Source organism: Trueperaceae bacterium, assembly GCA_036381035.1.
Classification (GTDB): domain Bacteria; phylum Deinococcota; class Deinococci; order Deinococcales; family Trueperaceae; genus DASRWD01.
Window position 1 is genome coordinate 1 of the sequence record DASVDQ010000108.1, and the last position, 48,606, is coordinate 48,606.

Annotated in this window: 48 protein-coding genes; 20 read left to right on the plus strand and 28 right to left on the minus strand. The window is 73.0% G+C overall.

Annotated features, from left to right (window positions below; translation table 11 throughout):
* From VF202_12745 to VF202_12780, 8 genes are all read right to left on the minus strand, one after another.
* Nucleotides 1-399, minus strand: a 399-nt coding sequence (locus VF202_12745) for an ATP-binding cassette domain-containing protein (GenBank protein HEX7040982.1), incomplete at its 3' end; no start/stop codon positions are given.
* Nucleotides 400-1,140: an ABC transporter ATP-binding protein gene (locus VF202_12750; protein ID HEX7040983.1), complete on the minus strand. Its 741-nt coding sequence runs from the start codon at nt 1,138-1,140 to the stop codon at nt 400-402.
* Nucleotides 1,141-1,194: 54 nt separating this feature from the next.
* Complete coding sequence (locus VF202_12755; protein HEX7040984.1) at nt 1,195-2,247, minus strand: branched-chain amino acid ABC transporter permease; 1,053 nt, start codon at nt 2,245-2,247, stop codon at nt 1,195-1,197.
* A 28-nt stretch (nt 2,248-2,275) separates the two neighbouring features.
* Nucleotides 2,276-3,142, minus strand: coding sequence for a branched-chain amino acid ABC transporter permease (locus VF202_12760; GenBank protein ID HEX7040985.1), 867 nt, complete (start codon nt 3,140-3,142; stop codon nt 2,276-2,278).
* Between the two features lie 70 nt (nt 3,143-3,212).
* The gene (locus tag VF202_12765) at nt 3,213-4,400 is read right to left on the minus strand and encodes an ABC transporter substrate-binding protein (GenBank protein HEX7040986.1); all 1,188 of its coding nucleotides are present in this window, start codon (nt 4,398-4,400) and stop codon (nt 3,213-3,215) included.
* A 55-nt stretch (nt 4,401-4,455) separates the two neighbouring features.
* Complete coding sequence (locus VF202_12770) at nt 4,456-6,000, minus strand: long-chain fatty acid--CoA ligase (GenBank protein ID HEX7040987.1); 1,545 nt, start codon at nt 5,998-6,000, stop codon at nt 4,456-4,458.
* Nucleotides 5,997-7,034: a 3-oxoacyl-ACP synthase gene (locus VF202_12775; protein ID HEX7040988.1), complete on the minus strand. Its 1,038-nt coding sequence runs from the start codon at nt 7,032-7,034 to the stop codon at nt 5,997-5,999. Before VF202_12775 ends, VF202_12770 begins: the two co-directional genes overlap by 4 nt.
* Nucleotides 7,031-7,771, minus strand: a complete 741-nt coding sequence (locus VF202_12780; GenBank protein ID HEX7040989.1) for a TetR/AcrR family transcriptional regulator — start codon at nt 7,769-7,771, stop codon at nt 7,031-7,033. Before VF202_12780 ends, VF202_12775 begins: the two co-directional genes overlap by 4 nt.
* Nucleotides 7,772-8,370: 599 nt before the next feature.
* On the opposite strand from VF202_12780, the gene VF202_12785 reads away from it, so the two are divergent.
* The 7 genes from VF202_12785 to VF202_12815 all read left to right on the plus strand — a co-directional run bounded on the left by VF202_12785 (nt 8,371) and on the right by VF202_12815 (nt 16,841).
* Nucleotides 8,371-8,682 (plus strand): cytochrome c, encoded by a 312-nt coding sequence (locus VF202_12785; GenBank protein ID HEX7040990.1) that lies wholly within the window; start codon nt 8,371-8,373, stop codon nt 8,680-8,682.
* 55 nt (nt 8,683-8,737) lie between these two features.
* Nucleotides 8,738-10,432, plus strand: a complete 1,695-nt coding sequence (locus VF202_12790) for a PQQ-binding-like beta-propeller repeat protein (protein ID HEX7040991.1) — start codon at nt 8,738-8,740, stop codon at nt 10,430-10,432.
* 200 nt (nt 10,433-10,632) lie between these two features.
* Complete coding sequence (locus VF202_12795) at nt 10,633-12,705, plus strand: ABC transporter substrate-binding protein (protein ID HEX7040992.1); 2,073 nt, start codon at nt 10,633-10,635, stop codon at nt 12,703-12,705.
* 140 nt (nt 12,706-12,845) lie between these two features.
* Complete coding sequence (locus VF202_12800; protein HEX7040993.1) at nt 12,846-13,637, plus strand: class I SAM-dependent methyltransferase; 792 nt, start codon at nt 12,846-12,848, stop codon at nt 13,635-13,637.
* A gap of 9 nt (nt 13,638-13,646) precedes the next feature.
* Nucleotides 13,647-14,792 carry a hypothetical protein gene (locus tag VF202_12805; GenBank protein HEX7040994.1) on the plus strand — a complete coding sequence of 382 codons (1,146 nt, stop codon included), beginning with the start codon at nt 13,647-13,649 and terminating at the stop codon, nt 14,790-14,792.
* A 148-nt stretch (nt 14,793-14,940) separates the two neighbouring features.
* Nucleotides 14,941-15,864, plus strand: a complete 924-nt coding sequence (locus VF202_12810; GenBank protein ID HEX7040995.1) for a hypothetical protein — start codon at nt 14,941-14,943, stop codon at nt 15,862-15,864.
* Nucleotides 15,861-16,841, plus strand: coding sequence for a hypothetical protein (locus VF202_12815; GenBank protein HEX7040996.1), 981 nt, complete (start codon nt 15,861-15,863; stop codon nt 16,839-16,841). The genes VF202_12810 and VF202_12815 overlap by 4 nt, the downstream gene beginning before the upstream one ends.
* On the opposite strand, the gene VF202_12820 is transcribed toward VF202_12815, so the two are convergent.
* From VF202_12820 to VF202_12830, 3 genes are all read right to left on the minus strand, one after another.
* Nucleotides 16,774-17,928: a VLRF1 family aeRF1-type release factor gene (locus tag VF202_12820; protein ID HEX7040997.1), complete on the minus strand. Its 1,155-nt coding sequence runs from the start codon at nt 17,926-17,928 to the stop codon at nt 16,774-16,776. The genes VF202_12815 and VF202_12820 overlap by 68 nt on opposite strands.
* A gap of 226 nt (nt 17,929-18,154) precedes the next feature.
* Nucleotides 18,155-18,391: a ferredoxin gene (locus VF202_12825; GenBank protein HEX7040998.1), complete on the minus strand. Its 237-nt coding sequence runs from the start codon at nt 18,389-18,391 to the stop codon at nt 18,155-18,157.
* Between the two features lie 594 nt (nt 18,392-18,985).
* Entirely contained in the window at nt 18,986-21,094 is a 2,109-nt protein-coding gene (locus VF202_12830) for a sodium-translocating pyrophosphatase (protein ID HEX7040999.1), read from the minus strand.
* A gap of 306 nt (nt 21,095-21,400) precedes the next feature.
* Between VF202_12830 and pgm the strand changes: the two genes are divergently transcribed.
* Both pgm and VF202_12840 read left to right on the plus strand, forming a co-directional pair.
* A complete protein-coding gene (gene pgm, locus VF202_12835; GenBank protein HEX7041000.1) occupies nt 21,401-23,134 on the plus strand; it encodes a phosphoglucomutase (alpha-D-glucose-1,6-bisphosphate-dependent) in 1,734 nt (577 codons plus the stop codon).
* A 41-nt stretch (nt 23,135-23,175) separates the two neighbouring features.
* A complete protein-coding gene (locus VF202_12840) occupies nt 23,176-23,943 on the plus strand; it encodes a hypothetical protein (GenBank protein ID HEX7041001.1) in 768 nt (255 codons plus the stop codon).
* Here the strand turns inward: VF202_12840 and VF202_12845 are convergent.
* Complete coding sequence (locus VF202_12845) at nt 23,900-24,736, minus strand: universal stress protein (GenBank protein ID HEX7041002.1); 837 nt, start codon at nt 24,734-24,736, stop codon at nt 23,900-23,902. The genes VF202_12840 and VF202_12845 overlap by 44 nt on opposite strands.
* Nucleotides 24,737-24,879: 143 nt before the next feature.
* Between VF202_12845 and VF202_12850 the strand changes: the two genes are divergently transcribed.
* Nucleotides 24,880-25,326 carry a universal stress protein gene (locus VF202_12850; protein ID HEX7041003.1) on the plus strand — a complete coding sequence of 149 codons (447 nt, stop codon included), beginning with the start codon at nt 24,880-24,882 and terminating at the stop codon, nt 25,324-25,326.
* A 27-nt stretch (nt 25,327-25,353) separates the two neighbouring features.
* Here the strand turns inward: VF202_12850 and VF202_12855 are convergent, their stop codons facing one another.
* Nucleotides 25,354-26,868, minus strand: a complete 1,515-nt coding sequence (locus tag VF202_12855) for a SulP family inorganic anion transporter (protein HEX7041004.1) — start codon at nt 26,866-26,868, stop codon at nt 25,354-25,356.
* Between the two features lie 214 nt (nt 26,869-27,082).
* Here VF202_12855 and VF202_12860 point away from each other — a divergent pair, with 214 nt between their 5' ends.
* Together VF202_12860 and VF202_12865 are read left to right on the plus strand one after the other, a co-directional pair.
* Entirely contained in the window at nt 27,083-27,862 is a 780-nt protein-coding gene (locus VF202_12860) for an NTP transferase domain-containing protein (protein ID HEX7041005.1), read from the plus strand.
* Between the two features lie 10 nt (nt 27,863-27,872).
* The gene (locus tag VF202_12865; protein ID HEX7041006.1) at nt 27,873-28,832 is read left to right on the plus strand and encodes a hypothetical protein; all 960 of its coding nucleotides are present in this window, start codon (nt 27,873-27,875) and stop codon (nt 28,830-28,832) included.
* A 5-nt stretch (nt 28,833-28,837) separates the two neighbouring features.
* Here VF202_12865 and VF202_12870 read toward each other — a convergent pair whose 3' ends face one another.
* From VF202_12870 to VF202_12885, 4 genes are all read right to left on the minus strand, one after another.
* Nucleotides 28,838-30,880 carry a hypothetical protein gene (locus VF202_12870; protein HEX7041007.1) on the minus strand — a complete coding sequence of 681 codons (2,043 nt, stop codon included), beginning with the start codon at nt 30,878-30,880 and terminating at the stop codon, nt 28,838-28,840.
* Nucleotides 30,877-31,533, minus strand: a complete 657-nt coding sequence (locus VF202_12875; GenBank protein ID HEX7041008.1) for a dienelactone hydrolase family protein — start codon at nt 31,531-31,533, stop codon at nt 30,877-30,879. Before VF202_12875 ends, VF202_12870 begins: the two co-directional genes overlap by 4 nt.
* Nucleotides 31,534-31,646: 113 nt before the next feature.
* Complete coding sequence (locus VF202_12880; protein HEX7041009.1) at nt 31,647-32,096, minus strand: YetF domain-containing protein; 450 nt, start codon at nt 32,094-32,096, stop codon at nt 31,647-31,649.
* A gap of 10 nt (nt 32,097-32,106) precedes the next feature.
* On the minus strand, nt 32,107-32,688 hold the full coding sequence (locus tag VF202_12885) for a hypothetical protein (GenBank protein HEX7041010.1): 582 nt from the start codon (nt 32,686-32,688) through the stop codon (nt 32,107-32,109).
* 129 nt (nt 32,689-32,817) lie between these two features.
* Between VF202_12885 and VF202_12890 the strand changes: the two genes are divergently transcribed.
* Together VF202_12890 and VF202_12895 are read left to right on the plus strand one after the other, a co-directional pair.
* Nucleotides 32,818-33,399: an SRPBCC family protein gene (locus VF202_12890; protein ID HEX7041011.1), complete on the plus strand. Its 582-nt coding sequence runs from the start codon at nt 32,818-32,820 to the stop codon at nt 33,397-33,399.
* A gap of 153 nt (nt 33,400-33,552) precedes the next feature.
* Entirely contained in the window at nt 33,553-34,755 is a 1,203-nt protein-coding gene (locus tag VF202_12895; GenBank protein ID HEX7041012.1) for an FAD-dependent oxidoreductase, read from the plus strand.
* Nucleotides 34,756-34,766: 11 nt separating this feature from the next.
* On the opposite strand, the gene VF202_12900 is transcribed toward VF202_12895, so the two are convergent.
* Together VF202_12900 and VF202_12905 are read right to left on the minus strand one after the other, a co-directional pair.
* Complete coding sequence (locus tag VF202_12900) at nt 34,767-35,222, minus strand: DinB family protein (protein ID HEX7041013.1); 456 nt, start codon at nt 35,220-35,222, stop codon at nt 34,767-34,769.
* Nucleotides 35,223-35,330: 108 nt separating this feature from the next.
* The gene (locus VF202_12905; GenBank protein ID HEX7041014.1) at nt 35,331-35,831 is read right to left on the minus strand and encodes a hypothetical protein; all 501 of its coding nucleotides are present in this window, start codon (nt 35,829-35,831) and stop codon (nt 35,331-35,333) included.
* A gap of 95 nt (nt 35,832-35,926) precedes the next feature.
* On the opposite strand from VF202_12905, the gene VF202_12910 reads away from it, so the two are divergent.
* Nucleotides 35,927-36,373 carry a DUF1801 domain-containing protein gene (locus VF202_12910; GenBank protein ID HEX7041015.1) on the plus strand — a complete coding sequence of 149 codons (447 nt, stop codon included), beginning with the start codon at nt 35,927-35,929 and terminating at the stop codon, nt 36,371-36,373.
* Nucleotides 36,374-36,414: 41 nt separating this feature from the next.
* Here VF202_12910 and VF202_12915 read toward each other — a convergent pair whose 3' ends face one another.
* The 4 genes from VF202_12915 to VF202_12930 all read right to left on the minus strand — a co-directional run bounded on the left by VF202_12915 (nt 36,415) and on the right by VF202_12930 (nt 39,464).
* Entirely contained in the window at nt 36,415-37,206 is a 792-nt protein-coding gene (locus VF202_12915) for a class I SAM-dependent methyltransferase (protein ID HEX7041016.1), read from the minus strand.
* A gap of 70 nt (nt 37,207-37,276) precedes the next feature.
* Nucleotides 37,277-37,732, minus strand: a complete 456-nt coding sequence (locus tag VF202_12920) for a VOC family protein (GenBank protein HEX7041017.1) — start codon at nt 37,730-37,732, stop codon at nt 37,277-37,279.
* Entirely contained in the window at nt 37,729-38,223 is a 495-nt protein-coding gene (locus VF202_12925) for an AraC family transcriptional regulator (GenBank protein HEX7041018.1), read from the minus strand. The genes VF202_12920 and VF202_12925 overlap by 4 nt, the downstream gene beginning before the upstream one ends.
* A complete protein-coding gene (locus VF202_12930; GenBank protein HEX7041019.1) occupies nt 38,220-39,464 on the minus strand; it encodes a crosslink repair DNA glycosylase YcaQ family protein in 1,245 nt (414 codons plus the stop codon). The genes VF202_12925 and VF202_12930 overlap by 4 nt, the downstream gene beginning before the upstream one ends.
* A gap of 184 nt (nt 39,465-39,648) precedes the next feature.
* Here VF202_12930 and VF202_12935 point away from each other — a divergent pair, with 184 nt between their 5' ends.
* Nucleotides 39,649-40,218, plus strand: a complete 570-nt coding sequence (locus VF202_12935) for a type 1 glutamine amidotransferase domain-containing protein (GenBank protein ID HEX7041020.1) — start codon at nt 39,649-39,651, stop codon at nt 40,216-40,218.
* Nucleotides 40,219-40,432: 214 nt separating this feature from the next.
* The gene (locus tag VF202_12940) at nt 40,433-41,686 is read left to right on the plus strand and encodes a type II toxin-antitoxin system death-on-curing family toxin (protein HEX7041021.1); all 1,254 of its coding nucleotides are present in this window, start codon (nt 40,433-40,435) and stop codon (nt 41,684-41,686) included.
* 176 nt (nt 41,687-41,862) lie between these two features.
* On the opposite strand, the gene VF202_12945 is transcribed toward VF202_12940, so the two are convergent.
* Complete coding sequence (locus VF202_12945; GenBank protein ID HEX7041022.1) at nt 41,863-42,981, minus strand: phosphatidylglycerol lysyltransferase domain-containing protein; 1,119 nt, start codon at nt 42,979-42,981, stop codon at nt 41,863-41,865.
* Between the two features lie 37 nt (nt 42,982-43,018).
* Between VF202_12945 and VF202_12950 the strand changes: the two genes are divergently transcribed.
* Nucleotides 43,019-44,227 (plus strand): alpha-hydroxy acid oxidase, encoded by a 1,209-nt coding sequence (locus VF202_12950; protein HEX7041023.1) that lies wholly within the window; start codon nt 43,019-43,021, stop codon nt 44,225-44,227.
* Nucleotides 44,228-44,252: 25 nt separating this feature from the next.
* Here the strand turns inward: VF202_12950 and VF202_12955 are convergent, their stop codons facing one another.
* On the minus strand, nt 44,253-44,864 hold the full coding sequence (locus VF202_12955; protein HEX7041024.1) for a helix-turn-helix domain-containing protein: 612 nt from the start codon (nt 44,862-44,864) through the stop codon (nt 44,253-44,255).
* Nucleotides 44,865-44,974: 110 nt separating this feature from the next.
* Here VF202_12955 and VF202_12960 point away from each other — a divergent pair, with 110 nt between their 5' ends.
* Nucleotides 44,975-45,916 (plus strand): alpha/beta hydrolase, encoded by a 942-nt coding sequence (locus VF202_12960; GenBank protein HEX7041025.1) that lies wholly within the window; start codon nt 44,975-44,977, stop codon nt 45,914-45,916.
* Nucleotides 45,917-45,984: 68 nt separating this feature from the next.
* Here VF202_12960 and VF202_12965 read toward each other — a convergent pair whose 3' ends face one another.
* Nucleotides 45,985-46,353 (minus strand): VOC family protein, encoded by a 369-nt coding sequence (locus VF202_12965; protein HEX7041026.1) that lies wholly within the window; start codon nt 46,351-46,353, stop codon nt 45,985-45,987.
* Between the two features lie 66 nt (nt 46,354-46,419).
* Here VF202_12965 and VF202_12970 point away from each other — a divergent pair, with 66 nt between their 5' ends.
* Entirely contained in the window at nt 46,420-47,286 is an 867-nt protein-coding gene (locus tag VF202_12970) for an aminoglycoside phosphotransferase family protein (protein HEX7041027.1), read from the plus strand.
* A gap of 86 nt (nt 47,287-47,372) precedes the next feature.
* Here the strand turns inward: VF202_12970 and VF202_12975 are convergent, their stop codons facing one another.
* Nucleotides 47,373-48,059, minus strand: a complete 687-nt coding sequence (locus VF202_12975; GenBank protein ID HEX7041028.1) for a nucleoside deaminase — start codon at nt 48,057-48,059, stop codon at nt 47,373-47,375.
* A gap of 10 nt (nt 48,060-48,069) precedes the next feature.
* Nucleotides 48,070-48,531 carry a DUF1579 family protein gene (locus VF202_12980; GenBank protein HEX7041029.1) on the minus strand — a complete coding sequence of 154 codons (462 nt, stop codon included), beginning with the start codon at nt 48,529-48,531 and terminating at the stop codon, nt 48,070-48,072.
* Between the last annotated feature and the right edge of the window lie 75 nt (nt 48,532-48,606).

The window sequence follows — 48,606 nt, forward strand, 5'->3', positions numbered from 1 at the left end:
CTCGCGCTCCTGCAGGCGCGGGAAGAGACGGTAGACGAGCTCGCGGTTCCTGGCGGCGAGGGGGCGGGCGTGCGGCAGGTAGTCGGCTCCGGCGGCGAGGTTCTCGGCCACCGTCATCAGCCGGAAGAGCTGCCTGCCCTCCGGCACGTGCCCCACGCCCGCCCGCACGATGCGCGCGGGGGAGAGGCCCCGCAGGCGCTGGCGGCCGAACGCCGACACCTCGCCCGCGCGCACCGGCACCAGGCCGGTGATCGCCCGCAGCAGCGTGGTCTTGCCGGCGCCGTTGGCGCCGATGATCGTGACGAGCTCGCCCTCGTCGGCGTGGAGGTCGACGTCCCAGAGCACCGTGATCTTGCCGTAGCCGGCGCGCAGGCCGCGCACCTCGAGAGCCCGCGCCACCTACGCCTCCTCCGGTTCCGGCTCGCCCAGGTAGGCGCGGACGACGCGCTCGTCGGCGGTGACCTCGGCGTAGGTGCCGCGCGCCAGCTCGCGTCCGTGGTCCATGACCAGCACGCGGTCCGCCAGGTCGCGCACGACGGGCATGACGTGCTCGATGAACACGACGGTCACCCCGTCGTCGCGCAAGCCCTTGACCAGCTCGACGGCCTGCCGCGCCTCGGCGGGCCTGAGGCCCGCCATCACCTCGTCGAGCAGGAGCACCTTCGGGTCCGTGGCCAGGGCGCGGGCGATCTCGAGGCGCTTCTCCTGCAGCAGGTTGAGGTCCTCGGCGGGCGTGTCGCGCAGGTCGGAGAGGCCCGTGCGCTCCAGCGCGCTCTCCACGCGACGCCCCGCGTCGGCCGCCGAGGCGCCGGGCACGCCGAACAGGGCGCCGACCATCAGGTTCTCCTCGACCGTCATCTCCGGGAACGGCTGGACGACCTGGAAGGCGCGTCCGAGACCCAGGTGGCAGCGGCGGTAGGTGGGCAGCCGCGTGACGTCGACGCCGCCCAGGTAGACGCGGCCGGCGCTGGGCTCGAGCAGGCCGGAGAGCAGGTTCAGCGTCGTGGTCTTGCCGGCCCCGTTGGGCCCGATGATCGCGAAGACCTCGCCCGGCTCGACGGCGAACGACAGGTCCTGGACGGCCGCCAGGCCGCCGAAGCTCCGCCCCAGGCCCTCGGCCCTGAGGATGGGCTCAGGCATGAGCGTCTCCCGCGAGCATGGGCTCAGGCATGGCCGCCTCCTGCGCGGACCGGCTCAGGCATCGGCGCCTCCCACGGGCTCGGGACGCGTGGCCTCCGCTCGTGCCCGCGCGCGACCGCGCCGCGCCAGCCCCCGGAACAGGCCCACGAGGCCCCGCGGCATGAACAAGATCGACACGACGAGCACGACGCCGTAGGCGACGAGGTAGCCGTCGGAGAGCGTGCGCTTCAGGGTCTCCTCGACGCCGGAGAGGACCAGCGCGGCGAGGATCGGGCCGACCGTCGTGTAGAGGCCGCCGAAGATCGGCGTGACGAGCGCGAGCACGGTCGTGTGGACCGAGAACGTGGCGTCGGGGTTCACGCTCCCGAAGCGATGCGCCTCGATGGCGCCGAGCATCCCGACCACCGCGGACGAGATGACGAAGGCCGCGAGCTTCGTCCGCGCCGGGTTCACGCCCATCACGCCGGCCACGAACTCGTTCGTGCGCACGGCGGTGAAGGCGTGGCGCAGCCGCGAGCGCTGGACCAGCACCGACACGACGATGGCCAGGGCGAGCAGCCCGAGGTAGACGAGGAAGTAGCCGCGGTTGCGCAGGAAGGCGACCTCCCAGCGCTCCATCGCGCCGGCCACGAACTCCGGGCGGAACAGCGGCGGGAGGTTCGTGCCCACCGAGCCGCCGGCGATCGCGAAAGGCAGCGACTTCACCACCGTCTTGAGGACCTCGGCGAAGGCCAGGGTGGCGATCGCGAAGTAGATGCCGTAGAGGCGCAGCGTGGCCGCGCCGAGGCCGAGGGCCAGCACGGCCGCGACCGCGCCGGCCAGGGGGATGCCCAGCCACAGCGGCGCGCCCGTGAGCTTGAGGAGCACGGCGGCGGTGTAGGCGCCGGCGCCGTAGAACGCGGCGTGCGCCAGCGAGAGCTGGCCCGTGCGGGCGACGAGGTCCCAGCTCAGGGCCAGCACGGCCAGGCCTATCGCCCTGATGCCGAGGGCCAGGTAGCTCACCGACGCCTGGCCGTAGGCCGCGCGTAGGACCGCGGGCAGCGCGGCCAGCAGCGCGACGAAGGCGGCGGCCGCCAGCAGGTCGAGCCACGGCCCGCGACGCCTCACCGGCGCCTCCCCGGGCGGCCGCGGCGCCTCACGTCCTCCTCCACGACCGGTAGACGAGGGTGCCGAGGATGAGCGCGAAGAACACGGCGTTGCGCAGCGAGTCGCCGTTGGGGACGAGCGTCGCGACCAGCGACTCGGCCAGAGCCACGACGATCGCCGCCGAGACGATGCCCCTGACGTTGCCGAGCCCCGCCAGGACGACGATCGCGAACGCCTTGAGCGTGTAGGCCAGGCCGACCGTCGGCGTGGGCGACTGGATCACAGCGATCATCACGCCGCCGATGCCGGCGAGCAGCGCGGAGAGCCCGAAGGCGACGAGGTAGACGCGGTTCACCTCGAGCCCCACCAGCCCGGCACCCACGCGGTTCTGGGCCACGGCGCGCATCGCCCGCCCCAGCGGCGTGCGGGCGAGCACGACGTAGAGGCCGGCGACCAGCAGGACCGAGATCGCGAAGCTGCCCAGCGGCACGAGCCCCACGCTGACGTCGCCGACCTGGAGGCCCATGGCTCGGTACGGCACGCCGCCTATCGAGCGCGGGTCGCCGCCCCAGATCATCAACGCGAGGTTCTGCAGGACGATCCCGATGCCGAACGTCAGCAGCATCTGGTTCAGCTCGGGAGCCTTGAGGACGAAGCGGATCGTGGAGGCGTAGAGGGCGGCGCCTATCAGGAACAGGACCGGCGCCACGAACAAGATAGAGAGCAGCGGGTCGAAGCCGAAGCTCACGAACAGCTGGTAGGCGAGGAACGCCCCGACCATGAAGAACTCGCCGTGGGCGAAGTTCACGATGCCGATGACGCCGATCGCCAGCGCCAGGCCCACGGCCACCAGGGCGTAGAGGCCCGCGGCGAGCACGCCGGAGACGAGCGCTTGGGGCAGGAGGGTGAGGTCCACTCAGGTCACGGGGGAGGGGGCGCCCCCACGCCCCCTCCGGTCTCGAGGCTCCTCGGGCCGGTCCCCCAGCTCAACGGCAGGCCGCCAGCGGCGCCGTGGCGCGGTCGGCGGGCCAGACGATCTCGCGCCGGCCGTCCTGGAACTGGAAGACGAGCCACATGTCGGAGCCGAAGCCCTGGTGCTTGGCCTGCACCGACGGCTTGAATCTCCACTCGCCCATCGGCGAGCGGAAGGTCCCCGCCTCGAGCTGCGCGATGACCGCGGCCTGGTCGGTGGTGCCGGCGGCGTTGATCGCGTCGGCGTAGCTCCAGAGCTGCGCGTAGGCGAGGGCGGCCATGTAGTTGTCGGGGTCGGCGCCGTGCATCGCCCGGTAGGCGTTCGCGAACGCGACGGCCTCGGGGTTGGGCAGGTTCGGCAGGTAGCCGATGAGGCCCATCACGCACTCCATCTCGGGTGCCGTGTCGATGCCGGTGGGCCAGCCGGGAGGCGCCCCGAAGACGTAGGCGGGCGCCACGCCGAGCTCCTTGAGCTGGCTGGAGAGAGGCTGCGCGTCGGAGTCGTAGCCGATCCAGTACAGCATGTCGGGGTTCGCGGCGCCGACCTTGCTGAGGGCGGCGCGGAAGTCGCCGGTGCCGCCGGCCAGGGTCGAGGTGAACGCCTCGTTCAGCACGACGTCGATGCCCATCGCCTCGACGCCCGCCTCCAGGCCGGCCGCGCCGGGCGTGCCGAACGCGCCGTCCTCGTGCAGCACGGCCACGCTGGAGACGCCGAGGTCCCCGAGGAAGCCGAACGTCGCCTCGACGTTCTGGTAGTCCCACGGGTGGACGTGGAAGAACCAGTCCTCCTGGCCGATGAGCTCCTCGATGCCGTCGAAGTCGTCGTTGCCGATGCCGGACGACGCGCCGCCGATCCACGACACGATCGGCTGGAAGGTGCGGAACGACTCGATGAGCGCGAGCGTCACGCCCGACGAGTAGCCGCCGGCGATGAACTCCACACCGTCCTCGGTCATCAGCTTCTCGAAGGCGGCGACCGCGGTGGCCGGGTCGGCCCTCGTGTCCTCGACGATCAGCTCCAGCGGCTGGCCGAGGACGCCGCCGGCGGCGTTGATCTCCTCGAGCGCGAGCTGGAAGCCGCGGAGCTGCGCCTGGCCGGTGCCGGCGGCGGCGCCGGTGAGCGGCGACAGCACGCCGATCCTGACCTGGGCGAAGCCCAGGCCGACCAGGCTTAGTAGGGCGATTGCCAAAGCTCTCTTCATCTCTCCTCCTACGGGCTAGACGTGCGTGTGTCCGGTCGCTGCCACGGCTCTCAGCTCATGCCTGCCCCCCAGTCCCGCGCGCGTGCCCCTCGCGGCCGGGCGGGCGAGCCTCGGGTCCGGGGGAGGCGTCCGGCGCCGCCAGCTCGGCGAGCCGCGTCTTGAGGACCTTGCCGGCGCCGCTCTTAGGCAGCTCGGCGAGGAAGGCGATGCGCTTGGGCACCTTGTAGCGGGCGAGGCGCGGCGCGAGGAACTCCCTGAGCTGGTCCGCGGTGAGGTCGCGCCCCGGCTTGAGTACGACGCAGGCGAGCCCGACCTCGCCCCAGCGCTCGTCCGGCACGCCCACGACCGCGCACTCGGCCACGGCGTCGTGGTCGTAGATCGCGGCCTCCACCTCGGCCGGGTAGACGTTCTCGCCGCCCGAGATGAACATCTCCTTGCGGCGACCGACGATGTTGAACACGCCCTCGTCGTCGACGACGGCGAGGTCGCCCGTCCACAGCCAGCCGTCCCTGAGCGCCTCGCGGGTCGCCTCCTCGCGCTCGAAGTAGCCGGCGAAGACGTGCGGCCCGCGGAGCGTGAGCTCACCGGTCTCGTTCGGCTCGCAGGGGGTGCCGTCGGGGCGGCGGACGACGGCCTCGCCGTGGAGCATCGGCTTGCCGACGGAGTGCGGCTTCCTGTCGGCCACCTCCTGCGTGGTCGCGAAGCAGTTCACGCCGGCCTCGGTGAGGCCGTAGCCCTGGCGCATCGGCACGCCGCGGCGCGTGAACGCCGCGCGCACCGGCTCGGGGCAGGGCGCGCCGCCGGAGATGGCCCAGCGCACGCCGCCGAGGTCGGCGCCGGCGAACGACGCGCAGCTGGCGACCATCTGGTACATCGTCGGCACGAGGAAGAGGATCGTCGCGCCGGCCTCCGCGACGAGGCGGAGGTACTCGTCGGGGTCGAACGTGGGCTGCAGCACGACGCGCCCGCCGAGGTGGAAGAGCGGCACCGTGAACGCGTTCAGGGCCGCGTGGTAGCAGGGCGTGGCCTGGATCACGCAGTCGTCGGCGCGGAGCTGCCAGCTCATGACCGTGTTGACGGCGTTGTAGAAGCCCTGCCTGTACGGCAGCATCGCGCCCTTCGGCAGGCCCGTGGTCCCGCCGGTGAGGAGGATCATCTGCACGTCCTCCGGCCCGACGACGGGCTCGCCGCCGCGGGGCGCGGGCGCGGCGGCGCGCAGGCGGTCCTCGTGCTCGTCCAGGTGCCAGGCCGTGAGGCCCGTGGCCGACGCCTTGTCCGCGTTCGCCTCGTCGTGCATGACGAGGGCGGGCCTGAGGTAGGCGGCGAGCTCGCGCTGCTCCCGCTCGGCCAGGCGCACGTTGAGGGGCGCGTAGACCGCCCCGGTCTTCGCCGTCGCCAGCAGCAGGTCGATGTGCGCGACGTGGTTCGCGGCGAGGATCGCCACCCTTTCGCCCTTCTCGACGCCGGCCTCGCGCAGGGCCGCGGCGAGGCGCTCGGCCCTGTCGTTCAGCTCGGCGTAGGTGAGCCAGCGCCCCCGCCACAGCAGGGCCGGCGCGTCGGGCGTGAGCTCGGCCCGCTTGGCCGCGACGTCGAGGATCACGGCGCCACCTCCCTGGCGGGCCGCGCCTCGCCGCCCCAGCGCAGGCAGATCGCGTTCCACACGTAGCCGACGCCGGCCGCCACGAGCACGACCAGGTCGCCGGCCGCGAGCCTGCCCTCCCGGCGGGCGAGCTCGAGCGAGAGCGCCTGGTCGACCTGACCGATGTGGCCGTAGTCGCTGAGGTAGATGGACCTCTCCAGCGGCAGGCCGAGGCGCGAGAGCAGCGCCTCGTGCGCCGAGCGCTTGACGTGCAGCATGGCCACGTAGGCGACGTCCTCCAAGCGGGCGCCGGACCGGCGCACCGCGTCCTCGATCACGCCCACGAAGTTGTCCATGCTCTTGGCCTCGAGCCGCTCCCTCATGCCGGAAGGGTCCGTCACCTGCAGGCGGAACCTGGAGGCGTTCCCGGCCGTCACCGGCTCCACCGTGCCCCCCACGGGCACCAGCACGTCGAGCGAGAAGCTGCCGTCGGTGCGGAAGGACGAGCCGAGCAGCTCGTGCCCGCGGCCCCGCTGCACGACGAAGGCCGCGGCGCCGGCGCCGAGGTTGTACATGAACCGCACGTGCGGGTCGGAGAGGTCCACGAGGTCGCCGTTGCGGTAGCCGCCGGCGACGAGCACGGTGTCGACGCCCTCGTCGGCGAGGATCGTGTCGCGCGCCTGCTTCAGCGCCAGCACGGCGGTGCCGCACTTCTGCCCGACGTCGTAGGCGTAGGCGTTCACCGCGCCGACGTCGTGCGCGAGCTTGATGCCCGCGGTCCAGACCGGGTACTCCTTGTACTCCTCGGTGATGGAGACGACGACGTCGACGTCCTCGGGCCGCACCCCCGCGTCGGCGAGTGCGGCCCGCGCGGCCCTCACGCCCATGGCGGTCGGGTGGTCGTCGGGCCCCGGCACCACGCGGTGGGCGATGCCGAGCTTCTCGCGGACCACCCACTCGGGCAGGTCGGCGGCGGCCGCCAGCTCGGCTGCGCTCATGCGGCCGGCGGGCAGGTAGGTGCCTATGCCCGTGACTCCGGGACCGCGCGCGCTCATGCGTCTCCCGCGCGGGCGGTCCGGCGCCTCCGGCGCGGCCGTTCGGTCCCGTCCCCACGGCGGCCCGCCGGTGCCGGCCCCGCGGCTTCGTCACCGCGGCTGGTGCCGGCGCCCGCGGAAGGCCCCCCGTCGCCCCGCGCCCTGCCGTCCGGCGCCAGCCCCGCGCTGATGAACGCGAACACGGTGTCCATGACCTCGTCGGGCGGCGGGCGACGCTCCCAGATGGGGAAGCGGAGGCCCAGGAAGTGCGCGACGCCCATGAGCGCCCAGGCGAGCGCCGCCGGGTCCCCAGCGCGCACCTCCCCCCGTCCCTGGGCCCGGGAGAGGTTGACGGCGTAGGCGTCGGCGAGGGTCTGGTAGTACTCGCGGTAGGCCGACTCCTCGACGAACTGCGATTCCATGACGACCTTGTAGAGGTTCTGGTGCTCGAGCGAGAACGCCACGAAAGCGCGGAAGCCGAGGCGCTCGGCCTCGAGCCTGTCCGCGGCGCCGCTAGTGGCCCGCGCCAGGGCGGCCCTGAGGCTGTGGCCCATGTGCCGCACGAGCTCCACGAGGGCGTCCTTCTTGCTGCGGAAGTAGAGGTAGAAGGTGCCCTGCGCCACGCCGGCGCGGCGCGTGATGGCCGCCACCGAGGTGGCGGCGTAGCCGTTCTCGCCGATCTCCGCCTCGGCCGCCTCCAGGAGCCTGCGTCTCGTGGCCTCGCCCCGAGCCGTGCTCGGGACCGGTAGCTCGCTCATCGTCCTCGTCCCGCCGCCGCGTCCGGCCTGGCGCCGGACCTGACGGCCGAATCAGGTGTCAGGTTGCCAGGAGACTAAGGAGCGCGGGCGGGGGGTGTCAAGGGGCCCGCTGGAGGGGTAGGAGACCGCGCCTGCGGGCGCCCGCCGGAACGCCAGCGGTGAGGACAGTCCACCGCGTTGACTTCTAATCCTGGCTTCCCTATCTTGGGTTCCTTACGTCGTAGAAAGGCCGCTTGCGCCGTTACGTCCCCTCGCATCCGATGGACTCCTGACTCTGTCCGCGGCGAACGACGGGTGAGGACGAGATGGTCTCGATCTGGCGGGCGCTCGTGGTCGCAGGAAGCCTTCTCGTGGTCTCGTCCACGACCGGAGGAGGGAGCCGGCTCGAGGTGGCCGGTCGCGTGGACCATGGTCGCTACCCGCCCTCGGGCGACCTCGTCGTCCCCGTCTCCATCCGAGACGGGGCTGGCGTCAGCACGTGTCTTGGGCAGTGCGCCGAGACGCGGGCCTCGCCGCTTGGCGCCAGCGCGGACGAGCCGCCGGCGGGCGATGACGCGGACGAGCCGCCGGCGGGCGACGACGCGCCCGCGGCGGAGGGCGTGAGCGAGGAGGACATGGCTGCCCTCGTGGCCGAGGGCGAGACGCTCTACCTGAGCAGGGCGCGTCCCACCCCATGTGCCGAGTGTCACGGCGAGCAGGGCGAGGGCACGCGAGCGCCCACCCTCATCGGCAGCAGGATCGTCGGGGACGGTGAGCGCTTCGTGCGCCGCCTGCTGTTCGGAGGGCAGCTCATGCCTGCCTTCGCAACTTTGACCGACAGGGAGATAGCGGCCGTGACGACCTACGTGCGCAACTCATGGGGGAACGAGTTCGGTCCTGTGACGGAGGAGGAGGTGAGTCGCCTGCGCTAGTCCGCTCGCATCTCCAACGCAAAGCAGTTCGGGCCTTCACAGGAGGTCGACCGATATGGTGCGGAACTGGCTACGCGCGATTCTTGCGGCGGCGTTGCTACTTGTATCCGTCGGTGTGGCGCAGAGCGCGGAGGAGCTCGAGAACCCGGACCCTGAGGACTGGCCGACCCTCGGCCGAACCCTCGACATGCAGCGGTACAGCCCGCTTGACCAGATCGACGCGGACAACGTAGGGCAACTGAGGGTCGTGTGGACGCGCGACCTCGACGTTCGAGGTCGACAGCAGGCTGCGCCCGTCGTGTACGACGGCGTGATGTACATCAACGGGATAGACAGCGAGGTGCTCGCGCTCGACGCCGCGACGGGCGAGCTGCTGTGGCGGTACGACGCGGCGCTCGACGAGAACTTCACCGGTTCGCCGCAGTTGCGGGGAAGCGTCGTCGTGTACGACGGGAAGGTGTTCTACGCGCGTCGCGACGCCTCCGTCGTGGCGCTCGATGCCGCAACGGGCGAGGAGCTGTGGCACTCGAGCGTGGGCAACGTGGCGTGGAACGAGCTGTTCTCGTCAGGACCGATATTCGCAGACGGGAAGATCATCGTCGGGCCGGCCGGAGCCGATGCGGGCGGCAACCCCGGCAGGATCCTCGCCTTGAACCCTGAGGACGGTGAGATCCTGTGGACGTTCAACATCATCCCTGGACCCGAGGACGCGGAGGCGTACGCGACCTGGAACACGCCACCGGACCCCGAACGTGGGATAGGCGGCGGCTCGGCCTGGACCCCGGGAGCGTACGATCCGGTCACCAGGACGGTCATCTACGGCACCGGACAGCCGAACCCGTGGGACCGCATCGATGAGCGCCGAGGGCAGGACGAAGGCGCTCCGTCGGCGGACCTCTACACCGCGAGCTGGGTGGCCCTAGACGTCGACACCGGGGAGCTCAAGTGGTACCACCAGGTGATCCCCGGCGATGAGTGGGACGGCGACATGCATCCGACGCCGGTGATCGCCGACGTCGAGATCGGCGGCGAGCCACGCAGGGTCGCGATCCTGGCCACGACCACTGGGTACGTGGTCATCCTGGACGTCGCCACGGGCGAGTACATCGACTCCATCCAGTACCACGAGGACCCGCAGCTGCACTTGGGCTACGAGGAGGATGGCACGCCCATAATCAACGACGACCTCCGCATCACGGAGGACGGCGGGACCGTCTCGATCTGCGGCCGCAGGTCGACGACGTACAACAGCGCTGCGTACAGCCCACAGACCGGCCTGTACTACCGAGCGCACACGAACGACTGCTACAACTACACCCTGTACACACTCCCCGACGATTGGGAGCGTGGTCAGTCGGCGACGAACTTCGAGCTCCAGTTCCTGCCCGACACGTTCGACGCGCTCAGCGCACTCACCGCTTTCGACCCCAGGACCGGCGAGATCGTCTGGCAGTACGAGCACGGCTACCGGCATTGGGGAGGCGGCGCGCTCGCCACGGCAGGCGGTCTCGTCTTCAGCGCCTTCCCGGACCGCACCTTCCGCGCGTTCGACGCCGCCACGGGAGAGGTCCTGTGGGAGCAGGTCCTCCACGCGGGGATGGAGAGCGACCCCATCACCTACGCGGTCGATGGCGTCCAGTACGTGGCCCAGATCGCGGGTACCTCCGGAACGCAACCCCATCAGGAGGGTCTGCCGGACACGATCACGGGCTCTTCGGTCGTGTGGGTGTTCGCGTTGCCGCCGGAGTAGCCGCGCGGAGGCCGACCCGACGCAGGTCGCGCGCACCCGGTTCCGCTCGCGAGAGGCTCGAAGGTGGAGATGCGCGCCAGGCATCTCCACCTGCCTCACGGTCGCGGAGCGGGTCGAACCGTCCTGGGCCCGTGGCCCGTAGTTCCGGCCTGGTTCGACATCGGTCCAGCGACCGGGAGGCAAGGAGCGCGGAGGAGAAGATGCTCGACCGCCGCCGCAGCGACGAGGGGCAGGTGAGGTCTCACTCCCTCCCCACCGTGGTGGTCGCCCTGCTCACGGCGTCGCTGCTGGGCACCGCCCCCGCGCCCGGAGGCTGGGAGATGCGCGCCTGCGCTCATCCCAACGACTGGCCCTTCTCGAGCGTGGAGCGTCAGGGCTTCGAGAACCGGATCGCGGCCGTGCTGGCGGAGGAGCTCGGCGCGCGGCTCGAGCTCGTGTGGACGCCCACTGACTTCGAGACCCCGCAGACCCACCTCTGGACGGGCGCGTGCGACCTCATCCTGGGGATAGGGGGCGGCGGTGAGGACCTGCTCCACACGCTGCCCTACTACCGGGCCCCGTTCACGTTCGTGTACCGCGTCGACAGCAGCCTCGACATCACGTCGTTGGACGACCTGGTCGGAAGCGACCTGAGGATCGCGACCTACCCGGACAGCATCGTGGACCGAGTCCTGGGGGGCTATGGCCTGCGTGACCGCACCGTCTACTTCCCACCCGTGGAGATGGGCAACCGGCTGGACTTCGACACGCCCATCCTGGAAGCGGTCCTGGGTGGCGAGGTCGACGTCGGGATCGTGTACGGACCAGTGGCCGGCTACTACGCGGCCCATGAGACCGACGCACTGCGCGTGGTGGCGGTGTCGCCGGAGCTCGCCCCGCCCATGTCCCCGATGTTCCGAGAGGCGGTCATCGGCGTGAGGCCCGGTGACACGGCGTTCCGTGACCGGTTGAACAGGGCGCTGGCTGCTCGGTGGGAGGACATCCAAAGGGTACTGGACGAGTACGGCGTGCCGACCCTCGCGCTGCCCGCGCCGGCCGCGCTCGGGTCTCCGGCCGAGGACGTCCTCCGTGTCGGCGTCGTCTTGCCGCTCCCCACCGGAGCTGGTGAAGCGACCGACGTCATCGCCAACGCCGCTCGGATCGGCGCCCAGGTCGCGGAAGACCTCCTCGGCCGGGAAGCCGCGGAGCTCGGCTTCCAGCTGCAGGTCCTCATGGCCAGCGCTCCTGACGCGGACGCGTCGCGTCGCTCCGCGGAGCGGCTCGTAATGACCGATGACGTCGTCGCCCTGGTGGGTGGGGTCACGGACCAGTCGAGCGACGCCATCCGCGAGGTCGCGGAAGTCCGCGACGTGCTCTTCTTCAACGTGGGCTCGGCCGACCAGGACCTACGCGACGCCATGTGTTCTCCCAACACGTTCCACGTCGAGGCCAGCGAAAGCATGTACGTGGACGCGATCCTCGGGTGGTTCGGCGGGTCCCGGGCGAGGCGCTGGGTCCTCGTACACGAGACCACGCCTCGAGCGACCTACCTAGCCGAGCGCATCGAGCGTGGCCTGGGGAGCTTGGGCGCGGACCAGGGGATCGCCAGGGTCTCCGTCGATCCCGGAAGCATGGTCTTCACCGAGGCAGCGGAAGCCATCGATGCCGCGTCCGCGGACCTCGTCGTGCTCCTGTTGCCCCCGAACCTGCAGGAGGCGTTCCTGGCCCAGTTCCGACGCCGGAGCGGCGTGGCCGTCACCGGGCTCCCTCACCCGATCATGCAGTCGCGGTCCTACCTGCAGCGGCTCCGTCAGGTGACGGACGACGTCGGAGCCGACGTCCGCATCGCCCTGTGGGACACCGCCTTGCGGGAGCACGGCGCCGAGGCGCTCAACGAAGCGTTCGTCGGCCGGTCGGGCGAGACGATGGACCCCACGGGCTGGTCGACGTTCGCGGCGCTGAAGGTCCTCGTGGAGTCCGTCCATGCGACCGGCTCGGATCGAGCCGAGGACCTCCGCACGTACCTCGAGAGCGACGCAGCACGGTTCGACGTGTACAAGGGCGTGCCCTTGTCCTTCCGCGCCTGGGACCATCAGCTGCGGCAGCCCCTCTACGCGGTCCGGCACAACGCGGCGGTCGAGTGGGGCCGCCCTGTGAGCGACAGGATCGCGTTCGCGGAGGTGGTGGGAGTCATTCCCGACCTGCGTGGGCTCGGAGAAGCGGGCGTTGACGACGTCCTGGACGCGCTAGGGAGCTCGAGGGAAGAGTCCGCCTGCGACTTGCCTGCCCATTGACCGTCGTTGCGCCTGCGTGAGGCCGCTGGCGCCGTTCCTCTTCTCTCACGCGTCGGCGCGGCCCGAGTCGGTCGCCGGCCGGGCCGATGCTCGCCCCGCGCGTTCCCATCCGCCTGGGCGCCGCCGCTTATAGTCCCCGCGTGAAGGGGAGAGGCTCGAGCTGGGACGCGGTCGCGGGCTGGTACGACGCCACGGTCGGCGTGCGCGGCAGCCCTTACCACCGCAGGGCGGCCGTCCCCACGGTCCTGCGCCTCGCCGAGCTGCGGCCCGGCGAGCGCGTCATCGACGTCGGCTGCGGCACCGGCGTGCTGGCCTTCCACGTGCTCAAGGCCGGCTGCGAGTACCTCGGCGTCGACGCCAGCGCCGCGATGGTGCGCCTGGCGCGCAGGCGCCGCGGCGAGGAGGGCCGCTTCGAGCAGGGCGACGCACGCGACCTCGCCGGCACGACCTCGGCGCGGCCCGGCTCCTTCGACGTGGCCGTCTTCCTGCTCAGCGTCCAGGACATGGACCCGCTCGAGGAGGTGTTCGCCTCGACGGCGGAGGTGCTGCGGGAGGGCGGACGCGTCGTGCTCTTCATGGTGCACCCGGCGTTCCGTCCGCCGCGCGGCAGCGGCTGGGGCTACGACCCCAAGCGCAAGCTCACGTACCGCCGCGTCGAGCGCTACCTCACGCCCGCCGCCGTGCCCATGAAGGAGTACGCCGAGGTGCGCCGCGGCGCGCCCCGCGGCGCCACGATCAGCTTCCACAGGCCGCTGCAGGACTACGTGAACGCGCTGGCCGGCGCCGGCCTGTGGGTCGACGCCATGGCGGAGCTGCCCGACCCCGTGAAGGACGAGGCGGGGCGCTCGAACCCGGAGGTGCCGCTGTTCCTCGCCCTGAGGGCCAGGTCGGTCGGTGACGGACGCGGTCGGCTTCCGGGGGAGGGCGGATAGAATCCCTCCGTGCCCATACGCTTGGGGGGATTGCCGGGCGTGGAGATCGTCCACTACGGCGGCCCGGGAGTGCTCGTGTGGAGCCGCGCGAACGTCGTCACGGTCGACCGTGAGGGCGAGCGGCGGCGCTTCGCGCTGCCGAACCCGGGCTGGCGTGCGCTGGCCTCGCTGAGCCGGCTCGCGCGCCGGGCCGCGCGCCTGGACAAGTGCAACGTCGTCCCCGTGTTCGAGGACGGCACGATGGCGGCGCTCGTCGCCGTGCGGCTGGGGCACGTCTACCGCATCGACCTGGCCAGCGGCGAGGTGAGGCGGACGCTGACCCTCCGGAACTGCCGCAACGTCCTGCACCAGTCGATCTGCACGACCCCGCGCGGCTACCTCTACTTCGGCGAGTACGGCACCAACCCAGAGTACCGCCCCGTGCCCGTCTACCGCAGCCGCGACGGCGGCAGGAGCTGGGAGGTGGCGCACATCTTCCCCGCCCGGTCGGTGAGGCACGTGCACGGCTGCTTCTGGGACCCTTACGGTCGGCGCCTGTGGGTGGCGACGGGCGACGGCGTGAACGAGGCCAACCTGGTGTCGGCCGACGAGGAGTTCGAGGACGTCCGCTTCTACGGCGACGGCAGCCAGGACTACCGCACGATCTTCCCGATGTTCCTCGAGGACGCCGTCGTGTGGGGCATGGACACCGACCTGGCGACGCCGTACCTGTGCCGCCTCGACCGGGCCAGCGGCGCCCTCGAGAAGCTGCGTAGGTTCCCCGGACCCGTCTGGTACGGCAAGGAGCTCCTGGACGGCTGGCGCGTCCTGGCCACCGCGACCGAGGCGAGGGCCGGGACCTCGGACGAGCGTGCGCACCTCTACGTCTCGCGCGACGCCCTGGAGTGGCGCGAGGTGTTCGTGGCCGACCACGACGGCCTGCCGAAGAGGCTGTTCAAGTCGGGCGTGATCTCGTTCGCCGACGGCCCCCAGACGAGCGAGGAGTTCTACCTCTCGGCCGAGGCGCTGCGCGGCATGGACGGCTGCAGCTTCCGCTGCGAGCTCACGGCGGTGACGCGGGAGGGTCGCCACGCGCCGGTCGGGCGCCTGTCCACGGTGCACGTGCGGGGTCCGCAGGGCTCGACCGCCCGCCGGAGCAGGCCGAGCGACGGCTGACGGCAGACCCTGGCCGCCCGCGGCGGCGGGCCGAGCAGGTGCCGATCCCAGGCCCTGCCCGCCGTGGCAGGCCAAGCGGCTCCCGACGCCGGTCGCGGCGGACCGGCCCGCCGCTGACAAAGGGCCCGGCATGCCCTAACATTCCGCCATGACCGACCTGCTGCGCCGTCCGGCGCGCGCGATGGCGGCGGTCGGCCTACTCCTCTGCTACCTCACAGCCACCGCCCAGGAGAGCCCGGCGATACCCGCCGGCACGCTGCGGGTGCTCGACTGCGGCGTGGCGGAGAGCCTGCCCGTACCGCCCGCGGAGGCGCGGGAGGGCGGGTTCGCCTTCCTGTTCGAGTCGCTGGGCGGCACCGCCGTGGACGGGCGCGCCTGCACCGTGTACAGGCTGCGCAACCTGCCCGGCAGCCCCCCGACGCCCGTGCGCTGGGTGGCCGGCTCCGAGGTGCTCGTCGACGTGGCGCGCCTGGCGCGCTGCTCCTCCGACGCCGAGTGCGCCTGGCTCGAGGTGGCGCGCTACTTCGACGGCGGCTACGTGGGCGGCGACACCGAGATAGGCTACGGCCTCAACGCCGACTCGTTCCGGCACACCAGCCCCGGCCTCGTGGCCCTCAGCTTCCCCGACGTGGGAGCCGCGGCCAGCAGCGTCGGCACCGAGCTGGTGGGCACGGTCCTCGACTCGCGGGACCGGCCGGTGGTGCTCGACCTCGTCGTGAAGTCGCGCCTCGTGCGCGACGAGGACGGGCTGGTCCTCGTCTACGAGGCGACGGCCGACGACCCGTCGCAGCTCGACGGGAGCCGCTTCGTGCTGGCCTGGGAGGCGTTCGACCTGATGCCGGGCCTCGCCGACGGGGAGCAGAGCGGCGTGGGCGAGGGCCCGTTCCGCGCCCTCACCAGCGGTGGCGTGGTGCCCGTCACGCACGCGGAGCCCGGCGCGGTGAGCGTGAGGGTGCCGGCCGGCGCGGCGGTCTTCCGCGACCGCCTCGCTCTCGCCGTCCGCGAGCCGGGCGTGGACGGCGAGGTCCTACTCACCGTGGTGCTGCCGGCCTTCCTGCCGGGGAGACGATGACCTCACCTGGCTCCGACGGCCGACGCGGCCGCCCCCGGGCCATCCGGCTCGTCGGGGCGGGCAACAAGGCGTACGCCTGGCTGAAGGAGGCCACCCGCTTCTACAGCACGGCGGTCACCATCGCCCAGCTCCTGCCGGCGGTAGTCGCGCTGCTGGCCGTGTTCCTCTCGCCCACGGCGTGGCTGTCGGCCACGCTGAGGCGCTGGGTGGGTCTCGGCGCGCTCGCCGGGTTCCTCGTCGGCATGCTGCTGTTCGCGCGAGCCGCCGCGCCGCGGGTCCTGCTCCGCCGGCCGGAGGAGGGTCAGAGGCGCAGCGCCCGCCTGGTCAGGCAGGCGTGGTGGGGCCTCGGCGTCGGCGTCGCCGCGGCCGCGGCCTTCCGCCTGCACCTCGCCGTCGTCGACGTCGGCTTCGTCAGCTCCGTGCCGTTCCTCACGCCGGTCCTCGACCTCTACCTGGGCGGCGGGCCGGGCGCCGCGACCCTCTACAACGCCCTGGCCGCGGCGCTGGCCGGCGTCGCCCTGGCCGGCGTCGTGGCCGGAGCGCCGGCGGCGCTGCTGAACTGGCGCGAGGTCCGGCGCGCCCGGCGGGAGCTGCTCGAGGAGGGCGGCGCGCTGGCCGTCCTCGAGGCGGCGCTGAGGTCCCTCGAGGCCGCCAAGACCGCCGTGGAGGCGGCCAAGGCGCAGGTAGCGGACATGGCCGTGGAGCTCGCGGAGCTCCGCGCCGGGACCACGCGCGGCGAGCCCTCCGCTGAGGAGACGGCGGCCCGCGTGCGAGCGGTCGCAGCGCCGCGCGCTGCGGAGCCGGCCGCGCCGCGAGCCGAGGAGCCGGCCGGCCGCCGAGAGGACGAGCCCGGTGCGGCCCGCGGCTCGGGCGCCCAGCCGCCCCGCGACGAGCAGCCAGCCGCGGACGCTACCAGCGCAGGAGGCCGGCCAGGCCGCCGAGCTCCTCGCGCAGCCGCCGGTCGGGCTCACCGCTGACGAAGCGCAGGTCCATGCCGTAGGTCTCGGCGAGCTGCGGGAGGGCGTCGGCCAGGGGCACCCGCTCCGGTCCCTCGCCGACGCACTCGGCCGCGGCACGCTCCTGGCTGGCGAAGACGCGCCCCGTGTCCGGGCAGCGCCAGACCTCCTGGTAGGGGACGTCCGGCACGATCAGCAGGTGGACGCGGTTCTCGTTCACGGCCTCGAGCGTGGCGTCGGCGCCGAGGACGCCGGACTCCTCCGCCCGCGCCAGGTCCGCGGACGCCTCGGCCTCCTCCGCCTCGCGGACCGCCGCGAGGAACTGCGCGTGGAGCGAGCCGGCCGAGGCGGCGGGGTTCGCCGGCAGCGGCATCCGCCCCTTCACCAGCGCCGCGGTCGCCGGGTCGAGCTCGGCCTCGAACGCCGCGACGTCCGGCGCCGTGCCGGAAAGGATCACGCGGCTGGCGCCGTGCTTGTCGACGAGCCTCTTGAGGTCGCCGGCGACGCGCTTGTAGAGCCGGGCGATCCAGTTCTCGGTGCGCTCCTCGTAGGCGTCCTTCGGGGAGCCGCCGCGCTGGGTCTCGCCGGGCCGCGTCGAGCCCGTGCCCTCGTCGGTGCGCCAGAAGGTCTCGTCCCAGTCCTGCTGGACCTTCTCCAGCTCGATGATGCTGCCGGGGTCGACGAGGAACTGCCTGATGCGGTCGCCGACGATCTGCAGCACGAGGCTGGGGCGTCGGCGCAGGGCGGTGAGCTGGATGGGCGCGAGGAACGGCGCGCCGAGACGCGCCAGCGCGCCGTCGTGGCCGGTGACGGAGCGCAGCGTGTGCTCGATGGGGACCGTGTGGAACAGCTCGTCGTCGTCCGGGTGGGCGAAGACCGCCAGCGTCCGCGCTTCGGGGAAGACCTGGCCGCGGAGGCGCTCGGCGATGCGGCGCGCGCTGCCGTTCGGGAGGCCGAGCGCCTCCATGGCCGCCCGCGCCCGGAGCACCCACGCCTTGCGCTGGTTGTCGACCGAGGCCGGGTTCACGTCGAGGTAGAGGCTGACGACGCGGTCCCCGTAGGGGGCGAGGACCTCTGAGAGTGACTGGATCCGCTCGGTAGCCAGCATGGGACCTCCTCGTGGCCGAAGGGTCTATGACCGCCAAGCTATGCAGTCGCGCGATGAGAAGACGTGCCGCGCGAGACGTGCGCGGCGACCCCGCGCGACGACGCGAGCCGCGCCCGCGACGAGGGCCCCTGGCGCGCCGCGGCGGCCACGCGGAGGCCGGCAGCGGCGACGCGAAGGCCCGCCCGCTCCCGCGCGGGCGGGGCGAGGCGGGCCTAGCGGCGCGAGTTCAGAGGCCCGAGAGGCGGGCGTTCTTCTCGATGTAGGGCTCCCACTCGGCAGGCACGTCGATCTCGGGGAAGATCGCGTCGACGGGGCAGGCGGGCACGCACGCCCCGCAGTCGATGCACTCCTCGGGGTGGATGTAGAACTGGTCCTCCGCCTCGTAGATGCACTCGACGGGACAGACGTCGACGCAGGAGGCGTCCTTCGTGCCGATGCAGGGCTCGGCGATGACGTAAGCCATTGGTTCCTCTCCATGCACCGCGCCCGCGGTCCGTGGGCGGCGGCTCCAAGGAGAGTCTGACAGTTGCCGAACGTGCGGGGCAAGGCGTCGTGCGCCATAGGGGTCATCGGCCCAGGGGTGTCGGCGCCAGACGAGGAACGACCCCAGCCGCCTTTTCCTGCTCCTTCGGTGCCCTCGTACCGGCCGCCTGGGCCGCGGGCTACGCGGTCGAGCCTCTAGTGGGACTGGGGTTCGCCCTCTATAGAAGTGGTCTGTTCTTCGATAACAGAACCTCCTTCGCCTCGGATGCTAGGCCATGCCGGCCGGACCGAGTATGGACGCAGGTCGCAATGCCCGGTCGGCGCCGGCGCTAACATGGTGGTTTAGGGTCAATAACGGTCATACCGCTGTCCCTAACTCGGGGCCGCACGGCCTTACGCCGCGAAAACGCGCCGACCGCTGGTGAGAACCGGGGTTCCTCGTCGCCCGGAGTGGCCCGTCGTGCGCCCGCGCCTCGGGTCGCGGGCGCGCTGGCCGGACCGAGCTCGCGGGCCGGACCAAGGGAACCGGCGGGGCGCGCTGCCCCGCCGGTTCCCGGCCACCTCGTGCCGGCCGTCAGAGCAGCCAGCCGCCCGAGAGGGCGATGACGCCCGCGAAGATCAGCGCGACGGTGTTGATGACCTTGATCAGCGGGTTGATCGAGGGCCCGGCCGTGTCCTTGTACGGGTCGCCGACGGTGTCGCCCACGACGGCCGCGGCATGGGCATCCGAGCCCTTGCCGCCGTGGTTGCCGTCCTCGATGAACTTCTTGGCGTTGTCCCAGGCGCCGCCGCCGTTCGACATCGTCAGGGCCATCATCAGGCCGGAGGCGATCACGCCGATCAGCAGCCCGCCCAGCGCCAGCGGGCCCCACAGGAAGCCGACGATCAGCGGCGCGGCCACGGCCATCACGCCGGGCAGCGCCATCTCGCGCAGCGCGGCGCGCGTGACGATGTCCACGGCCTTGCCGTAGTCGGGCTTGGCGGTGCCCTCCATGATCCCCTTGATCTCGCGGAACTGCCGCCTCACCTCCTCGATGACCGAGCCGGCGGCCTTGCCCACCGACTCCATCAGGAACGAGGAGAACAGGAACGGCAGCATGGCGCCCACCAGGAGCCCGACGAGGACGATCGGGTCGTTGAGGCGGAACGCGCCCTCGGCGAACCTGAGGTCGTCGACGAGCTTCAGGCGCTCGGCGAAGTCCGCGAACAGGACCAGCGCGGCCAGCGCCGCCGAGCCGATCGCGTAGCCCTTCGTGACGGCCTTCGTGGTGTTGCCCACGGCGTCGAGGGCGTCGGTGTTCGCGCGCACCGAGTCGTCGAGCTCGGCCATCTCGGCGATGCCGCCGGCGTTGTCGGTGATGGGCCCGTAGGTGTCCATCGCCACGACCATGCCCGTGACGGACAGCATGGCCACGGCCGCGACGGCGATGCCGTAGAGGCCGGCCAGCTGGAAGGCGCCGAACATGGCCAGCACCAGCACGAGGGTGGGGAGCGCCGCCGACTGCATGCCCACGGCGAGGCCCGAGATGATGTTCGTCGCCGAGCCGGTCACGGAGGCCGCGGCGATGCGCCGCACCGGGCGGAAGCGCGTGGCCGTGTAGTACTCGGTGATGTACATGATCAGCAGCACGACCGCGATGCCGATGAGGCTGGCGAGGAAGAGGCCGAACCAGGTGACGTCGCGGCCGAGCAGCGCGGGCAGGTCGACGCCGCGGAAGAGGCCCCAGCTCGCCAGCAGGAAGCCCACGACGGAGAGGGCCGCGCTGGCGTAGACGCCCCGGTAGAGGGCGCCCATGATGTTGCCGTCGGGCCCGAGCCTCACGAACTGCGTGCCGATCACGCTGGCCACGATCGCGATGGCGCCCAGGAGCAGCGGGAACGTCACGAGGCTCGTCACCGTGCCGGTGCCGGGCAGGAGGAAGCCGAGGAACACGGCGCCGATCGCCGTGACCGCGTAGGTCTCGAAGAGGTCGGCGCCCATGCCGGCGCAGTCGCCCACGTTGTCGCCGACGTTGTCGGCGATGACGGCCGGGTTGCGCGGGTCGTCCTCGGGGATGCCGGCCTCGACCTTGCCGACGAGGTCGGCGCCGACGTCGGCGGCCTTCGTGTAGATGCCGCCGCCCACGCGGGCGAAGAGGCTGATGAGGGAGGCGCCGAACGCGAAGCCCACGAGGGGCTCGACCGGGTTCTCGAGCCCGAGCGCGACCGTGAACAGCCAGAAGAAACCGGCCACGCCGAGGAGCGCGAGGCCGGCTACGGCCAGTCCGGCGACCGCGCCGCCGTCGAACGCGATCTTCAGCGCTCCCGTCAGGCCCTCACGGGCGGCCTGGGCGACGCGCACGTTCGCGCGCACCGCGACGTTCATGCCGACGTAGCCGCTGATGCCGGAGAACAGCGCCCCCACGAGGAAGCCGACAGTGGTCCACCACCAGACGGTGCGGTCGTGGCCGGGCTCCGCTGTGAGCGCGACGACGGCGAAGACGGCCGCGATCACCACGGCTACGACGGCGATGGTGCGGTACTGGCGGTTCATGTACGCCGCCGCGCCCTGCCGCACGGCGTCCGAGATCGAGACCATGCGCTCCGTCCCGGTCGGCGCCGCCATGATGCTCCGCGCCAGCAGGCCGGCCGCGACGAGCGCGGCGATCGCTGCCAGCGGTACGAGGGTGATCAACAGGTCCATCGTTCCTCCACTGTGTGGCGGTGGTGGCCGCCCCCAGCACGGGGCGCGGCCGCAGCACCTCGTGCCACGACCGCAGTCGCCCATCCAGCGCCGGGGCCGGAGAAGCAACAGGGAGTGTACCACCCGCGCCGCGTCGCCCGCCCGCCGGCCACCGGCCGGTCGCGCCCCCGCCCACCGGCGACCCTTGGCCCGACGGATCTCCCGGCCTCGCGGGCCACCCCCGAGCGCGCCCACCGGGCCCCGCGCTGGTCGGGGCGACTCACGGACGAGTTGTAACGTGGTCATGGCATACGGAGGTACGCACAGGTGAGCACCCACCCCCTGGCCGGCAAGCCGGCGCCACGCAGCCTCCTCGTCGACGTCCCCCGCCTCGTGGCCTCCTACTACGCGCTCAGGCCCGACCCCGGGCAGCGGGCCGAGAGGGTGTCCTTCGGCACCTCGGGGCACCGCGGCACGTCGCTGAACGCCTCTTTCAACGAGGACCACATCGCGGCGATCTGCCAGGCCGTCGCCGACCACAGGGCGGCGCGCGGCGTCACCGGGCCGTTGTTCCTCGGGGCCGACACGCACGCGCTCTCCGAGCCGGCGCTGCTCACCGCCGTCGAGGTACTGGCCGCGAACGGGGTGCGCGTCGTCGTCTCGGGCGCGTCCGCCGCGCCCGAGGCCGCACGCGGCTGGCGGTCGACGCGCGCCGGTGCGCTGCCGGCGCTCCTGCCGGTCCCCACGCCCGTGGTCTCGCACGCCGTCGTGAGCCACAACGCCGGCCGGCGCGGCAGCCCCCAGCGCGAGGGGCGCGCCGACGGCATCGTGATCACGCCCTCGCACAACCCGCCCGAGGACGGGGGGTTCAAGTACAACCCGCCCCACGGCGGACCCGCCGACACCGACGAGACCGACGCGATCCAGGCGGCGGCCAACAGGCACCTCGAGGAGGGGCTGAGGGGCGTGCGTCGCCTGGGCGCGCGCCGCGCCTTCGCCGGCGGGTCGGTCGAGGCGCGCGACCTCGTGAGCCCCTACGTCGAGGACCTCGCCGCCGCCGTCGACCTGGAGCGCGTGGCGGCGGCCGGCGTGAGGGTCGGCGCCGACCCCTTGGGCGGCGCGGCCCTGCCCTACCTGGCCCCCCTGGCCGAGCGCTACGGCCTCGACCTCGAGGTGATCTCGGACGTCGTCGACCCGGCGTTCTCCTTCATGCGCGTCGATCACGACGGCAAGGTCCGCATGGACTGCTCGTCCCCGCACGCGATGGCCGGGCTGGTGGCCGCCAAGGACCGCTACGACGTCGCCTTCGGCAACGACCCCGACGCCGACCGCCACGGCGTCGTCACGCGGGCGGGCGGCCTGCTGAACCCCAACCACTACCTGTGCGTGGCGGCCGAGTACCTCTTCGCGCACCGACCCGGCTGGCCGGCGTCCGCGGGGCTGGGCAAGACCGTCGTGACGACGGCGCTGCTCGACAGGGTCGCGTCCGCGGCCGGGCGAGGGGTGACGGAGGTGCCCGTGGGCTTCAAGTGGTTCGTGCCGGGTCTGCGGGACGGCAGCCTGGGGTTGGCGGGCGAGGAGAGCGCCGGCGCCACGCTGCTGCGGCGCGACGGCGCCGCGTGGACCACGGACAAGGACGGGATCGTGATGGGACTGCTCGCCGCCGAGATCGCCGCCGTCACGGGGCGCGACCCCGCCGAGCTGTACGGCGACCTCACGGCGCGGCTGGGCGAGCCGGCCTACGCCAGGGTCGACGCGCCCGCGGACGCCGCCCAGCGCGACGTCCTCAAGCGCCTGCGGCCAGAGGACGTGAAGGCGACGACGCTGGCGGGCGAGAGGGTCGTGGCCGTGATGGACTCCGCCCCGGCCAACGGCGCGCCGCTCGGCGGCATCAAGGTCGTGGTGGAGAGCGGCTGGTTCGCCGCGCGTCCCTCCGGCACGGAGGACGTCTACAAGGTCTACGCCGAGAGCTTCGCCGGCCCCGACCACCTGCGGAGGCTGCAGGACGAGGCGCTGGAGCTGGTGGCGGCGGCGTTCGACGCCGCTGGGGTGGCGTCGTGAGGCGGGAGCCGGCGGCCCCCGTCGGCCCTCCCCAGCGGGCTTTGGGTCCGACGGTCCTGGGGCCGGTGCTGATCGGCGTGGGCGCGCTGTTCCTCGTCGACAGGCTCGCCTGGGCCCTCGGCCTGCGAAGCGTGCTGTGGGCCCTCCTCTTCGGGTTGGGGGCGGCCCTGTTCCTGGTCCTCTACGCGCGCGACCGCGGTCGGTGGTGGGCGCTGTACCCGGGCTTCGGGCTGGCGGCGCTGGCCGCGGCGGTCGTGGCCGGCAACGTCGGCGGCGGGCTGCTGCTCGGGATCGCCGGCGCCGTCTGCGTCGTCCTCGCCCTGCGTGGCGGCGGCGGCCGCTGGCTGTTCCTCGCCGGCGGCGCCCTCGTCAGCCTGGGCCTGATGTCGCTGCTCGAGGGGGCGTTCCCGCGGCTCGACAACGGCTGGGTGCTCTTCGCCGGCCTGGCCGCCACGGTGTTCGTCCTGTACCGGCGCTCGACCGACGCCCCCGCCTGGGGCCTCTACATCGCCGTCGCGCTGGCCGCCCTGGCGCTGGTCGCCCTGTTCACGGTCAGCCTGATCGAGACGCTCATCGCCGTGGCGCTCGTCGCCAGCGGCACCGCCATGGTGTGGCTGGGCCGTCCCCCAGCGGCCGCCTCAGCGCCGCCCGCACCGCCCGAGGCGCGCCCCGCGGCCCCTCCCGCGCCGACGCCGCCGCCCACGAACGCACCGGCCGCGCCGCCCGAGGCGGCCTCCGGGGCGGCCGAGAACGTGGAGGGCGGGGTCAGTCGACCTCGGTGGGCACGGCTAGTACGGGGACGGCGCTAGAGCGGATCAGCGCGTCGACGCGGCTGCCCAGCAGCAGGCCTACGGCGCCGCGCTGCTGCTTCAGGCCGATCACGATGAGGTCGGCGCCCACCTCCTGGGCGGCCGCCGGCAGCTCCTCGGCCGGGTCGCCGTAGCGGATCGCGTGGCGCTCGAAGCCGTCGCCGAGGAGGTTGAGGGCGTCGGTGACGGTGCTCATGTAGGTCGGGTCGTCGCGGAAGCGCGGGTCGTCGACGACGTGGCAGAGCACCAGCCTCACGCCGTGCTGCCCGAGGCCCTTCGCCGCCTCCACGGCGCCGTGCGCGGCCTCGCTGAAGTCGGTGGCCACCAGCGCGCGCCTGACGCTCGTCACCTGGCACTCCTCGCGCACCGTGATCACGGGCACGCGCGTGCGCCTCACGAACCGGCCCGCGACGCCGCCGAGGAAGTACCTGTCGATCCGGTTCGAGCCGTGGGCGCCCATCACGACCAGGTCGAAGTCGCCCTGCATCTCCAGGAGCTCCTGGAGCGGCTCGCCCCAGCGCAGCTCGTACGTGCCGTCGGGGCTGGCGAGGCTGCGCAGCATGTCGTTGAGGCGCCTCACCTCCTCCTGGCGCGCCTCCTCGAGCCGGCGCTCGAGCTCGGGGTTGACGCTGTCGAGGTGCGGCCGCAGCCTCACGAGGCCGAGCGTCTCCTCGAAGCGCGTCTGCACGTGCACGACGTGCAGCGTGCCGCCGAGGCGCTCCTTGAGGTCGCGCGCCACGGTCAGGGCCTTCTCGGCGGTGCGCGAGAAGTCGGTCGGGTGAAGGATGCGCATGCGGGCCTCCAGCGGCGCGGTCCGCAGCGGTCCCGCGCTCCCGTCGCCGGCGGCGGGCCGGCCGTGACTCATGATAGGGGAGCGGGGAGGGACGGCAGTCCCGTGCCTCGCGCGTACGATGGAGGCGAGGAGAGGAGCCCAACGTGTTCGAGAGCATCCTGATCCCGACGGACGGCAGCAGCACCTCCGACAAGGCCATCGAGAAGGGCCTCGAGCTCGCGCGGCTCGCCAACGCCCGCGTCACGTTCCTCCACGTCCTCGAGAACCCGCTCGTCAGCGGCTACGCCACGCCGGAGGCGATGCCCTACGCGGCGCAGCTCTACCAGGACCTGCGGACGAGCGGCGAGCAGATCCTCGGCGAGGCGCTGGCGAAGGCCGAGGCCCAGGGCGTGCCCGCCACCACCCGCCTGGTCGAGGACACCGACCCGGTCAAGGCCATCGTCGAGGCCAGCAAGGAGCACGACGCCGTCGTGATGGGCACCCACGGGCGCCGCGGGTTCAACCGCTGGATGTTCGGCTCGGTGGCCGAGGGCGCCCTGCGCCGCGCCGACAAGCCCTTCCTCATGGTCAGGGGCCCGGAGGAGGACTAGGCGCCGCCGGCCCCTCTACCGGACCGCTCACCCCCGCCTGATGCGGCCCATGATCATCTCGCCGCGTCCGTGCAGGCCGGTGATCGAGACGTCGAGCCCCTGGTCGGCCAGGCGCTGCTCGGCGTCGTAGAGGAGCATCAGCGCCGAGAAGTCGACCCTGCCGAGGCGGCTGGTGTCTAGCACCACCCTCTCCACCCCCGTCAGGTCCTCCTCGAGGCGCTGCAACGCGCGCTCCAGCGCCCGCAGGGAGCCGAACCACAGCACGCCGTCGAACCTGATCGTGACGGTGCCCGCCTCGCGCTCGACGGTCACGCCGAGCTGCGCCTCGCGGTAGAGGTGCGTGAACACCGCCAGGGAGATGCCGAGCACCACCGCGTAGTCGATGCGCGGCGTCATGACGAGGGTCAGCGCGAACGTCACCAGCGCCGTCGTGGCCTGCATCTTCGCGTAGCGCCACAGCTTGAACAGCGCCCCGAGCTGCAGCAGCGAGACCGCGGAGACGACGACGATGGCCGCCAGCACCGCGCGCGGCAGCCCCTCCAGGACGGCCGAGAAGGGCAGGAAGGCCAGCACGGCCAGGCCGGCGACGGCGCCGGACAGACGCGTGCGGGCGCCGGCCTGGCGGTTGAGGGCCGAGCGCGCGAAGCTGCCGCCCACGGGCATGCCGTGCATGAGCCCCGAGGCGAGGTTGGCCGCGCCCTGGGCGATGAGCTCCCTGTCCGAGTCCCAGGGGTGGCTGCGCGAGGCGAAGGTGCGCGCGATCGCGGCCGGCTCGGCGAAGCCGACGACGGCGATCACGGCGGCGCCCAGGGCGAGGGAGCCCGCCTGGCCCCAGGGCAGGGCCAGGGACGGCGCCGACAGCGCCGTGGGCATCGGCCCCACGACGGGCGTCACGGTGCCGAACGCGGCCGTGGCGGCCAGCCCGAGCAGGACGGCGATGAGCACGCCGGGGATCAGCGGCGACACGCGCCGCAGGCCGCGGACGAGCGCGAAGGTGAGGACGGCGAGGGCGATCGCGAACACGTTGTACCGGGACGGGTCGCTGACGGCGCGCCAGGCCGCCTCCCACACGCCCAGGCCGGCGGAGCCCCGCCCCAGGAGCGCGGGCACCTGCGAGACGATGATGATCACGGCCGCGCCGCTGGTGAACCCGCGCAGCACCGGCAGGCTCATGAAGTAGGCCAGGGAGCCGAACCGCGCGAGGCCTATGGCCACGCGGATCGCGCCGACCATCAGGGCCAGCAGGGCCGCGGCCTGCACGTAGCCGGGGCTGCCGGGCGCGAACGTGCCGGCGAGGACGCCCAGCGTCATCAGCGAGGTGAGGGCCGTGGGGCCCGTCTGGAGGTAGGGGCTCGAGCCCAGCAGCGCCGACGCCAGCGGCGGGAAGATCGCCGCCATGATGCCTACGCTGGGAGGGAGGCCGGCGAGCGCGGCGTAGGCGAGCGCCTGCGGGACCAGCACGAGCGCCACGGTCACGCCGGCGACGACGTCGTCGAACGGCGGGCGCGCCGTCTTGGTCTGCGGTCTCCCGGTCGCCGTCAAGCCCTGCTCGTCTCCCCGCGCTGCCGGTGGCGTGGGAGTGACGGGACGAAAGCGCATACGGGCATGCTGAGGCGACCTCCTGGGGCGGCCCGCGAGGACCGCCGCGACGTTCTCGACGGAACCAGACTCTATCGCTTCCCGCTGGTTCCGGCTGGGGCCGTCGCCTCACCCGAGGAGCGTCTGCGGGCCGCGGCGCGGGTGATACCTTGCCCTGGTGGACCTCGTCTGCCTCGCCGCCGGGCACGGCACGCGCCTGGGAAGGCTCGGCACCTACCTCCAGAAGTGCATGTACCCCGTCGGCCTCAGGCCGTTCCTGGAGCACACCCTCGCGCAGCTCGCGGCGAGCGGCGTGGCCGTGCCGGGGCGGGACCGCGTCGCGCTCGTCGTGGGCCACCACGAGGAGCAGGTGCGCTCCTACTTCGGCGGCGGGTTCGAGGGCCTCGAGATCGTCTACGTCAGGCAGGCGGAGCGTCGCGGCACCGGTCACGCCCTCGGCCTGGCCCGGGACGCCCTCGGACTCGCGCGGGACGCGGGCGAGCCCGCCCGCGACGCGCTCGCGCCGGGGCGGGGCGTGATCGCCTGGCAGGCCGACCTGTTCGTGACCGCGCCGATGTTCCGCGCCGTCGCGGAGCATCCCGCGCCGAACGTCGTCACGCTCGGCCCGGGGCACGAGGGCGAGCCGGCGGCGATAAGAGCCACGGTCGCAGGCGACCGCGTCACGCGCGTGTGGGAGGGCGTGGGGCCCCTCTACGACGTGGGCCTGTGGAGGCTCGCGCCCGAGGTGCTGGCGCGCATCGACGAGGTCGCGGCGCCGGGCGGCGAGGTGCGCGTGCTGCCGAACCTGCAGCGCGCCATCGACCGCGGCGCCGCGTGCGGCTGGGTCCGCGCCGAGGAGTGGGTCCACCTGGGCGGCACCCTGCCCAGCCCCGAGGAGAACGTCAGGAACGTGGTGCGGCGGGTCCTCGAGCAAGACGCGTCCGCGCGTCCGGCGTGAGGGCGAGGCCGTGGTGAGGACCTTCACGCCCCTGCGCGTGCCGTTCGCCGGCGGGCTCACCGACCTCAAGGAGTACGCCGAGCGCTTCGGCGGCGTGACGGTGAGCGCCACCATCGACCGCGGCGCCAAGGTGACCGCGCGCCCCGCGGCGGGCGGACGCTGGCGCGTCGCCTGGGGCGGGAGCGTCCACGAGGCGCGGGACCCGCGTGAACTGGCCGTCGACCTCGTGCGCGAGTCGGCGCTGCAGGTGGGGTACGACGGACCGCCGCTCGAGCTGGACGTCGAGGTCGAGGCCCGCGACCACGGCGGCCTGGGGGCGTCCGGCGCCGTCACCGTGGGCGTGGTGCACGCGCTCCGCGCGGTCATGGGGCAGAGCTGCGGCGTCGAGCGCATCGCCGCCGACGCCGCCCACGTGGAGGTGGAGCGCCTCGGCGGCGCGTCCGGCTACCACGACCCCCACGTCTGCGCCAGGGGCGGCCTGCTGCACATCGAGTACCGCGGCGCTCACGTCACCGCGCGTCGCCTGGAGCCGCCGCCGGGGTTCCTGGAGCGCTTCGAGGCCTCGCTGCTCTTCTTCGAGACCGGCCGGGCTGCCAGCACGAAGGCCAGCCTGCAGCGTCTCGCCGACGGCATCGAGGACGCCCTCGACGTGCTGCACGAGATCAAGGCGCTCGGCGCGGCCACGGCGGCGGCGTTCGAGCGCGGCGACCTGCCGTCCGTGGCCCGTGCGATCGGCGAGCAGCAGCGGCTGAAGCAGCTCCTGCCCGGCGCCTTCGTCGACGACCTCGTCACCGCCGTGGGCGACGCCGTGACGGCCCTGGGCGCGAGCGTGCAGTTCCCCGGCGGGAAGGTGGGGGCCTACGCCGTCGTCTGCTGCCCCGACGGTCAGCAGGACGCGGTCAGGCAGGCCCTGCGCGGGCTGCGCGAGGTGCGCTTCGCGCTCGGCGCGCAGGGCACGCGGCTCATCTAGGTCCCTCAGCCGCCCAGACCGGAGATCAGGTCCTGCAGCCGGCGCTCCGTGTCCCGCAGCCGCTGCCTGAGCTCGGCGAGCTCCGTCTCGAGCCCGTCGAGCTCGTCCTCCTGCGCCTCGAGGTCGGCGACGTAGCGCCGGTAGAGGCTCGAGTCCCTGTCGAGGCCCTGCATGTTCGCGCGCACGCGCTCCTGGTCCGCGGTGATGTCGGCGACCCTGTCCTGGCGCGCCTGCACGTCGGCGCGCAGCTGCGCGGCCTCCCGCTGCAGCGCCATGACGTCCTCGAGGACGGCGCGGGTCTCGTCGTCGAGGTCGAGGTCCTCGAGGTAGACGGCGATGACGTCGGGGGCGAGGTCGGCGAGCGACAGGGTGCGGCGGGTCACGCGCTCGAGCACGACCTCGAGCTCGCACGCCTCCGCATCTTCCGTCGGCGGGCAGCGGAGCTGCACGGGCACGCCCTCCGGCGCGGCGGAGCCGTCCGTGGCGTTGAGCACGACGCCGAAGCGCAGCGCGTCGGGCGTGAGCAGCGGCGCCGGCCGCGGCGAGACGACCTCGTAGCCCTCGAGGCGCGGCAGGTCGACGAGCACGAGCCGCTCGTCCCCCGTGCGCGGCGTGAGGCGGACGGTCTGCCTGACGCGCTGCCTGGTCTCGGTCTCGAGGAGCCCGCGCACGAGCCGGGCGGCCACGACGCGCTCCGGCTCGCTGCCGCCCTCGACCTCGCCCGCGACCTCGAGGTCGACGGCGTAGGCGAGCACGCGGGAGTCGCCGGGCACGAGGTCGGCGAGGAGCGCGTTGCCGGCGAAGCCGTTGGCGTCGTAGACCGTCACGGTCCCGGCGGCGAGGTGCAGGCCGGTGTCGTTGACGAGCCTCACGGCCGCCAGCGGGTTGCCCTCGTGCACGCGCGGGTCGAAGTGCGAGAGCCGCGCGGCTTGGACCGTCGTCTGCACGATCGGCACCATCACCGACTGGTGGCGCCCCACGCTCACCGGCGTGTCCACGTGGTACGCGAACGTGGCGCCGCTGCGCGCGCCCGTGGCCATGGCCGCGACGCCGGCGGCGAGGTCGGCGGCCTCCGACGCCTCGGCCTGGGGGGCGAACGCGGGCGGGGGGACGGCGGCGCGTCCCAGCACGCCCTCGTCGGCCCGCGGGGTCAGCGCGGCGGCCGTGGGCGGCTCGACGCGGGCGCGCTCGGCGTAGACGGGGTCGTAGAGGGAGGTGACGAACGCCGCCGGCTGCCCGGCGACGAAGGAGACGCGCACGTCCTCGAGGTCGAGGTCGGTGGGGTTGTCGAAGATCGCCCAGCCCTGCAGGGTGGCCGTGCCGTCGTCGCCGACGACGAGCCGGTAGGTGCTCTTCCACACCGGCATCTCGCGCACGTACCCCACCCGCACACGCCGCTCGCCCTCGCCCGAGAACTCGAGCCGCAGCGTTGTGGCCTCGGCCGCGCGGTACCTGGCGACGGCCGCGAGCGCCTCCTCCAGCTCGGACTGCAGCTCGGGGTCCTCGAGCCTCACGCTGGTGACCTGCGCGAGGTCCACGCGGGTGAGGCCGCTCGCGGTGGCGAGGGTGACGAACGTGCGCGGCGCCTCCTCGGGGGCCTCGACGCGCTCGACCGAGACGATCGCGCCGCTCACGGGGCGGGACGCCTCGAGGTGCACGACCTCGCCGCGCAGCTGCGCGAGGATCTCCGCCAGCGTGGGCGCGCCGGAGAGGTCTATCGAGTAGCCGGCCAGGATGCGGGACAGGGGGTCGCGGGAGTCGTAGGTGACGGGCTCGACCGTGCCGCCGCCCAGGTCCTGGAGGACCAGCGACTGCAGCATGTCGTCCATCTCCGACGGCGGCACGCTCAGCTCGAACGCCTGGTCGCCGACCACCGTGCCTTCGTGCTCGAAGTAGGCGACGCCGCTGGTGAACAGGACCACGCGGGTGACAGGCAGCTCGGCTTCGGCGGGCATGGGCCCTCCTCTCGGCTCGCCTTGGCCCAGCGCCGCCGGGGCGGCCAGCGCGAGGGCCAACGCGAGCGAGGCGGTGCGCGCGGTTCGTCTCATGCGCCCGATGTTAGGTCATCGAGCAGCCCCTGCCACCAGGCGACCTCGTCCTGGTTCACGCTGTGCGCGAAGCCGGGGTAGATGCGCTCCTCGACGTCCGCGCCGAGCTCCCGGTACAGCGCGGCGGACTCGTGCACGCGCTCGACCGGGATGTAGGGGTCGACGTCGCTGCAGCCGAAGAACGCCGGCGTGCCGGCGAGCGTCGCGGCGTAGCGGGCGCGCTCGACCACGTCGCCGATGACCCCGCCGGAGAGGGCGACGACGCCCCCGAACCTGCCGCCCTGCCTGGCCGCGTACTCCGACGCCAGGCAGGCGCCCTGCGAGAAGCCGAGCAGCACGACCCTCTCCCGCGGCACGCCCGCCGCGGTGGCGGCGCGCACGCAGGCGTCGACGGCCTCCAGCGCCGAGGAGAGCCAGGGCTCGTTCTGCTCGGGCGGCGCGAGGAACGTGTGCGGGTACCAGACGTTGAAGCGCGCCTCGGGGGCGAGGAAGGCCACCCCGGGCGCGTCCACGACGGTGGCGAGCCCGAGGATGCCGTGGGCGGAGTCGCCGCGCCCGTGCACCAGCACGGTGACGGCGCGGGCGCCCTCCAGTGGCGCCCCCGCCCGCGCCTTGACCTCGGGGGCGTGGAGCTGATCGCCGGAGATGGTCATGGCAGGAGCGTATCGCCGTGGCGCGCCACCGGCCGGTCGTCCGTGGGCGCGCCGGGCGGCGCTCCACCGTTCCGTCACCGGCGCCCCCCCGCGGTCCGCTCGCGCGACCGCCCCTACTTCGCCGACTCCTTGGGGATGATCGCGATCTTGCCGTCCGACTGCAGGATCGCCCACTTCACCTGGTCGAGCGTCTCGAGGCCGGACTCGTGCGCCACCTGCAGGATCTCGTCGGGCGACACGCGCTCCTTGTCGAGGCTCGAGGCGAAGAGGTTGCCGTCGAAGAGCAGGACGGTGGCGCGCGGGTTCACCGCCAGCTCCGCCCTGCGGTTCACGTGGGTGAGCATCGACGTCAGCACGACGAGGAGCATGATCGTGCTCACGGCGACCAGGGCGTTCGTCAGCGAGAAGTCCTCCTTGAGGATGCCCTGCGTGACGATGTCGGGGATCAGCATCAGCATCACGAACTCCATGGGGGAGAGGTCCCCGAACTCCCTCTTGCCCAGGAGCCTCAGCGCGAACAGGACGAACAGGTAGACGACGACCACACGGATCACGCTGTCCACTGGAGCCTCCTCACGGCCACACGAACGTGCCGAACGCGAGCGCGCCCGCGGCGGTCTCGGCGCCGGCCTCGTCGAGCACGCGCCAGGCCAAGGTCGCCCCGTGGCCCCAGTAGGCGTTCGCCTGCATCTCGCCCCAGACGTTCCTCGTCTCGCCGGGCGCCAGGTCGGTCAGCGCGAAGACGTATTCCTCGGCCTCGATCTCGTCCGGTCCCGGCGTGAAGGCGACGTCCGAGAAGGCCGCCACGTACTCCCGCGTCAGCCGCAGCTCCACGGTCGGCAGCACGGCCCCCGACGTGTTCGACACGAACAGGTAGAGAGGCTGCCTGACCTTGTGCCTTTGGACGGACGGGTACTCGACCCTCACGGCGACGGGGCCGCTCCCGCCCTCCGCCGTCCCGCGCCCCAGGCCGAACAGCCCGAAGAACGACAGCACCGGCATGAGGCCCACCATGGCCAGACCGGCGGCCTGGGTGGCGGTGAGCCGGATGCGCCTCTCGACCCGGGGCGGCTCCGGCAGCCGCGGCGGGTCCTCGTACGTGGGGCGCACGCCGGCCGACTCGATGGGGACGGTGCCGTCCTCGTTCGACGCCACGGCGCACCTCCTCCCGTCCTCTCTCAGCGGTGCTGCTCGCCAGTCTATGCCGCCGTGCCGCCGCTCTCAGCGCAGGCTGACGATTCCCATCTCCCCGCTCCTTAGCATCGCCGCCGAGAGGAGGCCGTCATGGCTTCGTTCGACGAGTCGATAGACGTGAGCGTGCCGGTCAGAGAGGCCTACGCTCTGTTCAGGCAGTTCGAGCGCTTCCCCGCCTTCATGGAGGGCGTCGAGGAGGTGCGCCGCGAGGGCGTGGACCGCCTCTACTGGCGGGCGAACGTCGCCGGGCGCGAGGAGGAGTGGGAGGCCCGCGTCGTGGCCGACGAGCCGGACACGCGCATCGCGTGGGAGAGCGTGGTCGGCGCCAGGAACGCCGGCGAGGTGCGCTTCGACAAGCTCGAGGAGGAGACCACCCGCGTCCACCTGCACGTCGAGTACGACCCCGAGGGCTTCGTCGAGAACATCGGCACGGCGCTCGGCCTGGTGAACGGGCGGATGCGCGGCGACCTCAGACGCTTCAAGGAGATGGCCGAGAGCGGCGCCATCGAGTCGGGCTGGCACGACCCGGCGCACCGGTCCGCCGCCGCGGCCGAGCGCGACCGCGTGCTGGGCGAGGCGGAGCGTTCGACGGACAGGCTGGGGCCCGCCACGACCGTCAAGACCGAGACGGACCGCATCGAGCCGGCGGGCGAGGACAGGGACAGGTACTGATCACGGTCTGAGCGCGTGCCAGGGGCCGAGGGCCCGGCTCCGCCGTCGCCGGCACGGTCGCCGCGGCGGCGCCGGCTGCCTCGGCCCCCACGGCGAGCGCCACCCGCCGCCGACGACGGGCGGCACCCGCCGCCTACGTGCTAAACCTTTCCCGTGCCGCGTCATGACGTGATCGTCGTAGGCGGCGGGTTCGCCGGCGCCTCCCTGGCGTTGGCGCTGGCCCGCGGCGGCGTGCGCGTGCTGGTGCTGGAGCGCGAGCGGGAGTTCCGCGACCGCGTCAGGGGCGAGCTCGTCTACCCCTGGGGCGTCGCCGACGGGCGACGCCTGGGCCTCCTGGAGCACGTGGCGAGCGCCGTCACCGAGGTGACCACGTGGTCGACGACCATCGCCCCGCTCCCCGAGCGCCGGCGGGACGTCCTGGCCGCGCCCGCCGGCGAGCCCGTCATCACGTTCCACCACCCCGAGGTGCAGGAGCTGCTGCTCTCCGCCGCCGCGGACGCGGGGGCGGAGGTCGTGCGCGACGCCGCCGTCACCGGCGTGCTGCCTGGGGAGCATCCGGCGGTCGTGGCGCGGGAGGGTCGTGGCCGCCGTGAGCGGCGGCACGAGGCGAGGCTCGTCGTGGGCGCCGACGGGCGCGAGTCGGTCGTGCGGCGCGCGGCCGGCTTCGTGGAGGAGCGGGAGCCCGAGGCCCTCGTGCTGGCCGGCGCGCTGCTGGAGGGGTCCGGGGTCCCGAACGACGCGGCCCACGTGTTCATGCGCCCGGAGGGCGGGGAGCTGGGCATGGCGGTGCCGGTGGGTCGCGGGCACCACCGGGTCTACGCGGGCTACCACGTGTCCGGCGGCCGGCGGCTCCTCAGCGGCAGCTCCGCCCTGGAGCCGTTCGTCGCGACGGCCGTGGCCGCGGGCGCGCCCGCCGACTGGTTCGAGGGCGCGCGGCTCATCGGGCCGCTCGCCGAGTTCTCGGGGGCCGACTCCTGGGCGCCGCTGCCCTACAGGGACGGCGTGACCCTGGTCGGCGACGCCGCCGCGACCAGCGACCCGAACTGGGGCTGCGGCCTCGCACTCGCCTGGCGCGACGTGAGGACCCTCGCCGAGGCACTCCTGGCGGACGGCGACCCCGGCGCCGCCGCCCGCGACTACGCGACCCGGCACGACGACTACTACGGCTCGCTGCGGCGCATCACCGGCTGGCTCACCGCCGTGTTCAGGACGCCGGGGCCGGAGGCGGACGCCCTGCGCGAGCGCGTGTTCCCCCTCATCGTCGCCGACCCGACCCGCGCGCCCGACGTGGTGGGCCTCGGCCCCGACGGGCCCAGCGACGAGCGGGCACGGCGGCGCTTCTTCGGGGAAGAGTAGGTCGCCTGGCCCTAGTCCCCAGCCCGCTCCCGCACGACGCGCGCGGTGACGAGGAGCTGGCCGCAGTGACGCTGGGCGTGCTCCGCGGCGTGGAAGAGCAGCCCGACCACGGTCGACGGCAGCTTCTTCGCCCCCACGGGCCTGTGGTCGTAGATCGTCGCGGGGTCGGTGGCCCTGAGCTGGTCGAGGGCGCGGTCCACGGACGCGTCGACGGCCCGCACCAGCTCGGCGGTCGTCACGCCCGCCGGCTGGCCGTGGGCTCGCTCGATCTCCACCGCCCGGCGCATCTCCTCGGTCACGGTGCCGAGGCGCGCCTGACCGAACAGCCTGTCGATGACCCCGGCGATGTGCTTCAGGTGGAAGCCCACGGGCGCCAGCCCCGCGACCCCCTCCCAGAGCAGGGCGTCGGGGAGGCCGGCCGTGAACGCGGCGACCTCCTCGCGCGTCTGTATGAGCGCGTGGGCCACGGGCTGTAGCTCGCGCGGGACCCCCTCGACCGGACCTCTCAGCCAAGGATGCGGTTGCTGCTCCGCCATCTGTTCACCTCGCCGCCTCCTGGCGGCGAGGCCACCGTATCAGGTGTCGGAGTCCTCGGGCGGCTCCCCTAGACGGTCGGCGACGTCCTCCAGGGCCTCGAGGATCTCCCGCGCCTCGTCGGACCCGTCCTCCTCGGCCCACTCCTCGACCTCGACGAGCAGCTCGTCGACGCGGCGGGCGATCTCGTCGCGCCGCGCCATCGCCTCGTAGACGCCGCGCATGTGGGGGCCGAACGTGACGCTGCCGGAGGGGTCCAGGTCGTCGTCGTCAGACAGCCGCTGCATCCCCACGTCCGAGCGGGGCGACGCCAGGTTGCTCATGTCCTCGTTCGGCGAGTCGGGCAGGTCGTCGGGCGTGAGGCCGACGGGGCCGTCGGTCGCCTCGTCCGCGTCGGGGCCCACGGGGTCGACGGCGTCGACGCTCGTCTCCTCGAGCAGGTCCTCCTCGAGCTCCTCGCTGAGGTCGTCGTCGAAGCGCTCCTCGTCGGGCGGGCTCCCGGCCCGAGGGGCGCGGCGGTCGCGCGCGGCGGTGTCGTTCATGGCGGCCTCCCTCCGTGCCGGCACGCTAGGAGGCGGCGCGTGAGGGTAGGCCACTCGCGCGTGAGAACGAGGCCGCGCCGCCGCATACTGGGGGCGTGACAGCGAAGAAGGAGGCCGGGCCCAAGCTCGTGCCCACCGACCAGCCCGTCGAGGAGTTCCTGGCGTCGGTCGAGAACCCCAGGCGCCGCGCCGACGCCGAGGAGCTGGTGCGCATGCTGCGCGAGGTCACGGGCGAGGAGCCGGTCGTGTGGACGTACGGGATCGTCGGCTTCGGCGACCACCACTACCGCCACTCCTCCGGGCGCGAGGGCGACGTGGGGAGGATCGGCTTCGCCCCCCGCAAGACGAACCTGGTGCTCTACGGCTTCAACTCGGCGCCGGGGTCCGCCGAGCTGCTGCGGAGGCTCGGCAAGCATCGGGTCGGCGCTTCCTGCGTCTACGTGAACAAGCTCGCCGACGTCGACATGGGGGTGCTGCGCGAGCTGGCGAGGCTCGGCTACGAGCACATGGGGTCGACGACCGACAGCTTCGTGCCGCGCTAGTCCGCCGCCGGGCCCGCGCTGCCGAGCGGCGACCCGGCCCCCTAGCGCTTGCGCAGCTTCCAGACCTGCTCCGAGGGGAAGCGTTTGGCCCAGTCGGCCGGGACGCCGAAGCTGTCGCCCGAGGCGTCACCGGGGGCACGCGGCTCGATCAGCTCCTCGACCTCGAACCCCGTGCGCGCGAACAGGGCGAGCCAGCCGGAGAAGGGCAGGTTGAACTCCACGCCGCCCGGCTCGTGGGCCACGTCCCTGAAGTCGAGGCGGTGCAGGGAGAAGTAGTCGCGCTCCAGGCGGTAGCTCACGTCGCCGCCGTCCCAGGGCGTGCAGACCTCTATGAGCGGGTGGTTGCCCATGAACACGAGGCGCCCGCCCGGCCGCAGGATGCGATGGGCCTCGGGCACCCACGCGTAGGGGTCGCACCAGATCGCCGCCCCGTACTCGCTGATCGCGAGGTCGAAGCTCGCGTCGGCGAACGGGGTCGCCTCGGCGTTGCCGTGGACGAGCGTCACGTCGAGGCCGTGCTCGGCGGCCAGCCGCCTCGCCGTCTCGAGCTGCCTCTCCGAGTTGTCGATGCCGGTCACGCGCGCGCCGCGGCGCGCCATCCACGCCGAGACGTAGGCGGTGCCGCACCCGAGCTCGACGGCGTCCATGCCGGTCATGTCCTCGGGCAGCAGGCGCAGCTCGCTCTCGGGCAGGCCCCAGATGCCCCACACGGGCTCGCGGCGCGCCCAGTCGCGCGCGCCGCGAGCCGCCCACCAGTCGGCGTTGGCGTCCCAGTAGTCGCGGTTGTGCGCCACGTGCTCGGCCAGGGTGTCCGGCGTGCTCTCGTCGGCCATGCCTCGATGCTACGGGAGGGCCGGGCGAGCGGCGGCCACGCCCGCCGACTGGCCGCGCGACCCCGGGCGGTCAGGCCGTCTCGGCGGCGGTGCCCTTCCAGTCGGCGGGCATCTGCAGAGGCTTGCGCTCGACGACGCGGATGTTGTTGCCGAAGGGGTCGCGGATCGCGAAGTCGATGCCGTAAGGGCGCTCCTCGGGCTCCTCGCGGATCGTCACGCCCTGGGCCTTCAGCTCCTCGCAGAAGCCGCGCGCGTCGTCGGTCAGGAAGCCCACGGCGAAGCCCGACGCCCCCTTGGCCACCAGCTCGCGGATCTGCTCGGCCGACTCGGGGTCCACGCTCGGCGGGGCCACGAGCTCGAGCAGGATGTCGCGGCCGGGCTGGTCCTTGGGCCTCACGGTGAGCCAGCGCATCGGACCGAAGTCGATGTCGGCCGAGACCTCGAGTCCGAGCTTCCCCACGTAGAAGTCGAGCGCCTCGTCCTGGTCGAACACCCAGACGTGGGACAGGTTGATGCCGGTGATCATCTCTTCGCCTCCGTGGCCTCGGGGCTCGCGCTGCCGTCCCCTGCGGCCGTGGGGGCAGCGTAGGCGTTCTCGCTCCGCGGCGCTTCTCCGAAACTGCTGGGCCGCGTCCACGTGCTGATGAAGCACGTCGGCACCGGCGCCGGGCCCTTGCCGAGGCGGTAGGCGGCGGGGGAGACGCCGACGACCTCCTTGAACGTGCGGCTGAACGTGCCCAGGCTGTTGAAGCCGACGTCGAAGCAGGCGTCGGTCACGCTGCGACCCTGCTCGCGCAGCAGGTACATCGCCCTCTCGACGCGGCGGCGCTGGAGGTAGCGGTGCGGCGTCTCGCCGAAGACCTCCTTGAACGTCCTGATGAAGTGCGCCTGCGACATGCCCACCAGGGCCGCGAGGCGTCTCACGTCGAGCTCCTGGCGGTAGAGCCTGTCCATCTCGTCGCGTGCCCTCAGCATGCGGCGGTTGCGCTCCGCCGCGGGGCTCGAGGACGGGCTCACGCCTCCGCTCCGGCCGCGACCTCGCGCGCCAAGGCGGCCGCCAAGGTCCCCTTGGGCTCGACGACCACGGAAGAGAGACCCAGCCACTCGGCCATGAGACGCAGCTCGCGGGCCAGCGCGGCGGCGACCTCCGTGTCGCGGCGCCGACGCGCGCCCGGCGCGGGCGCCTCCTCGCTCCAGGCCGCCAGGACCCGGAGCTCGCGCGCCCTGCGCTCGGCCTTCAGGTCCACGCGCGCGACCATCTGGTCGCCGAGGAGGAACGGCAGCGTGTAGTAGCCGTAGACGCGCTTGTGGGCGGGCGTGTAGATCTCGATGCGGTAGTCCATCCCGAACTGCCGCAGCAGGCGGTCGCGGTACCAGCAGGCGGGGTCGAACGGCGAGAGCAGGGCGGCGCCCGTCGCCCTCCCCGGGTCCTCGGCGCCCGCGTAGAGCAGCGCCTTCTCCCTCCAGCCCTCGACCCGCACCCACCGGGCCAGCCCGCGCTCCACGGCCGACTCGGCCAGCGGCTTCGCCTGCGTCACCTTGATCCTGAAGTGGTCGCCGATGTCGGCCACGGTGCCGATCCAGTTCGCGGACAGGGCGATGTCGAAGAGCCGCTGCTGCGCCTCGCGCGTCGGCCGCGCCGGGAGGCAGGCGTGCTCGCCCCAGGCCCTGGCCGGCGAGTCGTAGAGGCGCTGGAAGTTGGGTCGCCCGGCCACCGCGGCGCGCCCCGTGAAGAACAGGTACTCGAGCGCCTCCTTGGTGAGGCTCCAGTCCCACCAGCCCTGCCGCCGGGGCCCGCCCCGCTCCTCCTCGAGGTGCTCCAGGTCCTTGGCCGTCACGGGGCCCAGCTCGTGCACCGCGCGCTCCACCTCGTCGAAGAGCTCCGGCCTGTAGCGTTCGGGACGCCTGCGGAAGTACTTCGCCCACCTCTCCGCCAGGTCCGCCATGCGGAACCGCAGGGAGGGCAGCAGCTCGCGCGGCATCACCGACGCCTCGTGCCCCCAGTGCTCGAACGTCTCGCCCGAGGACCACAGGTAGGCGTCGAGAGCCTGCCGGTCGTAAGGGCCGAAGCGCGAGTAGAGGGGCAGGTAGTGCGCCCGGGCCAGGACGTTCACGCTGTCGAGCTGCAGCACGCCCTGGCGCAGCAGGTACTCGCGGAAGCGTCGCTGGCCGACCGCGCCGCCGGGTCGGCGACGCGCCAGGCCCTGCGCGTGCAGGAAGACGCGCCGGGCCTCCGCGGCGGTCAGCTTCTCCGTCACCCGGCAAGGCTACCAGTCCGGTGTCGCGGGCCGAAAACGCACCGGGTGGCGGGCCAGGGGGAGGCCCCGCCGCGGACCCCGAGCTGTCACGCCGAACAGGCGACGCGCCCCCTCATCGGGTCCCGGCGGCGCTCCACCCTCCTCATGACGGCAGCCCCTAGCTTCGCGCCCACGGAGGTGGGACATGGCGCAGGACCTGCGAGGCAAGAGGGTCGCCTTCCTCGTCGCGGAGAAGGGCACGGAGGACGTGGAGCTCGTCGAGCCCCTGCGCGCCGTGCTGGAGGCTGGGGCCGAGACCGTGCTCGTCGGGCCGAGCGAGGGCAAGGCCACGACGCGCAACCACGACCTCGAGCCGGGCAGCGACTACGAGGTCGACGTAGCCTACGAGGACGCGAGGGAGAGCGACTACGACGCCGTGGTCATCCCCGGCGGGACCGTCGGCGCCGACAGGCTGCGCATGAACGACGCGGCGGTGCGCTTCGTCCGCTCGTTCTTCGATGCCGGGAAGCCCGTCGCTGCCATCTGTCACGGGCCCTGGCTGCTCGTCGAGGCCGGGGTCGTGGAGGGCAGGCAGCTCACCTCCTACCCGAGCCTGCGCACCGACATCGTCAACGCCGGGGGCGAGTGGCTCGACCAGGAGGTCGTCGTCGACCAGGGGCTCGTCACGAGCCGCCGACCGGCCGACCTGCCCGCGTTCACCCTCAAGCTGGTCGAGGAGATCGCCGAGGGGGTGCACGCCGGGCAGACGGCGTAAGTCGCAAGTGGGTCTGTCTCTGGCTCCGGTGTGGACCGGCCGGGAGTTGCTGGTCCATGCCTTCTCCCAGCCATAGGATCTTATTGCGTCGAATTTGTTAGAGCGAGTTATGATGCCCTCAACAAGCGAGCAATAAGCCGCCCCTTGCTGACCGGTGCCCTAGTTCACCGACGGTTCATCTGATGAAAATTCGTCTTCTGCTTCGTCGACTCAAATGAACAAGAAGAAACGTCGAGTTGATTTATTGGCGCGCCAAGCTGGCCGCGAATTGGACGACGCGCTCTTACTCTTGTGGGACGCTGGCTTGGATCACGTTTTGAGTCCGGGCTACGTACTAAAGGGCTCAGAACTTGAACGCGCAAGGAGGGCACTGGGCCTTACTGCCCGGCGTGATCTCGCCTCGCTAAGGTATTGGAGCGCCCGCTTGGGCGTAGGAATCGATGACCTCCAAGACCTCCTTGCCGCAGAGGGTCTTGGTAGACCTCCAAAGGACGGCAGGCTAAGAAAGCAGCAAATCAACTGGCTGTCCAGCTACCCTTCGCGCGAGCGAGCTGCAGGTTCCACCCATATAGATGCTTTTTCCGAAGCTGACCGGTCCTCAACCTCACGCGGCGAAGTATCAACAAAGGAGACTGACGAGGCTTTTGTCTGGACCACCATCGGTCGTGAGACCTCACTGCGATACCTAGACGTCAACGAGGTTGAAGCAATCCATGAGGAGCTAGTTCGTGACTTCGCTTCGGATTCTGACCCGATTCAGCCAGCCGGGGTTCGAGATCGGGGCCTGCTGGAAGGGGCGGTCCATCGTCCCCACACTGCGTTGGGCGAAAAGCTGAAATACCCCACAGTTGAAATGGCCGGCGCGGCACTGCTTTGTAGTCTAGTACATGACCATCCTTTTCACAATGGAAACAAGCGAACAGCTTTAGTATCGCTTCTAGTCTTTCTTGATGAGAATGGCCTCTTGTTGGAGTGCGAAGATGACGCCATTTTCCAGTTAGTGCTGCGCCTTGCTCGCCACGGTGTTGTGGACAAAAAGGAGAATAGCCTTGCCGACCGCGAGGTTCTCTATGTTGCGAAATGGTTGAAGGACCGTACTCGCTGGATTGAGAGGGGTGACCGCCCAATCCCGTGGAGAAGGCTGCGCCAAATAATCACATCGTTTGGCTGCCAGTTTGAGTCAACCGGTAATGGTCCAGGGCGATATCGTATAGAACGAACCATTAGGCTGCAGAGTCGTTTTCTAGGACGGAATATCCCGCGTACCCGCAAGCTGACGTCGGTGATTCAGGTCGTTGATGACGGGCGCGATTTGCCCGCAAAAACGATTAAGAAGGTGCGAAGTGAGCTGGAGCTCGATGAAGAGCACGGAGTCGATAGCCAGTTGTTCTATGTAAGGGGCGGGCTCACGGTGAGCGCCTTTATCGCCCGATATAGGAAGCTGCTGAAGAGGCTTGCGCGGCTGTAGCTCACGGTTGTTCAGGTCCCAGAACGCTTGATGTTGCGGCCAGGGCGAAACTACCGCATCTATCAGTTCGGCTTTGAACCCGCTTTGCTCCTCTTTCTAGGATGCGCCTCTTCCGGCGTTTCACGGCTCGCACAGATGGGATTCGGAGGCACTTGTAACGCCCAATATTGTCGTCCTCAGGCGACGAGGAACGCGGCGGCCACCGCCAGCAGCGTCCGCAGCGTCAGGCGCGCCTCGGTGCTGAGGAGGTAGACGGGCTCCCACGCGTCCGGGTCGAACTTGGCCTTGAAGGCGTGGAGCCCGGCGAAGTCGTAGAGCCGCCGGCCGCGGCGCACGGCGACGCCCTCCAGCCGGCTCAGCCAGCGCGGCGCGGCGTCCGGCGCGGGCCGGTCGCCGGTGAGCACCGGGGCCGCCCCCTCCGGAGCGCGCCCGTCCGCCGCCACGGTCGCCAGCGGCGCCAGGCCGAGCGTGAGCCTGTCGGCGTCGGCGGCCAGGGCCCGCAGGGCGGCGTCGATGAGCAGCTCGGTGGTGCCGTTGGGCGCGGCCGGGTGCCTGACGACCTTCTCCACGAGCCAACCGCGGCGCCTCGGCACCGGGCAGGCGGAGAGGTAGGCGGCGACCCGGCCCGGCGTCCCGTCGGCGCGCGTCCCGCCCCAGCGCGCCACGAACAGCCGGCGGTCCCGCAGCACGCGCGGGTCGGCGCGCGAGGCGTCGGAGTGCGCCAGGAACCTCAGCCGCGGCAGGCGCTTGTGGCGCAGCCACGCCGCGTGGCAGGCCCTCAGCTCGGGCCCGAGCTCGGCGGCGGCGGGCTCCTCGGCCACCGTGACGCCCTTGTTGACCGCCCTGTTGCGCTGCGCCCGCAGCGATGCCTTGGCGTCGAAGCGCCGCCCCCACGAGCGCGCCTCCCAGGTGGGCTGGAGGCCGATGAGGTGCTCGGCGTGCCCCCGCGCGCCCAGCGCGGCCACGAACCTCTCCTCGGCCGCGAAGTAGCAGACCGCCTCGCCGGCGCGGCGGGCGTCTGCCTCGAACTCGTCCGCGACGGCGTCGAGCCGCCCGTCCGGCGCGACGGGCGCCCCGGCGACGACGCGCACCCCGGCCGCGCTGACGTAGCCCACCACGGCGTCGCCGGAGCGGCTGAACCAGCGGCGCATGCCGGGGTCGAGGACCTGGTGCGAGGTGGAGTTCCAGCCGTGGGCGAGCACGAGGGCGCGGGCGCGCGCCAGCTCGGTCGCGAACGCTGTGTCGCTGAGGGGCTTGCCGGGGCGGAGTCGTGCTAGGAGGTCGGCGGCGAGCACCGGCGAAGCCTAACGCGCCGCAGCTATACTCGCCGTGTTGTCACGCCTCGGACCCACAGTCGTCAGCGTCGCAGACCTGAGGCGCCTGGCGCGTCGCCGGCTGCCGCGGATGGTGTTCGACTACATCGACGGCGGCGCCGAGGACGAGCGGACCCTGCGCGCCAACGAGGCCGCCTTCTCCGAGCTGACGTGGCGGCCGCGCTCGGCGGTCGTGCACCCGCAGGTCGACATGAGGACCACGGTCCTCGGCCACGAGCTCTCCATGCCCGTGATCCTCGCGCCCGTCGGCTCGAGCCGGCTGTTCTGGCCGCGCGGCGAGGCCGAAGCCGCCGCGGCCGCGGGCGAGGCCGGGACCGTCTACACGCTCTCGACGCTGTCCGGCACGCGTCTCGAGGAGGTACGCGCGGCCAGTAGCGGTCCCTGTTGGTACCAGCTCTACCTCTGCGGCGGGCGCGACGTGGGCCTCGCCGCCGTGCGGCGCGCCAAGGCCGCCGGCTACTCGGCGCTGGTCGTGACCATCGACACGCCGGTGGCGGGCATGCGCGAGCGCGACGTGCGCAACGGCACGAGCCAGCTCATCGCCAGGCGCTTCCCCGACCTCGTGCCCTTCCTGCCGCAGCTGCTGACCAGGCCGGGCTGGCTCTACGACTTCTGGCGCGACGGCGCCCCCCTGAGCTTCCCGAACATCGTGCTGCCCGAGGGCCCCATGCCGTACGCCGACATCGGGGCCCAGCTCGCCGCAGCCGCGGTGTCGTGGGGCGACCTCGCGTGGATCGCTGAGGCCTGGGGCGGGCCGATCGTCGTCAAGGGCGTGCACACCGCCGACGACGCCAGGCGCGCCGTGGACGCCGGCGCCAGCGCGGTGGTCGTGTCGAACCACGGGGGCAGGCAGCTCGACGGCGTGGCGCCCACGCTGCACGTCCTGCCCGAGGTGGTCGCGGCCGTGGGCGACAGGGTGGAGGTCCTGCTCGACGGCGGCGTGCGGCGCGGCGGCGACGTGGCCAAGGCGCTGGCGCTGGGCGCGCGGGCCGTCCTCGTCGGCCGGGCGTACGCCTACGGCCTGGGCGCGGCCGGTCGCGCCGGCGTGGCCAAGGCGCTCGAGATCCTGCGCAGCGAGCTCGAGCGCACGCTGCGGCTGCTCGGGTGCCCCTCGGTGGCCGAGCTGGACGCGAGCTACCTCGGCGAGCCGGAGCTCTGGCCGGTCGCCTCGTCGCCCACGACGCAACGGAAGGCCGCGGCCCGCTAGGGCGACGGACGAGCGCGGGCGGGCGCTAGGCGGACAGGAGCAGCTCGAGGTAGGCCCTGAGCTGGCCCAGCTGGCGCCTCAGGACCCCAGGGTCCTTGGTCGCCCGCGCCAGCAGGAACGCGCCCTCGATCGTCACGAAGAAGTGGTCGGCGACCGCCGGGAGGTCGGCCCTCCGGAGGGCGGGCAGCGTCCGCGCCGCGCGCTCCAGCAGCTGCGTCAGCCGCGTCCGCCAGTGCGCGATCGAGCGGAGGACCGGCTCGCCGATGCCGGCCTCCTCGAGCTGGTTCTCGTAGATGAACGAGACCATGAGGCAGGTGGGCTGCTCGTCGAGGGGCGCGTCGCCCAGCGCCTGCAGGCGCGCCACGACGTGCAGCAGCTGCTCGCCGCCGTCGCCAGAGCGCGCCTCGGCCTCGGCGATGAGGTCCTCGAGGAACGCGATGTCGTCGTCGACGTAGGCGTCGACGACGGCCCGGCCGAGGTGCGCCTTCGACGGGAAGTGGTGGAAGAACGCGCCCTTCGAGGCCCCGGCGCGGGCGACGACGGCGTCGACCGAGGTGGCCGAGAACCCGTGCGCGGCCACCAGCTCCCTCGCGGCCGCGACGATCCGTTCCCTCACCGGCGCTGACCTGACTGCCATGCCCACATCCTAGCAGGGTTGACAGACCGACTGGTCGGTGGCTAACATCCCAGACCGACTGGTTGGTCGGTCACGCGGAGCGGTCCGGCGGCCGTCGTGGAGGTGAAGGGATGTTCGAGCGAGACAGCCGCTACGTGGGGGCCGAGGGGCTCAGGGTCCGCTACCGCGTCAGGGGGCCGCGGAGCGCGCCGCCGCTGGTCCTGCTGCACGGGATCATGGGCAACGCCTGGGAGTGGGACGCCGCCGTCGAGCGGCTGCTCCCGCGCTTCAGGGTCTACGCGCCCGAGCTGCGCGGGCACGGACGCACCGAGTGGCGTCAGCCCTACACGGTGCCGCGGCTGGGCGACGACGTCGCCGCCCTCGTCCGAGCCCTCGACCTGTGGGACGTGACGGTCCTGGGGCACTCGCTGGGCGGCCTGGCCGGCATCTTCGCCGTCGCCGGCCATCCGGGCAGGTTCGGTCGCCTCGCCGTCGTGGACGTAGGGCCGAGGAGCCTCGTCGGGCCGGCCGCCGCCGGCGTCGCCGCCGCGCTCCGCCGCTTCGCGCGCCGGTCGTACGCGGACCCCGAGGAGGCCCTCGCGGAGTGGCTGGGCGGCGACCCTTACGCCCGCTCCGAGCTGCTGCGCCACTACGTGACGCACGGTCTGGCGCGCGGACGCGACGGCCTCTACCGCTGGCGCTACGACGCCGCGGGCCTGCTGAGGTTCGTCGAGGACCCGGTGGAGCCCGCCGCGGTGGAGGACGCCCTGCGGCGCATCGAGGTCCCCACGCTGGTGCTGCGCGGCCGGCACAGCCCGGTGCTCCCCGCCGCCGAGGCCGTGGCGATGACCCGGCTGCTCAGGCGGGGTGAGCTGCGCGAGGTGCCGGGGGCGTCGCACGACATGGGCGTCCAGCAGCCGGAGGCCGTGGCGGCGGCGGTGCTGGAGTTCGCCGACGGCGCGCCGCGGCGAGGGCTCGTCGGGGGCAGGCGACCCCCGACGGCCGACGCGAGCGGCGGTGCCGCGTCCCGCCGGCCCGCCCACCTCGCCGACTGCCGCGTCGCTGTCCTGTGAGCGGGGCCGCCGCGCGGGAGTCCTGTAGCGGCGTCGCCGCGTCGCGGTCCTGTGACCGTGGCCCCCGCCTAGGGCCTCTCGGTGAACGCCCACCACTGGCCGTCGGGGTCCTGGAGCTCGAACTCCACGTCGCCCCACGGACGCCTCACCGGCTCCGTCAGCTCCCGGCCGGGGTCCTGGTGGTCGAGGGGCCGCAGGCCGTTCGCCCTCGCGCGTGCCAGGGCCGCGGCGGCGTCGCTCACCGCGGCGTGCAGGACCGGTCGTCCGCGCACCTCGCCCTCGCCTCCGGGGCGGAGCATGACCTCGGCGTCGCCCATCTCTAGCCAGTGCATGCCCTCGTAGCCTCGCCGGTAGGTGAAGCCCGCGCGCTCGTACCGGGCGCGCGACGCGTCGGTGTCGCGGCAGAAGAGCACCGCGTGGTGGAGGACCGTGATCATCTCGCACCCCCTCGGCGGTCGACGACAGCTCAGCGGTCCGCGCCGGTCGTGCTAGCTTGTCCGGCCGTGCCGAGCGAGCTGCTCGCGCTGGCGGCCCCGCACGTCGGCGAGCCCCCTGAGGTCGCCGACCTCTCCCAGAGCCACGGCGAGTCGTCGGTGTGGCGCGTGTCGGGGCCGCTCGGCACGGTGGCGCTGAAGGCGCACCGGCAGGGGCGCAAGTTCCATCAGGAGCTCTCCGCCTACCGCGACTGGCTGCCGCGGCTGGCCGGACCCCCGGGGGTGCGCGTGCCGCGGCTGCTCGCCCACGGCGAGCGGCACCCGCGCGCCCTCGTCGTGAGCTGGGAGGCGGGGGAGGTCATCGAGAACGCCTCCATCGGCAGGCGCGCGGCGCTGGCGCTCCACCGCAGCGCCGGCGCCTTCCTGCGGGCCCTCCACGACCTGCCCTACGCCGACGAGGACCCGGTGACGCCGCGCGCGGCGTACGCGGCGCGGCTGGAGGCCTGGAGCGAGCGGGCCCGCGGCGTGGTGCCTTCTTCCGTGACGGCGAACGTGGCGTACGCCCTGGGCGAGGCCCTGCCGAGCCTCGAAGGAGCGTCCCGCGTTCGCTGCCACCGCGACTTCACGCCGGGCAACTGGCTGGCGGCGGAGGACGGGGCGCTCGTCGTCATCGACTTCGAGCACGCCCGGCCCGACCTGTGGCTGGCGGACCTGGTGCGCCTCTGGACCGGCCCGTGGCGGAGCCAGCCCGCCCTGCGGGAGGCGTTCCTCGCCGGCTACGGGCGCGACCTCAGGGACGACGAGGAGGAGACCCTGCGGCGCTTGGCCGCGCTCTTCGCGCTGTCGACGGTCGTGTGGGCGAGGGAGCACGGCGACGGCGCGTTCGAGGCCCACGGCCGGGAGGTGCTGCGCTGGCTGGGGCTGGCCACGGGCTAGGGCGGGCGCGCGGCCAGCGGCGTGTCGCCGCCCGGCCTCAGGAGCGGCGGACCGGGTCGCGCGGGCCGGGCCCCGATCCACCGGGCCTAGGCGCCCGCGTCCTCCAAGGCCCGCAGCACAGCCCCCCACGCCTCCTCGGCGGGCGCTCCTACCTCCGCCAGCGCCGCCAGGTCCCCGCTCTCGTGGAGGAGCCGGCCCGCGGCGAAGGCGCTCGGCAGGGACGCCTCGAGCGCGTCGAGGAAGGCGCTCTGGCCGCTGTCCCGCCGCAGCGTGACGCTCACGTGCCAGGCCCAGAAGGCGTCTCCCAAGGCCGGCACCGGCCCCTCGACGGTCGGCCCCACGCGCTTGAGGTAGGGGACGACCTCGGCCATCACCGCGCTGCCCGCCCAGGCGTCCGGAGCGGCGAAGACGACGTGCCCCACGCCCGCCATGCGCGCCGCGCCCATGCACAGCGGGCACGGCTCCACGGTCGTGTAGAGCGTGGGCCGCGGCTCGTCGCGGCGGCGGTAGCCCAGCTCGAGGAGCGCGTTCACCTCGGCGTGCGCCAGCGGCACGCCGGCGATGTACGGCGTGCCGGGCACGTGCGGCGGCTCCTCCACCTCGATGCTCAGCCTGTTGCGTCCGCGGGCGACGACGCTCCCCTCGGAGTCGACGACGACCGCGCCGATCGGCAGCGAGCCGGCCACGTGAGCCTCCCAGGCCAGGTCCACGCACTCGCGCCAGACGTGGCTCAGCTCGGCGTAGCTCGGTGCCGCGAGAGCGGCTTCCCGCACGGCTCCCCCCTCAGCGCGCCAGGCTCATCTCGACGGCGCGCGCCTCCTCACCCTCCGGCGTGACCACCCACATCTCCATCGTCACGCCGCCGTCCTCGTCCGGGCCGAGGTCGATGCGCCAGCCCCAGGGCGGGCTGTCGCCCACCGACCAGCTCCCCACCAGCGCGACGGCGCGGTCGGTCGCCGGGCCCTCCAGCGACATGAGCTCGCGGTTCTGATGCCAGCTGTCGCCCCAGGCCGCCGTGGCCCGTCCGCCCTCGTCGCAGGCCAGGAGGATCGTGCCCTCGTGGGCCTCCGAGCGCAGGCTCCAGCGGTAGTCGAAGCGCAGCATCCTGCCGCCCACGACGCGGCGCAGCCGGCCGAACGCCGGCGAGGTCACGGGCTCCTGCGTCGGCGGCTCGTAGAGGACGTTCGTGCCCCTCAGCTCGTGCGCCTCGTCCGCGGTCCGCCCCAGCGCCTCGAAAGCGTTCATGGCAGGCCTCCCGTGGCCGCCAGCATACGTCAGTCGCCGGGAGCGGTCCCGAGACGGTCGGCGGTGACGGGCGCG

Excerpts from the sequence above, each read along its gene's own strand:
- VF202_12775 (HEX7040988.1), bottom strand. The coding sequence starts at position 7,034 with ATGAGCGCGCGCGGTCCCGGAGTCACGGGCATAGGCACCTACCTGCCC.
- VF202_12830 (HEX7040999.1), bottom strand. The coding sequence starts at position 21,094 with ATGGACCTGTTGATCACCCTCGTACCGCTGGCAGCGATCGCCGCGCTC.
- VF202_12920 (HEX7041017.1), bottom strand. The coding sequence starts at position 37,732 with ATGATCACCGGCATCAACCTGTCCCACGTCTGGGTGTTCGACCAGGAC.
- VF202_12790 (HEX7040991.1), top strand. The coding sequence starts at position 8,738 with ATGGTGCGGAACTGGCTACGCGCGATTCTTGCGGCGGCGTTGCTACTT.
- VF202_12870 (HEX7041007.1), bottom strand. The coding sequence starts at position 30,880 with ATGAGACGAACCGCGCGCACCGCCTCGCTCGCGTTGGCCCTCGCGCTG.
- VF202_12820 (HEX7040997.1), bottom strand. The coding sequence starts at position 17,928 with ATGCTGGCTACCGAGCGGATCCAGTCACTCTCAGAGGTCCTCGCCCCC.
- VF202_12955 (HEX7041024.1), bottom strand. The coding sequence starts at position 44,864 with ATGGCAGTCAGGTCAGCGCCGGTGAGGGAACGGATCGTCGCGGCCGCG.
- VF202_12765 (HEX7040986.1), bottom strand. The coding sequence starts at position 4,400 with ATGAAGAGAGCTTTGGCAATCGCCCTACTAAGCCTGGTCGGCCTGGGC.
- VF202_12960 (HEX7041025.1), top strand. The coding sequence starts at position 44,975 with ATGTTCGAGCGAGACAGCCGCTACGTGGGGGCCGAGGGGCTCAGGGTC.
- VF202_12940 (HEX7041021.1), top strand. The coding sequence starts at position 40,433 with ATGAACAAGAAGAAACGTCGAGTTGATTTATTGGCGCGCCAAGCTGGC.
- VF202_12780 (HEX7040989.1), bottom strand. The coding sequence starts at position 7,771 with ATGAGCGAGCTACCGGTCCCGAGCACGGCTCGGGGCGAGGCCACGAGA.
- VF202_12795 (HEX7040992.1), top strand. The coding sequence starts at position 10,633 with ATGCTCGACCGCCGCCGCAGCGACGAGGGGCAGGTGAGGTCTCACTCC.
- VF202_12815 (HEX7040996.1), top strand. The coding sequence starts at position 15,861 with ATGACCTCACCTGGCTCCGACGGCCGACGCGGCCGCCCCCGGGCCATC.
- VF202_12845 (HEX7041002.1), bottom strand. The coding sequence starts at position 24,736 with ATGCGCATCCTTCACCCGACCGACTTCTCGCGCACCGCCGAGAAGGCC.
- VF202_12890 (HEX7041011.1), top strand. The coding sequence starts at position 32,818 with ATGGCTTCGTTCGACGAGTCGATAGACGTGAGCGTGCCGGTCAGAGAG.
- VF202_12980 (HEX7041029.1), bottom strand. The coding sequence starts at position 48,531 with ATGAACGCTTTCGAGGCGCTGGGGCGGACCGCGGACGAGGCGCACGAG.
- VF202_12875 (HEX7041008.1), bottom strand. The coding sequence starts at position 31,533 with ATGACCATCTCCGGCGATCAGCTCCACGCCCCCGAGGTCAAGGCGCGG.
- VF202_12905 (HEX7041014.1), bottom strand. The coding sequence starts at position 35,831 with ATGAACGACACCGCCGCGCGCGACCGCCGCGCCCCTCGGGCCGGGAGC.
- VF202_12965 (HEX7041026.1), bottom strand. The coding sequence starts at position 46,353 with ATGATCACGGTCCTCCACCACGCGGTGCTCTTCTGCCGCGACACCGAC.
- VF202_12915 (HEX7041016.1), bottom strand. The coding sequence starts at position 37,206 with ATGGCCGACGAGAGCACGCCGGACACCCTGGCCGAGCACGTGGCGCAC.
- VF202_12810 (HEX7040995.1), top strand. The coding sequence starts at position 14,941 with ATGACCGACCTGCTGCGCCGTCCGGCGCGCGCGATGGCGGCGGTCGGC.
- VF202_12750 (HEX7040983.1), bottom strand. The coding sequence starts at position 1,140 with ATGCCTGAGCCCATCCTCAGGGCCGAGGGCCTGGGGCGGAGCTTCGGC.
- VF202_12825 (HEX7040998.1), bottom strand. The coding sequence starts at position 18,391 with ATGGCTTACGTCATCGCCGAGCCCTGCATCGGCACGAAGGACGCCTCC.
- VF202_12935 (HEX7041020.1), top strand. The coding sequence starts at position 39,649 with ATGGCGCAGGACCTGCGAGGCAAGAGGGTCGCCTTCCTCGTCGCGGAG.